51 protein-coding genes (2 of these 51 running past the window's edge) are annotated in these 57671 nt (G+C 73.2%); 48 read left to right on the plus strand and 3 right to left on the minus strand.

Translation table 11 applies throughout. The features are described from left to right. On the plus strand, positions 1-250 hold the 3' end of the coding sequence (locus IFT72_RS03355) for a pyridoxal 5'-phosphate synthase (protein ID WP_192045565.1). 488 nt of this gene lie to the left of the window's left edge; the window shows 250 of its 738 coding nt (coding positions 489-738); its start codon lies off the left edge, out of view; it ends in the stop codon at positions 248-250. A 65-nt stretch (positions 251-315) separates the two neighbouring features. After that, the gene (locus IFT72_RS03360; protein ID WP_192045566.1) at positions 316-1089 is read left to right on the plus strand and encodes a gamma-glutamyl-gamma-aminobutyrate hydrolase family protein; all 774 of its coding nucleotides are present in this window, start codon (positions 316-318) and stop codon (positions 1087-1089) included. Positions 1090-1113: 24 nt separating this feature from the next. Here IFT72_RS03360 and IFT72_RS03365 read toward each other — a convergent pair whose 3' ends face one another. Then, positions 1114-1773 (minus strand): hypothetical protein, encoded by a 660-nt coding sequence (locus IFT72_RS03365; RefSeq protein WP_192045567.1) that lies wholly within the window; start codon positions 1771-1773, stop codon positions 1114-1116. Positions 1774-1876: 103 nt separating this feature from the next. Here IFT72_RS03365 and argS point away from each other — a divergent pair, with 103 nt between their 5' ends. From argS to IFT72_RS03470, 21 genes are all read left to right on the plus strand, one after another. Next, on the plus strand, positions 1877-3541 hold the full coding sequence (gene argS, locus IFT72_RS03370; protein WP_192045568.1) for an arginine--tRNA ligase: 1665 nt from the start codon (positions 1877-1879) through the stop codon (positions 3539-3541). A 52-nt stretch (positions 3542-3593) separates the two neighbouring features. Next, complete coding sequence (locus IFT72_RS03375; protein WP_056053919.1) at positions 3594-4367, plus strand: LmeA family phospholipid-binding protein; 774 nt, start codon at positions 3594-3596, stop codon at positions 4365-4367. A gap of 126 nt (positions 4368-4493) precedes the next feature. Next, a complete protein-coding gene (locus tag IFT72_RS03380) occupies positions 4494-5984 on the plus strand; it encodes an alanine racemase (RefSeq protein ID WP_056053922.1) in 1491 nt (496 codons plus the stop codon). 68 nt (positions 5985-6052) lie between these two features. After that, positions 6053-7387, plus strand: coding sequence for a homoserine dehydrogenase (locus tag IFT72_RS03385; protein ID WP_056053924.1), 1335 nt, complete (start codon positions 6053-6055; stop codon positions 7385-7387). Beyond that, positions 7387-8469 carry a threonine synthase gene (gene thrC / locus IFT72_RS03390; RefSeq protein WP_056053927.1) on the plus strand — a complete coding sequence of 361 codons (1083 nt, stop codon included), beginning with the start codon at positions 7387-7389 and terminating at the stop codon, positions 8467-8469. The genes IFT72_RS03385 and thrC overlap by 1 nt, the downstream gene beginning before the upstream one ends. Next, positions 8466-9401, plus strand: a complete 936-nt coding sequence (gene thrB, locus IFT72_RS03395; RefSeq protein WP_192045569.1) for a homoserine kinase — start codon at positions 8466-8468, stop codon at positions 9399-9401. Before thrC ends, thrB begins: the two co-directional genes overlap by 4 nt. Before the next feature lie 291 nt (positions 9402-9692). Beyond that, on the plus strand, positions 9693-11939 hold the full coding sequence (rho, locus tag IFT72_RS03400) for a transcription termination factor Rho (protein WP_192045570.1): 2247 nt from the start codon (positions 9693-9695) through the stop codon (positions 11937-11939). Positions 11940-11941: 2 nt separating this feature from the next. Continuing rightward, complete coding sequence (gene prfA, locus IFT72_RS15880; protein ID WP_056053933.1) at positions 11942-13024, plus strand: peptide chain release factor 1; 1083 nt, start codon at positions 11942-11944, stop codon at positions 13022-13024. 5 nt (positions 13025-13029) lie between these two features. Next, the gene (gene prmC, locus IFT72_RS15885) at positions 13030-13908 is read left to right on the plus strand and encodes a peptide chain release factor N(5)-glutamine methyltransferase (RefSeq protein ID WP_056055817.1); all 879 of its coding nucleotides are present in this window, start codon (positions 13030-13032) and stop codon (positions 13906-13908) included. Positions 13909-13946: 38 nt separating this feature from the next. Further along, positions 13947-14624 (plus strand): L-threonylcarbamoyladenylate synthase, encoded by a 678-nt coding sequence (locus IFT72_RS03415; RefSeq protein WP_056053936.1) that lies wholly within the window; start codon positions 13947-13949, stop codon positions 14622-14624. Beyond that, the gene (locus IFT72_RS03420; RefSeq protein WP_056053940.1) at positions 14621-15892 is read left to right on the plus strand and encodes an MraY family glycosyltransferase; all 1272 of its coding nucleotides are present in this window, start codon (positions 14621-14623) and stop codon (positions 15890-15892) included. The genes IFT72_RS03415 and IFT72_RS03420 overlap by 4 nt, the downstream gene beginning before the upstream one ends. Then, the gene (locus IFT72_RS03425; RefSeq protein WP_056053945.1) at positions 15892-16320 is read left to right on the plus strand and encodes a hypothetical protein; all 429 of its coding nucleotides are present in this window, start codon (positions 15892-15894) and stop codon (positions 16318-16320) included. Before IFT72_RS03420 ends, IFT72_RS03425 begins: the two co-directional genes overlap by 1 nt. Before the next feature lie 233 nt (positions 16321-16553). Then, positions 16554-17360: a F0F1 ATP synthase subunit A gene (gene atpB / locus IFT72_RS03430; protein WP_056053948.1), complete on the plus strand. Its 807-nt coding sequence runs from the start codon at positions 16554-16556 to the stop codon at positions 17358-17360. Positions 17361-17414: 54 nt separating this feature from the next. Beyond that, positions 17415-17648, plus strand: a complete 234-nt coding sequence (atpE, locus tag IFT72_RS03435; RefSeq protein WP_043594505.1) for an ATP synthase F0 subunit C — start codon at positions 17415-17417, stop codon at positions 17646-17648. Between the two features lie 20 nt (positions 17649-17668). Further along, positions 17669-18226: a F0F1 ATP synthase subunit B gene (locus tag IFT72_RS03440; protein WP_056053950.1), complete on the plus strand. Its 558-nt coding sequence runs from the start codon at positions 17669-17671 to the stop codon at positions 18224-18226. Between the two features lie 2 nt (positions 18227-18228). Continuing rightward, positions 18229-19023, plus strand: a complete 795-nt coding sequence (locus tag IFT72_RS03445; RefSeq protein ID WP_185232248.1) for a F0F1 ATP synthase subunit delta — start codon at positions 18229-18231, stop codon at positions 19021-19023. A gap of 59 nt (positions 19024-19082) precedes the next feature. Further along, the gene (gene atpA / locus IFT72_RS03450) at positions 19083-20720 is read left to right on the plus strand and encodes a F0F1 ATP synthase subunit alpha (RefSeq protein ID WP_056053956.1); all 1638 of its coding nucleotides are present in this window, start codon (positions 19083-19085) and stop codon (positions 20718-20720) included. Positions 20721-20764: 44 nt separating this feature from the next. Next, complete coding sequence (locus IFT72_RS03455) at positions 20765-21664, plus strand: F0F1 ATP synthase subunit gamma (RefSeq protein ID WP_056053959.1); 900 nt, start codon at positions 20765-20767, stop codon at positions 21662-21664. Positions 21665-21703: 39 nt separating this feature from the next. Further along, positions 21704-23164, plus strand: a complete 1461-nt coding sequence (atpD, locus tag IFT72_RS03460; protein ID WP_056053962.1) for a F0F1 ATP synthase subunit beta — start codon at positions 21704-21706, stop codon at positions 23162-23164. Between the two features lie 2 nt (positions 23165-23166). Beyond that, on the plus strand, positions 23167-23427 hold the full coding sequence (locus IFT72_RS03465; RefSeq protein WP_167258956.1) for a F0F1 ATP synthase subunit epsilon: 261 nt from the start codon (positions 23167-23169) through the stop codon (positions 23425-23427). A gap of 25 nt (positions 23428-23452) precedes the next feature. After that, the gene (locus tag IFT72_RS03470) at positions 23453-24220 is read left to right on the plus strand and encodes a peroxide stress protein YaaA (protein ID WP_192045571.1); all 768 of its coding nucleotides are present in this window, start codon (positions 23453-23455) and stop codon (positions 24218-24220) included. A 66-nt stretch (positions 24221-24286) separates the two neighbouring features. Here the strand turns inward: IFT72_RS03470 and IFT72_RS03475 are convergent, their stop codons facing one another. Next, complete coding sequence (locus tag IFT72_RS03475) at positions 24287-24853, minus strand: methylated-DNA--[protein]-cysteine S-methyltransferase (protein WP_082514314.1); 567 nt, start codon at positions 24851-24853, stop codon at positions 24287-24289. A gap of 225 nt (positions 24854-25078) precedes the next feature. Here IFT72_RS03475 and IFT72_RS03480 point away from each other — a divergent pair, with 225 nt between their 5' ends. The 9 genes from IFT72_RS03480 to IFT72_RS03520 all read left to right on the plus strand — a co-directional run bounded on the left by IFT72_RS03480 (position 25079) and on the right by IFT72_RS03520 (position 41450). Beyond that, entirely contained in the window at positions 25079-25612 is a 534-nt protein-coding gene (locus IFT72_RS03480) for an FHA domain-containing protein (protein WP_192045572.1), read from the plus strand. Then, complete coding sequence (locus tag IFT72_RS03485; protein ID WP_056053975.1) at positions 25609-26427, plus strand: PP2C family serine/threonine-protein phosphatase; 819 nt, start codon at positions 25609-25611, stop codon at positions 26425-26427. The genes IFT72_RS03480 and IFT72_RS03485 overlap by 4 nt, the downstream gene beginning before the upstream one ends. Before the next feature lie 166 nt (positions 26428-26593). Next, positions 26594-28057 (plus strand): protein kinase, encoded by a 1464-nt coding sequence (locus IFT72_RS03490; RefSeq protein ID WP_192045573.1) that lies wholly within the window; start codon positions 26594-26596, stop codon positions 28055-28057. After that, entirely contained in the window at positions 28054-33885 is a 5832-nt protein-coding gene (locus IFT72_RS03495) for an Ig-like domain-containing protein (protein ID WP_192045574.1), read from the plus strand. Before IFT72_RS03490 ends, IFT72_RS03495 begins: the two co-directional genes overlap by 4 nt. Positions 33886-33925: 40 nt before the next feature. Beyond that, positions 33926-34897: a MoxR family ATPase gene (locus IFT72_RS03500; protein ID WP_056053982.1), complete on the plus strand. Its 972-nt coding sequence runs from the start codon at positions 33926-33928 to the stop codon at positions 34895-34897. Next, complete coding sequence (locus tag IFT72_RS03505) at positions 34894-36336, plus strand: DUF58 domain-containing protein (protein ID WP_192045575.1); 1443 nt, start codon at positions 34894-34896, stop codon at positions 36334-36336. The genes IFT72_RS03500 and IFT72_RS03505 overlap by 4 nt, the downstream gene beginning before the upstream one ends. Beyond that, positions 36333-38699: a transglutaminaseTgpA domain-containing protein gene (locus IFT72_RS03510; protein ID WP_192045576.1), complete on the plus strand. Its 2367-nt coding sequence runs from the start codon at positions 36333-36335 to the stop codon at positions 38697-38699. Before IFT72_RS03505 ends, IFT72_RS03510 begins: the two co-directional genes overlap by 4 nt. A gap of 97 nt (positions 38700-38796) precedes the next feature. After that, entirely contained in the window at positions 38797-40551 is a 1755-nt protein-coding gene (locus IFT72_RS03515) for an FHA domain-containing protein (protein WP_192045577.1), read from the plus strand. A 74-nt stretch (positions 40552-40625) separates the two neighbouring features. After that, entirely contained in the window at positions 40626-41450 is an 825-nt protein-coding gene (locus IFT72_RS03520; RefSeq protein WP_192045578.1) for a hypothetical protein, read from the plus strand. Positions 41451-41491: 41 nt separating this feature from the next. Here IFT72_RS03520 and IFT72_RS03525 read toward each other — a convergent pair whose 3' ends face one another. Continuing rightward, positions 41492-42526, minus strand: a complete 1035-nt coding sequence (locus tag IFT72_RS03525) for an asparaginase (protein ID WP_056055822.1) — start codon at positions 42524-42526, stop codon at positions 41492-41494. 69 nt (positions 42527-42595) lie between these two features. Here IFT72_RS03525 and IFT72_RS03530 point away from each other — a divergent pair, with 69 nt between their 5' ends. From IFT72_RS03530 to IFT72_RS03605, 16 genes are all read left to right on the plus strand, one after another. Continuing rightward, complete coding sequence (locus IFT72_RS03530) at positions 42596-43072, plus strand: OsmC family protein (RefSeq protein ID WP_185232267.1); 477 nt, start codon at positions 42596-42598, stop codon at positions 43070-43072. A 104-nt stretch (positions 43073-43176) separates the two neighbouring features. Beyond that, a complete protein-coding gene (locus IFT72_RS03535; protein WP_082514444.1) occupies positions 43177-43743 on the plus strand; it encodes an FKBP-type peptidyl-prolyl cis-trans isomerase in 567 nt (188 codons plus the stop codon). A gap of 10 nt (positions 43744-43753) precedes the next feature. Further along, complete coding sequence (locus tag IFT72_RS16585; protein ID WP_192045579.1) at positions 43754-44737, plus strand: FKBP-type peptidyl-prolyl cis-trans isomerase; 984 nt, start codon at positions 43754-43756, stop codon at positions 44735-44737. A 90-nt stretch (positions 44738-44827) separates the two neighbouring features. After that, positions 44828-45904, plus strand: a complete 1077-nt coding sequence (locus IFT72_RS03545; RefSeq protein ID WP_192045580.1) for a 1-deoxy-D-xylulose-5-phosphate reductoisomerase — start codon at positions 44828-44830, stop codon at positions 45902-45904. Positions 45905-46042: 138 nt separating this feature from the next. Continuing rightward, on the plus strand, positions 46043-47371 hold the full coding sequence (locus IFT72_RS03550; RefSeq protein WP_255465356.1) for an RIP metalloprotease: 1329 nt from the start codon (positions 46043-46045) through the stop codon (positions 47369-47371). 46 nt (positions 47372-47417) lie between these two features. Next, on the plus strand, positions 47418-48566 hold the full coding sequence (gene ispG, locus IFT72_RS03555; protein WP_185232272.1) for a flavodoxin-dependent (E)-4-hydroxy-3-methylbut-2-enyl-diphosphate synthase: 1149 nt from the start codon (positions 47418-47420) through the stop codon (positions 48564-48566). A gap of 234 nt (positions 48567-48800) precedes the next feature. After that, on the plus strand, positions 48801-49736 hold the full coding sequence (locus IFT72_RS03560; RefSeq protein WP_192045581.1) for a MetQ/NlpA family ABC transporter substrate-binding protein: 936 nt from the start codon (positions 48801-48803) through the stop codon (positions 49734-49736). A gap of 82 nt (positions 49737-49818) precedes the next feature. Next, on the plus strand, positions 49819-50874 hold the full coding sequence (locus IFT72_RS03565; RefSeq protein WP_185232276.1) for a methionine ABC transporter ATP-binding protein: 1056 nt from the start codon (positions 49819-49821) through the stop codon (positions 50872-50874). Positions 50875-50877: 3 nt separating this feature from the next. Then, on the plus strand, positions 50878-51537 hold the full coding sequence (locus tag IFT72_RS03570) for a methionine ABC transporter permease (protein WP_056054022.1): 660 nt from the start codon (positions 50878-50880) through the stop codon (positions 51535-51537). Positions 51538-51657: 120 nt separating this feature from the next. Further along, positions 51658-52626 carry a MoxR family ATPase gene (locus tag IFT72_RS03575; RefSeq protein ID WP_192045882.1) on the plus strand — a complete coding sequence of 323 codons (969 nt, stop codon included), beginning with the start codon at positions 51658-51660 and terminating at the stop codon, positions 52624-52626. Between the two features lie 4 nt (positions 52627-52630). Next, entirely contained in the window at positions 52631-53518 is an 888-nt protein-coding gene (locus IFT72_RS03580) for a DUF58 domain-containing protein (protein ID WP_156369916.1), read from the plus strand. Beyond that, complete coding sequence (locus IFT72_RS03585) at positions 53505-53984, plus strand: hypothetical protein (RefSeq protein WP_056054026.1); 480 nt, start codon at positions 53505-53507, stop codon at positions 53982-53984. Before IFT72_RS03580 ends, IFT72_RS03585 begins: the two co-directional genes overlap by 14 nt. Next, entirely contained in the window at positions 53975-54976 is a 1002-nt protein-coding gene (locus tag IFT72_RS03590) for a VWA domain-containing protein (protein WP_192045582.1), read from the plus strand. The genes IFT72_RS03585 and IFT72_RS03590 overlap by 10 nt, the downstream gene beginning before the upstream one ends. Further along, positions 54973-56115, plus strand: a complete 1143-nt coding sequence (locus IFT72_RS16480) for a VWA domain-containing protein (RefSeq protein ID WP_192045583.1) — start codon at positions 54973-54975, stop codon at positions 56113-56115. The genes IFT72_RS03590 and IFT72_RS16480 overlap by 4 nt, the downstream gene beginning before the upstream one ends. Beyond that, the gene (locus tag IFT72_RS03600) at positions 56112-56939 is read left to right on the plus strand and encodes a hypothetical protein (protein ID WP_192045584.1); all 828 of its coding nucleotides are present in this window, start codon (positions 56112-56114) and stop codon (positions 56937-56939) included. Before IFT72_RS16480 ends, IFT72_RS03600 begins: the two co-directional genes overlap by 4 nt. A gap of 28 nt (positions 56940-56967) precedes the next feature. Further along, positions 56968-57671, plus strand: the 5' portion of a protein-coding gene (locus tag IFT72_RS03605) for a proline--tRNA ligase (RefSeq protein ID WP_056054037.1). It continues 1054 nt past the right edge of the window; 704 of the gene's 1758 nt are visible here — the first part of the coding sequence; its start codon is at positions 56968-56970; its stop codon lies beyond the right edge, outside the window.

The raw sequence follows: 57671 nt of genomic DNA on the forward strand, positions 1-57671 counted from the left end.
CTCGCGCGCCGTCGCGATCGCGATGCCGCAGAGCACCGAGATCCCCGGCGCCGAGCAGGCCGACGCGGCCCTCGACGAGGCCCGTCGTCGACTCGACGACGAGCCGGACCTCGTGCCCGACGACTGGACGGCGTACCGCGTGGCGCCCGTCTCGGTCGAGTTCTGGCAGGGCACGACGGGCCGTGACCAGGTGCGCCTGCGGTACGACCGCGTCGGCGACGGCTGGCGCCGCGCCTCCCTCTGGCCCTGAGCCCCGGGTCGTAACGCCGCGACACACGGGTGGCGCGAGGCGGCGACGGTGACGACCATGGGTGCATGCCGATCGAGACGCGAGCCCCCGGAGCCCGCCCCGGCGCGCGCCTGGCCGTCGTCGAGGTCACCCGCCGTCGGCCGCACGCGCCGGAGTACCACGCCTACGTGCAGACCCTGAACGAGCGCGTCGTCGCCGAGGCGCGTCGGGCGGGCTGGTCGGCCGAGCGCCTGGCCGCCGACGACCTCGGCGTCGACGCCCTCCTGGCCGCCACGCGCGACGCCGACGCGGTGGTCGTCGTCGGGGGAGAGGACCTCGCCCCGCACCACTACGGCGCCCCGGCCGGCTACCCCGGCGAGGGGCGTCACCTCGAGGTCGCCGACGCCGCACAGCTCGCCGTCGTCCGCCGCGCGGTGCGGCTCGGCACGCCCCTGCTCGGCATCTGCCGCGGCCACCAGGTGATCAACGTCGCGCTCGGCGGCACCCTCGTGCAGCACCTCGACGACGAGGCCGGCCTGCACCGCGGCACGGGCTCCGTCGAGCAGCTCATGACCGACCACGAGGTCGACCTCGTCGCCGGCACGCGCCTGCGGGAGGCGCTGGTCCGGTCGAGCGCGCTGGTCAGGAGCGCCCACCACCAGGCCGTCGGCCTCCTCGGCGAGGGCCTGCGCGTCGCGGCGTGGTCGAACGACGGCGAGGTGGAGGCGGTCGAGCACGTCACGGCGCCGGTCACCGGGGTGCAGTGGCACCCGGAGGACCGCGGCGCCGAGGCGTGGCAGCTGCCGCTCCTGCTGGGGCAGCTCGCCGCCCGCGCGGCGTCGGCGCGCCGGGCCGCCTAGCCCGCACCGCCTAGCCCGCACCGCCTAGCCCGCGCCGCCCTCGCCCACCGCGGCGAGGAGCTGCGTCATCACCGGCTCAGCCGACCCGGGCTCCGCGAAGGTCGTCGACTCGGCCACGACGAGGCGACCGGTGGGCAGGGCACGGGCGACGCCCGTGCCGCCGTGCAGGCTGAAGTAGCCCTCCACCCCGTAGCTCGGCACGGAGTTGCTCGAGGCGACGAGGTCGTTCGCGATCGCGGTGAGGCTGGCCTCGTCGTACGCGGCGACGCCCACCGTCACGTGGTCGCCGGCGGCGTCGACCCAGTCGCAGACCGTCCCGTCGGCCTCCGCCACCGGGGCGAGGGCGTCGTCGAGAGCATCGGCGTCGGGGGCGTCGGGGGCGTCGGCTGCGGCGAGGCCGGGCCACAGCGTGGGCAGCACGCCCGCGGCCGGGTCGAGCAGGGCGGCGCAGTCGAGGGCGAGCGGGCTGCTCACGAGCGGCGGCGGCGTGTAGCCGGGGTCGGCGGTGGGCGTGGCGCCGGACGCCGCGGGCGACGGGGCCGCCGACGTGGACGGCGACGCGGGCCCGCCGCCCGGGGCCGACGTCGTGCAGCCGGTCAGGGCTGCGGCGCCGAGGGCCAGGGCGGAGGCGGCGACGACGACGGAGGGGACGCGGGCCGGGGGGCGGGGGCGGCGGGACGACATGCCCCCATCCTCCCCGACGCCGCCCGTGGTCGGCTCGGAGGGGCGCCCCGACGGCCCGTGGCCCGGGCCGGCGGGCGCCCGGCAGCCGGTACGATCGTCTCTCGTGACCCCCGCCGAACTCTCCTCCTCCCTGCTCGCCGTCGTCCAGGGCGTCCTCGAGCGCCGAGGGGTCGGCGACGACGTCACCGTGGCCCCGGCCGACGTCGTCCTCGAGCGCCCGAAGAACCGCGACCACGGCGACTGGACGTCCAACGTCGCCATGAAGTTCGCGAAGCGCGTCGGCGTCCCGCCCCGCGACCTCGCCACCGAGCTGGCGGGCGAGCTCGCCGAGGTCGACGGCGTCGCCGACGTCGACGTCGCGGGCCCGGGCTTCATCAACGTGCGGCTCGACGCGGCCGCGGCCGGTCAGCTGGCCCGCACGATCGTCGAGCAGGGCGAGGCCTTCGGCCGCGGCGACTACTACGCCGGCGTCACCATCGACCTCGAGTTCGTGTCGGCCAACCCCACCGGCCCCATCCACCTGGGCGGCGTCCGCTGGGCGGCCGTGGGCGACAGCCTCGCCCGTGTCTTCCAGGCGCAGGGCGCCCTCGTCACCCGCGAGTACTACTTCAACGACCACGGCGGGCAGATCGACCGCTTCGCCCGCAGCCTCGTCGCCCGCTCGTTCGGCGAGCCCACCCCGGAGGACGGCTACGGCGGCGAGTACATCACCGACATCGCCGACCGGGTCGTCGCGGCGCACCACGGCGACCTCCGGGCCCTGCCGCGAGACGAGGCGCAGGAGGTGTTCCGCGCCGCGGGCGTCGACTTCATGTTCAGCGACATCAAGTCGTCGCTCCACGACTTCGGCGTCGACTTCGACGTCTTCTTCCACGAGAACTCGCTGCACGAGTCGAAGGCCGTCGAGCGCGCCGTCGCGCGCCTCACCGAGCTCGGGCACATCTACGAGGCCGAGGGCGCGACCTGGCTGCGCACGACGGAGTTCGGCGACGACCGCGACCGCGTCGTCATCAAGAGCGACGGCGAGGCGGCCTACATCGCCGGCGACCTCGCCTACTACCTCGACAAGCGCGAGCGGGGCTTCGAGCGCAACCTGATCATGCTGGGCGCCGACCACCACGGCTACGTCGGCCGCATGATGGCGATGTGCGCGGCCTTCGGCGACGAGCCGGGCGTCAACCTCGAGATCCTCATCGGCCAGATGGTCAACCTGCTGAAGGACGGCGAGCCCTTCCGCATGTCGAAGCGGAACGGCACCGTCGTCACGATGGAGGACCTCGTCGACGCCGTCGGCGTCGACGCCGGCCGCTACTCGCTCGTCCGCAGCCCGGTGAACAGCTCGATCGACATCGACCTCGACCTGCTGACGCGGCGCACCAACGACAACCCCGTCTTCTACGTGCAGTACGCGCACGCCCGCACCCGGTCCGTCACGCGCAACGCCGAGGCCGCGGGGGTCACCCGTGACGCCTTCGACGCGTCGCTGCTGTCCCACCCCACCGAGAGCGCCCTCCTCGGCGTCCTCGCCGAGCTGCCCCGCGTCGTCACGCAGGCGGCCGAGCTGCGCGAGCCGCACCGGGTCGCCCGCTACATCGAGGAGCTGGCCGGGACCTACCACCGCTGGTACGACAGCTGCCGGGTGACGCCCCTGGGCGACGAGGAGGTCACCGACCTGCACCGCACGCGACTGTGGCTGAACGACGCCGCGGGCCAGGTCGTCCGCAACGGGCTGGGCCTCCTGGGCGTCTCCGCGCCCGACCGCATGTGACCTGACCGGCGCGGGGCGCGACTCCGCCCGGCGTCCCTGAGAGGATGTCGGGATGAGCGACGAGAGCGACAGCGACTTCTTCGAGGCCCGTCCGGTCGAGCGTCGACGGCTCCGCAGCGCGGGGGCCGGCCTCTTCATCCTCGTCGGCGTGCTCGTGGGCCTGGCGGTCCTCGCCGTGATCGCCGACGTCGTCGTCCGCTCGGTCGTCGAGAGCCGCGCCGCGGCGGAGGTCCAGACGTCCACCGGCCTCGACGACGTCGAGGTCGACGTGCACGGCACCTCGGTGCTCTGGCAGATCGCCCACGGCTCGCTCGACGACGTCACGCTGACCTCCGGGGTCGAGGGCGACCCCGTCGTGGTCCGCGTCGACGTCGCCGACGTGCCCACCTCGCTCGAGGGCGACTCCGGGCCCGTCACGGGCACGATCACGGCCGACCAGGCGACGGTCGACGGCCTCGAGGCGCTCCGCCAGCAGGGCGCGTCGTTGGCGCTGGGCGACGACGCGGTCACGTACTCGCGGTCGTTCTCGGTGCCCATCATCGGCGACGTGCCCGTCGCCGTCACCGCGGTGCCCAGCCTGAGCGACGACGGACGCTCCGTCTCCTTCGCCCCGACCACCGCCTCCCTGCCCGACACGTCGCTGCAGCTCGACCTGACGCCCTTCCTCGGCGACTTCGCGACCTCGGTCTGCCTCGCCGAGCAGCTGCCGGCGTCGGTGACGGCCACCGCCCTCGACGTGCGCGCCGGCGAGGTCACCGTCGACCTCCGCTCGCCCGGGCTGCCCCTGACGAGCTCGGCCCTGTCCGAGAAGGGCACCTGCTCGTAGCCCACGGGCGCGGCCGGCGTCACGTGGCCCGGCTCGTCGCCGCCTGTCGGTAGGCTCTCTGACGTCACGGGCGCGACCACGTCGCGCGCGCGGCGACCCCCGTCCCGCCGACCCTGGAGAGGCCCCGTGTCGAACCCCCTCGCCCCCGCCTGGCTCCGCGAGCCCGACGACCTCGCCGAGCTCGACGCCGGCGTCTGGTCGCGGACGGCCCGGCGCTCCGACGACGGCGAGATCGTGCTCGGCGGCGTGCCCGTGACCGAGCTCGCGCAGACGTACGGCACCCCCCTCTACGTGCTCGACGAGGCCGACGTCCGGGGCCGCGCCGCCCAGACCGTCGAGGCCTTCCGCCGCGAGTTCGCTCGGGTCGGGACGACCGTCAAGGTCTACTACGCCGCGAAGGCCTTCCTCTCCGCCGAGGTGGCCCGGTGGGTCTCCGAGGCCGGCATGGCCGTCGACATCTGCACGGCCGGCGAGTTCGCGGTCGCCCGGGCCGCGGGCGTGGAGCCCGCCCGGATGGGCTTCCACGGCAACAACAAGTCCGACGCCGAGCTCGACCGCACGGTCGCGGCGGGGATCGGCGCGGTCGTCATCGACAGCGCGGAGGAGGTCGACCGGGTCGCCGACGCCGCCGCGCGCCACGGCGTGGTCCAGGCCGTGCGCCTCCGGGTCAACTCCGGCGTGCACGCGAGCACCCACGAGTACCTCGCGACCGCCCGGGAGGACCAGAAGTTCGGGGTGCCGCTGAGCGAGACCGCCGACGTCGTCGCGGCCGTGCGTGCTCGGCCGTCGCTGCGGTTCCTCGGGCTGCACTCCCACATCGGCTCGCAGATCTTCGGCTCCGACGGCTTCGCCGAGGCCGCACGACGCCTGCTCGCCGTCCACGCGGGCCTCCTCGCCGACGGCGAGGTGCCCGAGCTCAACCTGGGCGGCGGCTTCGGCATCGCCTACACGAGGGCCGACGACGCCCGCTCGATCGACGAGCTCGCGGCGGCCCTCGCCGACATCGTCCACGCCGAGTGCACCGACCGGGGCATCCCGGTGCCGGTCGTGGCCGTGGAGCCGGGCCGGACGATCGTCGGCCCCGGCGGCACCACCCTCTACACGACGGGCACCATCAAGGACGTCACGGTCGCCGTCGACGAGGTCGACGTCGACGCCGTCGCGACCGAGTCCGACCTCGCGGCGGCCGCCGACGAGGCCGTGGTGCTCGGCCGGCCCGCGGCCAGCGCCGTCCGTCGGTACGTCAGCGTCGACGGCGGCATGAGCGACAACGCGCGGACGGCCCTCTACGCGGCCGACTACTCCGTGGCCCTCGCGGGTCGCGCCTCCTCGGCTCCTCCCGTGCTCGTGCGCGTCGCGGGCAAGCACTGCGAGAGCGGCGACGTCGTCGTCCTGGCCGACTGGCTGCCCGCCGACGTCGAGCGGGGCGACCTGCTGGCGGTGCCCGCCACGGGCGCCTACTGCCACAGCCTGTCGAGCAACTACAACCACGTCGGCCGACCGCCCGTGGTGGCGGTGCTGGACGGCACCTCGCGCGTCATCGTGCGCGGCGAGTCGGAGGCCGACCTCCTCTCGCGCGACGCGGGCCTCGACCAGCCGGCCCGCGCCTCCTCGTGACGCACGCCCCTCCCTCGTCGGCCCCGCCCGCCCCCGGTCGTCGCAGCACCCCCACAGAACGGAACACCATGATCGAATACCGCAACGTGCGGGTCGCCCTGATCGGCGCCGGCTCGGTCGGCTCGCAGGTGGCCCGGCTGCTGCTCGAGCAGGCCGACGAGCTGGCCGGCCGCGCCGGCGCGGGCATCGAGCTCGTCGGCATCGGCGTCCGCGACGTCGACGCGCCCCGCGACGTCGACCTGCCCCGCGAGCTCCTCACCACCGACGTCGAGTCGCTCATCCTCGGGGCCGACATCGTCGTCGAGCTCATGGGCGGCCTCGAGCCGGCCCGTCAGTACGTGCTCGCGGCGCTGAACTCCGGCGCCGACGTGGTGACCGGCAACAAGGCGCTGCTGGCGAGCCACGGCCCCGAGCTGTTCGAGGCGGCCGAGCAGGTGGGCGCCCAGCTCTACTACGAGGCGGCGGTGGCCGGCGCCATCCCGATCATCCGCCCGCTGCGCGACAGCCTCGCCGGTGACCGCATCGTCCGCATCATGGGGATCGTCAACGGCACGACCAACTTCATCCTCGACCGGATGGACACCGACGGCGACACCCTCGAGGCCGCCCTCGCCACGGCGACCGAGCTGGGCTACGCGGAGGCCGACCCGACCGCCGACATCGGCGGCTACGACGCCGCGCAGAAGGCCGCCATCCTCGCCAGCCTCGCGTTCCACACGACCGTGCCGCTCGTCGCCGTGCACCGCGAGGGCATCACCGAGGTGACGCACGAGCAGGTCGTCGCGGCCCGCAAGGCCGGCTACGTCGTCAAGATCCTCGCGATCTGCGAGCGGCTGCTCGACGCCGACGGCGTCGAGGGCGTCAGCGCCCGGGTGTACCCGGCCCTCGTGCCGCTCGAGCACCCCCTCGCCACGGTCCACGGCGCGAAGAACGCCGTGTTCGTCGAGGCCGAGGCCGCGGGCGACCTCATGTTCTACGGCGCGGGCGCCGGGGGAGTGGAGACGGCCTCGGCCGTGCTCGGCGACCTCGTCTCCGCCGCCCGGAGGCACGTGATCGGCGGGCCCGGGCTCGCCGAGTCCACCCACGCCGACCTCCGCGTGCTGCCCATCGGCGACGTGGTCACGCGCTACCAGGTGACGCTCGACGTGGCCGACCAGCCCGGCGTGCTCGCCGAGGTGGCCGGCGTGCTCAGCGACCACGGCGTCAGCGTGCACAGCGTCGAGCAGACGGGCGGCGTCCCGCCCCTCGCGTCACACGGCGACGTCGAGGCCCCGGCGACCGCTACCCTGATCATCGGCACGCACCGTGCCCGCGAGTCCGCCCTCGCCGCCACGGTCGAGGCCCTCCGCACCACCCCGGTCGTGAACTCCGTCACGAGCGTCCTGAGAGTCGAAGGAGCCTGATGGCCCACCAGTGGCAGGGTGTCCTGCGCGAGTACGCCGACCGTCTCGACGTCACCGAGGCGACGCCCGTCGTCACCCTCGGCGAGGGCGGCACGCCCCTCATCCCGGCGCCGGCCCTCTCGGCCCGCACCGGCGCGAAGGTCTACGTCAAGTACGAGGGCATGAACCCCACGGGCTCCTTCAAGGACCGCGGCATGACCATGGCGATCTCGAAGGCCGTCGAGCACGGCGCGAAGGCCGTCATCTGCGCCTCCACCGGCAACACCTCCGCGTCGGCCGCCGCCTACGCGGCGCACGCCGGCATCACCGCCGCCGTGCTCGTGCCCGAGGGCAAGATCGCGATGGGCAAGCTCAGCCAGGCCGTCGCGCACGACGGGCAGCTGCTGCAGATCCAGGGCAACTTCGACGACTGCCTCGACATCGCGCGCGACCTCGCCGCGAACTACCCGGTGCACCTCGTCAACTCGGTCAACAACGACCGCATCGAGGGCCAGAAGACGGCGGCCTTCGAGGTCGTCGACGTGCTGGGCGACGCCCCCGACTTCCACTTCATCCCGGTCGGCAACGCCGGCAACTACACGGCCTACACCCGTGGCTACCGCGAAGACCTCGAGGCCGGCCGTGCCACGCGCCTCCCGCGCATGTTCGGCTTCCAGGCCGCGGGCTCCGCGCCCATCGTCGCCGGCGAGGTCGTGCGGCAGCCCGAGACCATCGCCAGCGCCATCCGCATCGGCAACCCCGCGTCGTGGCAGCTGGCCCTCGAGGCCCGCGACCTCACCGACGGCTGGTTCGGGGCCATCACCGACGAGGCCATCCTCGCCGCCCAGAAGATCCTCTCGGCCGAGGTCGGCGTCTTCGTCGAGCCGGCCTCCGCGATCAGCGTCGCCGGCCTGCTCGAGCGCGCCGACGCGGGCGTCGTGCCCGCCGGGGCGACGGTCGTCCTCACGGTGACGGGCCACGGCCTGAAAGACCCGCAGTGGGCCCTCCGCAAGGCCGACGGCACCGACGTGCAGCCCACGGTGGTCGCGAGCGACACCGCGCGCGTCGCCGAGGTGCTCGGGCTCGTCCCGGCCTCTGCATGACCACCGGCCCGGCCGTGAGGTCGGTCCTCGTCAAGGTCCCGGCCACCTCGGCCAACCTGGGGCCCGGCTTCGACACCCTCGGCCTCGCGCTGTCGCACTACGACAGGCTCGTTGTCTCCGAGACCCGGGGCTCCGGAGTCGCGGTGCACGTCAACGGGGTCGGCGCCGGCGAGGTGCCCACCGACGAGAGCAACCTCGTGGTGCGCTCGATCGCGGCCACCTACCGTGCCGCGGGGGTGCCGCTGCCGGGTCTCCGTCTCGAGGCGCGCAACGCGATCCCGCACGGGCGGGGCCTCGGCTCCTCCGCCGCGGCCATCGTCTCGGGCGTCATGGCGGCCAAGGGGCTCCTCGAGCGGCGCGTCGACTTCACGCCCGACCAGCTGCTCGCGGTCGCGACGGAGCTCGAGGGGCACCCCGACAACGTCGCGCCGGCCCTGTTCGGCGGCCTGACGATCGCGTGGACCACCTCGGCCGGGCCCTCGCACAAGAGGCTCCTCGTCCACCGTGGCGTCTCGCCGGTCGTGTTCGTGCCCGAGACGACGCTGTCGACCTCGCTGGCGCGCAGCCTCCAGCCGGCGTCCGTGCCCCACGAGGACGCCACGTTCAACGTGTCGCGGTCGGCCCTGCTCGTCGCGGCGCTCATCCAGAGCCCCGAGCTGCTGCTCGCGGCGACGGAGGACCGCCTGCACCAGAGCTACCGCGCGAGCGCGATGCCCGAGACGGACATGCTCATCAGGGTCCTGCGCCAGGCGGGGCTCGCGGCCGTCGTGTCGGGGGCCGGGCCCTCGTTGCTCGTGCTCGGCAGCGACCCGGCGCAGCGGCTCCTGGCGGCCCAGCTCGTGGCCGAGAACGCCCTGTCGGCGTGGCGTCCGTTGATGCTCGCCGTCGACCTGCGAGGTGCTACAGTGAACGCGCACCCGGTAGAAAACTGAGATCTCCTGGGCATCTGGCATCGTCCTCCCGGTCACCGGGCAGCACACGTGTGGGGTCCCACGTCATCCCGGCATTCCCGGTCGCACATCCCGTAGTGCACATCTAGCAGCGCTCGGTCGCTCTCTGGCGATCGCGTGCCGCACCTCCGAGAGCTTCCTGCGCATCCCGCGCAGTGCGTGCCGCGCCCTGAGCGTGCGGCCGCAGGGCCCGCCCGCACGGCAGGCCAGAGGCTGCGAGGTGTGACCAGCTCATCCTCGCGGCTCTCGCGGGGGAGCGGAAGGAACCCACCAGTGTCAGACGCAGACAACAGCGCCACCACCCAGACCCCCGCCGAACTGAGCGCCATGCGCCTCCCGCAGCTGCAGGCCCTCGCCTCGTCGCTCGGCATCAGCGGCCTCTCCAAGCTCCGCAAGGGCGACCTGGTCGCGGCCATCGCCGCCGTCCAGGCGACCGGCGACGCCTCCGTGGTCGCCTCGACCGACGACGTCGTCGTCGAGGCGCCCGTCGCCGTGCAGCCGACCCTCGACGTCACCGACGCTGCGCCGGCCGAGTCGGCCCCCGTCGCCGAGGCGCCCGCGGCCGAGGCCCCCGTCGCCGAGACCGCCGCCGCGCCCCGCACGCGCCGTCCGTCGCGCCGGGTGACCGCCGCCGCCGGCGCTCCCGAGCAGCGCACCGCCGTCGAGCACGTCAACGCCGGCGAGACCGGCGTCGCGCCGGTCTCGGACGAGGCGCCCGCCGCCGTGGCTGAGGTCGACGCGCCGGTCGCGTCGCCCGTCGCCGAGGCCGCCGCCCCGTCGTCGGTCGTCGAGGCCACCGCCGAGGAGGCGCCCGTCGCCGCCGAGCGTCCCTCGCGCAGCCGTCGTGGCTCGCGCCGCGCCTCCGACGCCACGGTCGCCGCCGCGGCCGCCGAGGCCCCGGCCGCGGAGGTGCCGTCGGCCCAGGCCGAGGCCGTCGCGCCGCAGTCGGCCCCCGAGACGGGCGACGCCGAGGCCGGCGCCGCCGACCAGGGCTCGAACGACCAGGGCGCCGGCGACCAGGACGGCCAGGGCCAGCAGGGCGGCGGTCGTCGCAGCCGCAACCGCAACCGCAAGAACGGCCAGAACGGCCAGCAGGGCCAGAACGGCCAGAACGGCCAGAACGGCCAGAACGGCCAGCAGGGCCAGGCCTCCGCGCAGGAGCAGTCCGCGAAGGAGGCCGAGCAGCAGCGCGCCGCCGGCGAGAAGAACGACGCCGCGCGCGGCGAGCAGCAGTCGGGCTCGCAGGCCGGCCAGCAGTCCGACGAGGCCGGCCGTCAGGGCCGCGGCCGTCAGCGCGACCGCAAGCGCGGCCGCAGCGTCCAGAACGACGAGTTCGAGCCCGAGATCTCCGACGACGACGTCCTCATCCCCGTCGCGGGCATCCTCGACGTGCTCGAGAACTACGCCTTCGTCCGCACCACCGGGTACCTCCCCGGGGCGAGCGACGTCTACGTCTCGCTCGGCCAGGTGAAGAAGTACCACCTGCGCAAGGGCGACGCGGTCGTCGGCGCCATCCGCCAGCCCCGTGACGGCGACCAGGGCCAGGGCCGTCAGAAGTACAACGCGATCGTCAAGATCGACTCGGTCAACGGCCAGCCCGTCGAGGAGGCCGCCAAGCGCGTCGAGTTCAGCGCGCTGACTCCTCTCTACCCGCAGGAGCGCCTGCGCCTCGAGACCGAGCCCCAGAAGCTGTCGACGCGCATCATCGACCTCGTCTCGCCGATCGGCAAGGGCCAGCGCGGCCTCATCGTCTCGCCCCCCAAGGCCGGCAAGACGCTCGTGCTCCAGGCCATCGCGAACGCCATCGCGGTGAACAACCCCGAGGCCCACCTCATGGTCGTGCTCGTGGACGAGCGCCCCGAGGAGGTCACCGACATGCAGCGCACGGTCAAGGGCGAGGTCATCGCCTCGACCTTCGACCGCCCCGCGGAGGACCACACCACGGTCGCCGAGCTCGCCATCGAGCGTGCGAAGCGCCTGGTCGAGCTGGGCCACGACGTGGTCGTGCTGCTCGACTCGATCACCCGTCTGGGCCGCGCCTACAACCTGTCCGCCCCCGCCTCGGGCCGCGTGCTCTCCGGCGGAGTCGACTCGTCGGCGCTGTACCCGCCGAAGCGCTTCTTCGGCGCGGCGCGCAACATCGAGAACGGCGGCTCGCTGACCATCCTCGCGACCGCCCTCGTCGAGACCGGCTCGAAGATGGACGAGGTGATCTTCGAGGAGTTCAAGGGCACCGGCAACATGGAGCTCCGCCTGTCGCGCCACCTCGCCGACAAGCGCATCTTCCCGGCCGTCGACGTCAACGCCTCGGGCACCCGTCGCGAAGAGATGCTGCTCAGCCCGGAGGAGGTCAAGATCACCTGGCGCCTCCGTCGCGCCCTGGCCGGCCTCGACCCGCAGAAGGCCCTCGAGATCGTCCTCGGCAACCTCCGCGAGACCAGCTCGAACGTCGAGTTCCTCGTGCAGGTCCAGAAGTCGGTGCCCGCGAACGGCCACGACTCCTCCCACAAGGAGCACTGACGGTGTTCGAGTCGGTGTCGGTGCTGCTGGCGGAGCACGACGACCTGCAGACGCAGCTCAGCGACCCTGCCGTGCACGCCGACGCGGCTCGGGCGAAGAAGATCAACCGCCGCTACGCCGAGCTCAGCCGCATCGTGGCTGCCCACTCGGCGTGGCAGCAGGTGCAGGACGACCTCGAGGCCGCGCGTGAGCTCGCGAAGGAGGACGACGCCTTCGCGGCGGAGGTCCCCGCCCTCGAGCAGGGCCTCGACGAGGCCCAGGAGAAGCTCCGGCGACTCCTCATCCCGCGCGACCCCGACGACGGCCGCGACGTGATCATGGAGATCAAGGGCGGTGAAGGAGGCGCGGAGAGCGCCCTGTTCGCCGCCGACCTCCTGCGCATGTACCTGCACTACGCGGAGTCGAAGGGCTGGAAGAGCGAGATGATCGCCAGCGACGACTCCGACCTCGGCGGCTACAAGAACGTCCAGGTCGCGATCAAGTCGAACGCCAGCGACCCCGCGCAGGGCGTCTGGGCGCACCTCAAGTACGAGGGCGGCGTGCACCGCGTGCAGCGCGTGCCGGCGACCGAGTCGCAGGGGCGCATCCACACGTCGACGACGGGCGTTCTCGTCTTCCCCGAGGTCGACGAGCCGGAGGAGGTCGACATCAACCAGAACGACCTCAAGATCGACGTCTACCGCTCGAGCGGCCCCGGCGGCCAGTCGGTCAACACGACCGACTCCGCCGTGCGCATCACCCACCTGCCCACGGGCATCGTGGTCGCGATGCAGAACGAGAAGAGCCAGCTGCAGAACCGCGAGGCCGGCATGCGCGTGCTCCGCGCCCGCATCCTGGCTCGCCAGCAGGAGGAGCAGGCGGCCATCGCCTCCGACGCCCGGAAGAGCCAGATCCGCGGCATGGACCGCTCGGAGCGCATCCGGACGTACAACTTCCCGGAGAACCGCATCGCCGACCACCGCACCGGCTACAAGGCGTACAACCTCGACGCCGTGATGGACGGCGCGCTCGAGCCCGTCGTCGAGTCGTGCATCCAGGCCGACGAAGAGGCGCGGCTCGCCGAGATCGGCGACACCGCGTCGTGAGCGCCGTGGCCGACGCCTTCTCCGGCGTCGGCACGGTCGACGCCGCCCTCGCGGCGGCGACGGCCGTGCTGTCGTCGGCCGACGTCCCGACCCCGTCGGTCGACGCCGAGCTCCTCCTCGCGCACGCCACGGGGGTCGAGCGCGGCGTGCTCCTCGCGCGAGCCGTCACCCGGTCGCCCGTGACCCGGGAGCAGGTGGAGTCGCTGGTCGCGCTCGTGTCGCGCCGCGCCTCCCGCGAGCCCCTGCAGCACATCACCGGCACGGCCTGGTTCAGGTCGCTGGCCCTGCAGGTCGGCCCGGGCGTCTTCGTGCCCCGGCCCGAGACGGAGGGTGTCGCCCAGCTCGCCGTCGACGCGCTGCGCGCGGCGCCGTCGGCGGAGCCCCTGGCCGTCGACCTCGGCACCGGCAGCGGTGCACTCGCGCTGGCCCTGGCGACCGAGGTGCCGCACAGCCGCGTCTGGGCCGTCGAGATCTCGCCGGAGGCCGCAGCCTGGACGCGGCGCAACATCGACTCGGTCGGCGCCTCGAACGTCACGCTCGTTCTGGGCGACATGACGGACGCGCTGCCCGAGTTGGACGGTCGGGTCTCCGTCGTCGTGAGCAACCCGCCGTACATCCCGCTCGGGATGGTCCCGCGCGACCCCGAGGTCCGGCTGCACGACCCGAGCACGGCGCTCTACGGCGGGGAGGACGGCCTCGTCCTGGTCCGGGCGCTCTCGCTGACGGCCCGTCGCCTGCTGCACCCGGGGGGCGCCCTCGTCATCGAGCACGGGGAGCAGCAGGGCGCGGCGATCCGCGGGATCCTCGACGCCGACGGCTGGCGGAGCCCCGAGACCCAGCCCGACCTCACCGGCCGAGACCGGTCGACGACGGCGGTGCGCTGACCCGGCCACCAGGTCGGTCGCACTATCATCGTCTCGTCATGACCTCCTCCTACGACCTCTCCGTCGCCACCGAGCTGCTCACCGGCATGCGCGCCGCCCGTGGCGCGATCGGTCGCGGCGAGCTCGTGGTCATGCCCACCGACACCGTGTACGGGCTCGCGGCCGACGCCTTCGACTCCTCCGCCGTGCAGGCGCTGCTCGACGCCAAGGGCCGGGGCCGGCAGTCGCCTCCGCCCGTGCTGGTGAAGGGTCTCGACACCCTCGCCGCGCTGACCGAGTCGGTGCCCGACCTGGTGCGGCCCCTGCTCGACGAGTTCTGGCCCGGGCCGCTGACCGTCATCTTCCGGGCCCAGCCGTCGCTGAGCTGGGACCTCGGCGAGACCCGGGGCACCGTCGCCCTGCGCATGCCGAGCCACCCCATGGCCCTCGAGCTGCTGGAGGAGACCGGCCCCCTGGCGGTCTCGAGCGCGAACCTCACGGGCCAGCCCGCGGCCGCGACCGTCGACGATGCCCGCGCCATGCTGGCCGACCGGGTGGCCGTCTACCTCGACGCCGGGCCGGTGGGGGAGAGCTACGAACGTCGCCCGGGCGCGAACACCGGCTCGACGATCGTCGACGCGACCGGGGCGGCCGACGGCGTGCTCCGCATCGTGCGCCACGGCGTCCTGCCCGACTCCGAGATCAGACGCGTCGTGGGCGACGCCGCCGTCGCGTGAGGTACTACCTGCTGGCCTTCGCGATCGCGGCGGGGGTCAGCTTCGTCCTCTCGTTCGTCGTCTGGCGGCTCGGCCTGCGCTTCAAGCTCTACCCGGCCATCCGTGACCGGGACGTGCACCGCACGCCCACGCCCCGCCTCGGCGGCATCGCCATGTGGGCGGGCGTGGTCCTGGCTCTCCTGGCGGCGTGGTTCGTCTTCCCCCTGATCTCCGGCATCGACTACTTCCGTCTCGTCTTCGCCGACCCGGGGCCCCCGCTCGCCATCATCGGGGCCGCCACGATCATCGTGGTCATCGGCGTGGTCGACGACCTCTACGACCTCGACTGGATGACCAAGCTCGCCGGCCAGATCATCGCCGCAGGCGTCCTCGCGTGGCAGGGCGTCCAGCTGCTCTCCCTCCCGATCGGCAGCAGCCTGGCCGTGGGCTCGCCCTTCATGTCGCTGATCCTCACCATCCTCGCGGTCGTGCTCGTGATGAACGCGGTGAACTTCATCGACGGCCTCGACGGTCTGGTCGCGGGCGTGACGATCATCGCGAACGTCGTCTTCTTCGCGTACAGCTTCGCCATCTCGCTGACCATCGGCCAGACGGAGTACTTCAACCTCTCCGCTCTCCTCACGGCCGTCCTGACCGGGGCGTGCCTCGGGTTCCTGCCGTTCAACTGGCACCCCGCCCGCTTGTTCATGGGCGACGCGGGCGCCCTCCTGACCGGGTTGCTCATGGCCACGAGCGCCATCTCCGTGACGGGGCAGATCGACCCGGCGACCATCTCCCGCAGCGCCCTGCTGCCCGCCTTCATCCCGATCCTGCTGCCGTTCGCCGTGCTCATCGTGCCGCTGCTCGACTTCGGCCTCGCGGTGCTCCGTCGGGTCAGCGCCGGCAAGTCGCCCTTCACGGCCGACCGCAAGCACCTGCACCACCGCCTCCTCGACATGGGCCACTCGCACTTCCACGCCGTCCTGATCTTCTACGCCTGGACGCTGGTCGTCTCGGTCGGCTGCCTGATGTTCCTCTTCGTCAAGCCGACCTCTCTGGTCGTCGCCTTCCTGGTCGTCGGGCTGGTGGCCTGCGCCGCCCTCACGCTCGCCCCCCTCAGCCGTCGCAAGAAAGTCGAGGTGGCCGTCCAGTCAGCTCGCCCGGCCGATCTCGCGACGTCCCGGTCGGATCGCTTCGATCCGCTCGACCAGGCCGCCGGGGGCCTCGACCACCTCGACGCGGCCGACCCGGTCGACGTCGCGTCGCCACCACCCCCGAAGGACCACTGATGAACGCCCGATCGATCTTCACCAAGATCCTGACGTACACCGGGCTCCTGGCCCTCGCGATCGCCGTCGTCGGCGGAGGGGTGGGCTGGCTCACGGCCGGCTCGGACGGGCTCTGGAGCGCGCTCGTCGGGGTCGCCCTGGCGATCGTCTTCGCCGGCATCACGGCGGGGAGCATGCTGATCGCCATCCGCTTCCGCCTCGCGGCCTTCTTCGGGATCGTCATGGGAGCCTGGCTCCTCAAGATCGTCGTGTTCGTCGTCCTGCTCGTGCTCGTCCGCGACCAGCCCTTCGTCGACGACGTCGTGCTCTTCCTGGCGCTCGTCGTGTCCATCGTGGGGACCCTCGTCATCGACGCCCTGGTCGTCGTCCGGGGTCGGCTGCCCCACGTGAGCGACGTCACGCTGCCCGAGGCGCCCGTCGATCGTTAGGCCGTCGCACCGCTGACGGTCGTCTCGAGGCCCCTGAGCGTCCGAGCTGCACGCACAAGCATGCACAGCGCGAAAGAACCCCCGTCGATTCGCTGTCCTGAGGGTTACCTTGATAGGGTGATCTCCGTTCCCCGGCCGCGATTCTCTGCGGGTTCGGATGACAACCCCACCAATCGTCGCGACACTTCAGGGTGCTCGCCCCGACACAGGAGATAGCGCTGATAGCGAACGCTGTGAACCTGCTCTCCGCTGCCGACGCCGGCCACGGAGACGGGGGATTCCACGCCCCGACTCTTGACGAGTTCTTCCCTTCCGCCATCTTCTTCGAAGGCACGCCCTTCGAGCTGAACCGCATCATGCTGGTCCGCCTCTTCGCGATCGCCGTCATGCTGCTGCTGTTCTGGCTGGCCCTGCGCAAGGGGCGGCTCATCCCGTCCCGCGGGCAGAGCATCGCCGAGCTGGGCCTCGACTTCGTCCGCATCCAGATCGTCGAGGAGATCCTCGGCGAGAAGCTGGGTCGGAAGTACCTCCCGCTGCTGGCGGCCATGTTCTTCGGCATCTTCGCCATGAACATCACCGGCATCGTCCCCGGCCTCAACATCGCGGGCACCTCCGTGGTCGCGATGCCGCTCATGCTGGCCGTCGTGGCCTACGTGATGTTCATCTACGCCGGCATCCGCGAAGCGGGCACGGGCACGTTCTTCCGGAACGCCCTCTTCCCGCCCGGGGTCCCGTGGCCGATGTACATCCTCCTGACGCCCATCGAGTTCATCAACATCTTCATCGTCCGGCCCATCTCGCTGGCGCTGCGACTGCTGCTGAACATGATGGTCGGCCACCTCCTGCTCGTGCTCTGCTTCGCGGCGACGCACTTCTTCTTCTTCAGCATGAGCGGCGGGTTCATCGCCTTCGGCGCCCTGACCTTGGTCGGCGGCTTCGTGATGACCATCGTCGAGATGGCCGTCGCCGTGCTGCAGGCCTACGTCTTCACACTCCTCGCCTCGGTCTACATCCAACAGGCCGCGGCGAAAGAACACTAAGTACGACGAGTTCCGTCACCCGACGAAGCTCGCCCAACCGGAAGGAAACACACAGTGGACACCACCACGATCCTCGCTGAGATCAACGGCAACATCGCGACCGTCGGCTACGGCCTCGCTGCGATCGGCCCCGGCATCGGTATCGGCATCGTCGCGGGCAAGACCGTCGAGGCCATGGCTCGCCAGCCCGAGCTCGCCGGCCGTCTCCAGGTCACCATGTTCCTGGGCATCGCATTCACCGAGCTGCTGGGCTTCATCGGCCTCGCCGCCGGCTTCATCTTCTCCTGATCAGTTAGGACGACACACCGATGATCGAGACGATCCTCGCGGCAGAAGGGGCACCCGAAGGGGCAGCCGTCTTCTTCCCCGCTGTTTACGACGTCCTGTGGTCTGCCGTCGTCTTCGTGGTCATCGCGGCGTTCTTCGGGATCTTCGCCATCCCGAGGTTCCGCAAGATCCTCGACGAGCGCGCTGAGCGCATCGAGGGCGGCATCAAGCACGCCGAGGCCGCCCAGGCCGAGGCCGCGCAGGCGCTCGGCGAGTACAAGAAGCAGCTCGCCGACGCTCGCGCCGAGGCTGCGCGCATCCGGGAGGCCGCGCGCGCCGAGGGAGCCGAGATCCTCGCCGACCTCAAGCAGCAGGCCCAGGCCGAGGCCGACCGCGTCACCGCGAACGCCCACGTCCAGATCGAGGCCGAGCGCGCGGCAGCAGTCGCCTCGCTCCGTGCCGAGGTGGGCTCGCTCGCGATCGACCTCGCGTCGGGCGTCATCGGTGAGTCGCTGAACGACGACGCTCGCGCGTCGGCCGTCGTCGACCGCTTCCTGGCTGACCTCGAGGCCGACCAGAACGCGAAGGCGGGCAACTGACGATGGGTTCCATGTCCAGAGAGGCCCTCAGCTCGGCGCGGTCGGTCCTGACCGACCTCGGCGACTCGGCCGACCTGGCCACGGGCGAGCAGCTGCTCGACGCCGGTCGGGTCATCGGCGGGTCCGTGCAGCTGCAGGCCTACTTCGCCGACCCGGCCGTCGACGCCGCCGTCAAGAAGCAGCTCGTCGACCGACTCTTCGGCTCCTTCACGGAGCCTGCCCGTGCTCTGCTCCTCTCGGTGGTCGGCAGCCGCTGGTCGTCGTCCGACGACCTGCTCGCCGGCATCGAGGAGCTCGGGTTCCGGGTCGTCGCCTCGAGCGCGCCGTCCGACAGCAGCATCGAGAACGAGCTCTTCGGGTTCGACGCCGCGGTGTCGTCCGACGCTCGGCTCGAGCTCGCGATCGGCACGAAGCTGAGCGACCCCGAGGCGAAGGCGGGCCTCGTCCGTCGGCTCCTCGAGGGCAAGGCGAGCGCGCAGACCCTGGCGATCGTCACCCACCTCGTCCGCCAGCCGCGAGGCCGCCGCATCGGCGAGCTCGTCCGCACGGCGGCCGACATCGTCGCCGACCAGTCCGGGCAGCTCGTGGCCACGGTGACGACGGCGAAGCCGCTCGACGCCGCCCACGCAGAGCGGCTCGAACGGGGCCTCTCGCAGCAGTTCGGCCGCGACCTCCGCATCAACCAGGTCATCGACCCCGCCGTCATCGGCGGTCTGCGCGTGCAGATCGGTGACGAGGTCATCGACGGGACCGTCGCCACCAAGCTCAGCCTGCTCCGCCTCCAGCTCGCCGGCTAGGCACGCTCCCACACACAGACTCGAGGCCTCCCGAAGCCTCGCTACGAATAGGAATCACAATGGCAGACATCAAGATCAGCCCCGATGAGATTCGCGACGCGCTGAAGGACTTCGTCTCGTCGTACGACCCGTCGAAGGCCTCGACCACGGAGGTCGGCTACGTCACCGACGCCGCTGACGGCATCGCTCACGTGCAGGGCCTGCCCGGCGTGATGGCCAACGAGCTCATCCGCTTCGCGGACGGCACGCAGGGCCTCGCGCAGAACCTCGACGAGGACGAGATCGGCGCCATCGTGCTCGGCGAGTTCTCGGGCATCGTCGAGGGCATGGAGGTCACCCGCACGGGTGAGGTCCTCTCCGTCCCCGTCGGCGACGGCTACCTGGGTCGCGTCGTCGACCCGCTCGGCGCACCGATCGACGGCCTCGGCGAGATCGCGACCGAGGGGCGTCGTGCCCTCGAGCTGCAGGCGCCCGGCGTCATGCAGCGCAAGTCGGTCCACGAGCCCATGCAGACCGGCATCAAGGCCATCGACGCGATGATCCCCGTCGGCCGCGGCCAGCGTCAGCTCATCATCGGTGACCGCCAGACCGGCAAGACGGCCATCGCGATCGACACGATCATCAACCAGAAGGCCAACTGGGAGTCCGGCGACACCACGAAGCAGGTCCGCTGCATCTACGTCGCCATCGGCCAGAAGGGCTCGACGATCGCCTCCGTCAAGGGTGCGCTCGAAGAGGCCGGAGCCATGGAGTACACGACGATCGTCGCCGCTCCCGCCTCGGACCCGGCTGGCTTCAAGTACCTCGCCCCCTACACCGGTTCGGCCATCGGCCAGCACTGGATGTACGGCGGCAAGCACGTCCTCATCATCTTCGACGACCTGTCGAAGCAGGCTGAGGCCTACCGTGCCGTCTCGCTCCTCCTGCGCCGCCCGCCGGGCCGCGAGGCCTACCCCGGCGACGTCTTCTACCTGCACTCGCGTCTGCTCGAGCGCTGCGCGAAGCTGTCCGACGAGCTGGGCGCCGGGTCGATGACGGGTCTCCCCATCATCGAGACGAAGGCCAACGACGTCTCGGCCTACATCCCGACGAACGTGATCTCGATCACCGACGGCCAGATCTTCCTGCAGTCCGACCTGTTCAACGCGAACCAGCGTCCTGCTGTCGACGTCGGCATCTCGGTGTCGCGAGTCGGCGGTGACGCACAGGTCAAGTCGATCAAGAAGGTCTCCGGCACGCTCAAGCTCGAGCTGGCGCAGTACCGGTCGCTCGAGGCCTTCGCGATGTTCGCGTCCGACCTCGACGCCGCGAGCCGTCGTCAGCTCGCTCGTGGAGCCCGCCTGACCGAGCTCCTCAAGCAGCCCCAGTACTCGCCCTACCCGGTCGAGGACCAGGTCGTCGCGATCTGGGCCGGCACCAACGGCAAGCTCGACGAGGTGCCCGTCCCCGACATCCTCCGCTTCGAGCGCGAGCTCCTCGACTACCTGGGTCGCAACACCTCGGTGCTCTCGGACCTGCGCGAGAAGAACGTGCTGTCCGACGACATCGTGTCGACGCTCGACTCGTCGATCGACGCCTTCAAGCAGGAGTTCCAGACGGGCGAGGGCAAGCCGCTGGCCTCCGTCGGCCGCGAGGAGTTCAGCGCCACCGACGCCGACGACGTCAACCAGGAGAAGATCGTCAAGGCCAAGCGCTGACGCGCCCGACCGACGATCACGACTGACGAGACAACAGGAGAGTCATGGGAGCCCAACTACGGGTCTACCGCCAGAGGATCCGCTCCGCGCAGACGACCAAGAAGGTCACCCGCGCCATGGAGCTCATCTCCGCCTCGCGCATCCAGAAGGCGCAGGCGCGGATGAAGGCCTCGGGGCCGTACTCGCGTGCCATCACGCGGGCGGTGTCGGCCGTGGCGACGTTCTCGGACGTCGACCACATCCTCACCACCGAGCCGGCGACGATCGAGCGGGCCGCGGTCGTGGTCTTCACGTCCGACCGCGGGCTCAACGGCGCCTTCAGCTCCAACACGCTGAAGGAGGCGGAGCAGCTGTCGCAGCTGCTCCGCAGCCAGGGGAAGGACGTCGTCTTCTACCTCGTCGGGCGCAAGGCGCAGAACTACTTCGCGTTCCGCAAGCGTGACTCGGAGCAGATCTGGACGGGCAACACCGACCAGCCCGAGTTCGCCACGGCGAAGGAGATCGGCGACGCGGTCGTGTCGAAGTTCCTCACCGAGGCAGCCGAGGGCGGCGTCGACGAGATCCACATCGTCTACAACCGCTTCGTGAACATGGTCAGCCAGGTTCCCGAGGTCGTCCGTCTGCTCCCTCTCGAGGTGGTGGAGGGCATCGAGGAGCCCGCCGAGGGCGAGGTGCTGCCTCTCTACGACTTCGAGCCCGACCCCGTCGAGGTGCTCGACTCGCTCCTCCCGGTGTACATCGAGAGCCGCATCTTCAACGCGATGCTGCAGTCGGCCGCCTCGGAGCACGCCGCACGCCAGAAGGCCATGAAGGCTGCCAGCGACAACGCCGACACCCTCATCCGCGACTTCACCCGCCTCGCGAACAACGCTCGCCAGGCGGAGATCACGCAGCAGATCTCCGAGATCGTGGGCGGCGCCGACGCCCTCAGCTCGGCCAAGTAGATCTGCACCCCAGTTTCACCATCCGAAGAGAGAGAAGCCATGACTGACACCGCAACCGCGCCGGTCGCGACCGAGTCGGCTCCCGGCGTCGGGCGAATCGCCCGGGTCACGGGCCCCGTCGTCGACATCGAGTTCCCCCACGACGCCATCCCTGGCATCTACAACGCCCTGCACACGACGATCACCATCGGCGAGAGCACGAGCGAGCTGACCCTCGAGGTCGCGCAGCACCTCGGCGACGACCTCGTCCGCGCCATCGCCCTCAAGCCCACCGACGGTCTCGTCCGTGGCCAGGAGGTCACCGACACCGGCGGGCCCATCACGGTCCCCGTCGGCGACGTGACCAAGGGCAAGGTGTTCAGCGTCACCGGTGACATCCTGAACCTCGAGGGCGACCAGAAGGTGGAGATCACCGAGCGCTGGCCGATCCACCGCAAGCCCCCGCAGTTCGACCAGCTCGAGTCGAAGACCCAGCTGTTCGAGACCGGCATCAAGTCGATCGACCTCCTCACTCCCTACGTGCAGGGCGGCAAGATCGGCCTGTTCGGCGGTGCGGGCGTCGGCAAGACCGTCCTCATCCAGGAGATGATCCAGCGCGTCGCGCAGGACCACGGTGGAGTGTCCGTGTTCGCCGGTGTCGGCGAGCGCACCCGTGAGGGCAACGACCTCATCGGCGAGATGGACGAGGCCGGGGTGTTCGACAAGACCGCCCTCGTCTTCGGCCAGATGGACGAGCCGCCGGGAACGCGCCTCCGCGTGGCCCTGTCGGCGCTGACGATGGCGGAGTACTTCCGCGACGTGCAGAAGCAGGACGTCCTGCTCTTCATCGACAACATCTTCCGCTTCACGCAGGCTGGCTCCGAGGTGTCGACCCTCCTCGGCCGCATGCCCTCCGCGGTGGGCTACCAGCCCAACCTGGCCGACGAGATGGGCATCCTCCAGGAGCGCATCACGTCGACCCGTGGTCACTCGATCACGTCGCTGCAGGCGATCTACGTGCCTGCCGACGACTACACCGACCCCGCCCCGGCGACGACGTTCGCGCACCTGGACGCGACGACCGAGCTGTCGCGTGAGATCGCGTCGCAGGGCCTCTACCCCGCGATCGACCCGCTGACCTCGACGAGCCGCATCCTCGACCCCCGGTACCTGGGCGAGGCGCACTACAACACGGCCATCCGCGTCAAGGCCATCCTCCAGAAGAACAAGGAACTCCAGGAGATCATCGCCATCCTCGGTGTCGACGAGCTCTCCGAGGAGGACAAGATCACGGTCGCCCGTGCTCGTCGCATCCAGCAGTTCCTCTCGCAGAACACCTACATGGCGAAGAAGTTCACCGGCGTCGAGGGCTCGACCGTCCCCCTGAAGGACACCATCGAGTCGTTCACGGCGATCGCCGACGGCGAGTTCGACCACGTCGCGACGCAGGCCTTCTTCAACGTCGGCTCCATCTCCGACGTCGAAGAGAAGTGGGCTCAGATCCAGAAGGAGAACGGCTGATCGTGGCTGCTCTCACCGTGAGCGTCGTCTCGGCCGACCAGGAAGTCTGGTCGGGCGAGGCGAGCTCCGTCGTCGCCCGCACCTCCGAGGGTGAGATCGGGATCCTGCCGGGTCACGAGCCTCTCCTCGCCATCCTGGCCACGGGCCGGGTCCGCGTCCGCCAGGCCGACGGCACCACCGTCGAGGCGACCGCGGACGACGGGTTCCTCTCCGTCGAGAACGACACGGTCACCGTCGTCGCGCGCAACGCGCAGCTGGCCTGACCCGTCTCCTCCCTCCCGTTCCACCGTGCTGTTCCTGCTGCCCCCGTCCGAGACGAAAGTCGACGGGGGCAGCGGTGCGTCCGGGGTCGATCTCGACGCGCTCGCCTTCCCGTCGCTGCGCTTTCAGCGCGAGGACGTGCTGTCACGGCTCGCCGTCCTCTCGCACGACGTCGAGGCGTCCCTCGCCGCCCTCAAGATCGGGCCTCGGCTGCGCTCTGAGGTGGACAGGAACCGAGCACTGCCGTCCGCGCCCGTGCTGCCGGCCCTGGCGAGGTACACGGGAGTCCTCTTCGATCCCGTCCGCGCCTCCGGCCTCAGCGTGGACGAGTGGGCCTGGGCGGGGCGGCACCTCGTCGTGCACTCGGCCCTCCTCGGTCTCGTCTCCGCGACCGACCTCGTCCCGGCGTACCGTCTGTCGCACGACTCGCGCCTGCCGGGGGCGAGCCTCAAGGCCACCTGGCGGGCAGCCGTCTCGCAGAGCCTTGCGGAGGTCGACGACGTCGTGGTCGACCTCCGCTCCGAGGGCTACGTCGGCCTCGGCGCCGCGCCGGCCGACCGGTCGACGTACCTGCGCGTCGTCTCCGGCGCCGGCGGCGCGCGCAGGGCGCTGAACCACTTCAACAAGAAGTCCAAGGGGCTCCTCGTGCGGGCGCTCCTGGACGACAGGCCCTCGCTGGAGACCCTCGACGACCTCGTCCAGTGGGCGGGAGGCCGCGGCATCGTGCTGGAGCCGGGGGCGAGGGCGGGGGAGACCGCGCTGGTCTCGGAGTCCGTCCTGACACCGGTGGGCTGACGCCCGCCTGCGTCGTCTGCTCCTCCCGCGGGGGACCTCCGCCCAGGGGCCCGGGCGCCGCAGGGGTCACGGGACGGCGACCGGGCCCTCCCGGTGGACGATGCCCTCGTGCTGGAGGAGCCAGCGCTTCGTCTCGACGCCCGCCCCGACCGTGTAGCCGGTGAGCCCTCCCGTGCGGCCCAGGACCCGGTGGCACGGCACGAGGATCGGGAGCGGATTCGCGCGCACGGCGCCGCCGACGGCTCGGCCGGCCTGAGGGCTGCCGATCGTCTCGCCGAGCCGGCCGTACGTCGTCGTCCGGCCCCACTCCACCGTCGCCAGCGCGGACCAGACCGAGCGCTGGAACGACGACCCCGTGAGGCGGAGCGGCAGGTCGAACCACCGGCGCACGCCGAGGAAGTAGTCGCGGACCTGGGTCCGTGCCGCGACGAGGAGGGCGTCGGGCCGCTCGTCGAGCCCGTCGTGGGGGAGGCGCCCCTCCGACTCCACCGCGACGCGCTCGACCGCGAAGCCACGGCTGTGGATCTCGATGCGCCCCACGGGGGAGTCGAGCCGGACGAAGCCGGAGCCCTCCGGGGCGACGTCGGCGCCGCTGCCCGGCGGCGGGGGCGGGACGAGGGCCAGGGTTCTCATGACGAGACCCTAGGAGAACGGGGGCCTCGGGGCGGCGCCGCCGGCGTGCCCTGTGGAGAACTCGCCGTCTCGCTGCTCGGGCCGACTGTCGGCGACCTGCCCCCGTCGCCACCGCCGGAGCAGGTCTGCCGGGCCGATAGCCTGGAGCGACGGCGTCCCGGGGCCCCGGCCCGCGCCTCCCGGCCTGTCGGTCACGACACGGCTGACCTCGACGAGCGGAGCGACATGGACCACGACGATCCGTCCCGCGACGACGACACCGTGGTCACGCCGCTCGTGCGGCCGCCCGGGCGGGCCGTGCCCCGCGACCTCGACGACACCGTCGTGCGGCCCCGGGGCGCTCGACCGGGCGGTGACCGGGCGGGCACCGCGCCCGTCCGACCTGCCCGCCGGCGCCACGGCGTCCGCGTGGGGACCGCGGTGCACTGGCTCGACCGACCGCTCCTCGTGGGTCGGCGGCCGGCCGCTCCCCGGGTGGTCAGGGGAGCCGAGCCACAGCTCGTCACGGTGCCCTCGGCGTGCGGCGAGGTCTCGGCGTCGCACGTGTCGTTCGACCAGCAGGGCGACGTGGTCGTCGTGACCGACCTGCGGTCGACGAACGGCACGGTGGTGGTGATGCCAGGCCGTGTTCCCGTGCGACTCCGGCAGGGCGAGTCGGTCGTGGCCCTCGCAGGGACCATAGTGGACCTCGGCGACGGCGTCCTCCTCGAGGTCCTCCCGCCTCAGCGCATCCCCCTCCAGGAAGATCCCCTCCCGTGACAGAGCTCGGCAGCCCCGTGACAGACCACCACCTCGCCCTCGAGGGGTCCACCCTGACCCTCGACTGGGCGGGCGTGACCGACGTGGGCCGCCGACGCGCCCACAACGAGGACAGCTACGTCGCGGAGGCCCCCCTCTTCGTCGTCGCGGACGGCATGGGCGGGCACAGCGCCGGCGACGTCGCCAGCGACGCCGTGGTGCGACGGCTGCACGAGGCGGCGACGGCGCCCTTCCTCACGACCGACGCGGTCGAGGAGGCCCTCCTGCGCGCCACGGAGGAGATCGCGGTCGCGGCCGCCGACACCGAGCTCGGCGTCGGCACGACCGTGACCGGGGCGTTCTTGTCGCTCGACGACGACGAGCCGTCGTTCACGGTCTTCAACGTCGGCGACTCCCGCGTCTACCTCCTCGACGCCGGCGTGCTGCGCCAGGTCACCGTCGACCACTCGGTCGTCCAGGAGATGGTCGACGCTGGCATGCTGCACCCCGACGACGCCGAGTCGCACCCCGACAGCAACGTCATCACGCGTGCGGTGGGCTTCGACGTGGAGCCCCGACCCGACTACTGGCGCGTGCCCCTGAGGCCCGGCCAGCGCCTCCTCGTCTGCTCCGACGGGCTCACGAAGGAGCTCGACGCCCGGGCGATCGCGACGACCCTCGGGGCGGCCGACGGCGCCTCCGGGGCGGCGGCGGACCTCGTCGAGCAGGCGGTGGCCGCGGGCGGCCGCGACAACGTGACGGCCGTCGTCGTCGTCGTGCGGGGCACGTCGCCGGCAGGCGACGCCGAGCCGGACGAGACCACCGTCCCTCGCTGACGCCCCACGGGCGCCGAACCCTCCCCCGAAATGGGGGGACCGACGTTGTCCCCCGAACGCTCTCGTCGACCCGGCGCCTCGGGGCGCCGACCTAGAATCGATCCGGTCGACGGGGCGTCGACGTGATCGAGGCAGATCGCGCCGACGGCGCGGGGCGGGAGGCGACGTGGCACGACGACTGCCGTCCACACCGCCCGTCCTGCCGGGCTTCTCGTCGGTGCACGTGCTCGGCTCCGGAGGCTTCGCCGACGTCTTCCTCTACGAGCAGAACATGCCCCGGCGCCAGGTGGCCGTCAAGGTGATGCTGAGCGAGGTCGTCAACGACCAGGTGCGGCAGATGTTCCAGGCCGAGGCCAACCTCATGGCGCAGCTGAGCTCGCACCCGTCCATCCTCACCGTCTACCAGGCGAGCGTCTCGGCCGACGGACGCCCGTACCTCGTGATGGAGCTGTGCTCGTCGTCGCTGAGCGAGCGCTACCGGCGTGACAGGATCCCCGTCGCGGACGTGCTGCGCATCGGCGTCGCGATCGGCTCCGCCGTGGAGACCGCGCACCGGGCCGGGGTGCTCCACCGCGACATCAAGCCGTCGAACATCCTCATGACCGCCTACGGCCACCCGGTGCTGTCCGACTTCGGCATCGCCGCCTCCCTCAGCGAGAGCGAGCCGCAGGAGGTCGTCGGCATGTCGATCCCGTGGTCGGCGCCCGAGGTCCTCCTCGACGAGACGGCCGGCACCGTCGAGTCGGAGGTCTGGTCGCTGGGCGCCACCGTCTACTCGCTGCTGGCGGGTCGCAGTCCCTTCGAGATCCTCGGGAGCGACAAGAACGGGGCGTCCGAGCTCATCGGCCGGATCGACAAGGCCAAGCTCGTCCCGACGGGCCGCACCGACGTGCCCCCGAGCCTCGAGCGCATCCTGGCCCGCTCCATGTCGCGCCGCCCCGAGCAGCGCCAGTCGAGCGTGCTCGAGCTCCTCCGTGAGCTGCAGCAGGTCGAGTCGGAGGTCGGGGTGGGCCAGACGCCGATCGAGGTCGCCGTCGACGACTGGGCCCTCGCCACGGTGACCGACCTGGAGGAGAAGACGCGCCTCCGCGGCGCGTCGCCGGTCGTCGCGACGCGGCGTCGGCGTCGGCGTCGGCGTCAGGTCACGGAGGCACAGGCGGCGGCCGTCCACGGGCCCCGGGCCGGCGTCGGCGCGCGGAGCCCTGCGGGGCCGGGTCAGAGCCGCGCCCTGCTCCGCAGCACGGGCACGCGGCCGGCGCGCCGAGACCGGCGCGTCCTCGCCCTCGTCTGGCTGCTCGTCGCCGCCGGGGTGGTCGTCATCGCGCTGGGGGCCACGGCGACCCTCGTGCTCGTGCGGGCCACCTCCACCGAGATACCGCGCGTCACGGGCATCTCGACCTCCGGCGACGGCACGTCCGTCGTCTTCTCGTGGAGCGACCCGGGCCCCCGGCCCGGGGACTCCTACGTCATCACGACCGGTGACGACTCCAGCCAGCAGACCGTCGGCCGCTTCGTCGCGAGCCCCTCCGACCCCGACGCTGAGGTCTGCGTCACCGTGAGCGTCAACCGAGGCGGCCGGAGCGGCGAGCCGAGCGCCGAGACGTGCGCGACGGTGGGGCGCACGCCGTGAGCCGGCTCCTCTCCTGGGCGTCACGGCGGCGCTCCGCCGTGGCCACCGGCCTGAGCTCGGTGCTGATCGCAGCCGTCGTGGCGGGCGTGGCGGTCGTCAGCACCGGGTACGAGGCGCAGCGCCTCGACCTCGACGACGGGACCGTGTGGGTGGCGAACGGCGCCCGGTCGGCCGTCGGCCGCGCGAACGCCGACGTCCGCGAGCTGAACGCGGCGGTCCGCACCACGGGGACGGACCTCGCGATCGCCCAGTCGGGCCAGGACGTCCTGCTCGTCGACCGGACGGCCGCGACGGTGGGGGTCGTCGACCCCGCCACGGCGACCCTGGGCGACACCGTGCCGCTGCCTCCCGAGTCGCCCGAGGTCGCCATCGCGGGCGACCGGGCGCTGATCGTCTCGCAGGGCACGGGCGAGCTCTGGAGCCAGCCCCTCGACTCCCTGGCGTCGTTCAGCAGCGACGTCGACGCCGACCTCAGCCTGGGCGCCGACGTCGTCACGAGCGTCAGCCCCGCCGGTGTCACCACGGTCTTCTCCGCGGAGACCGCGGTGGTGACGCGCATCGACTCGCCCGACGACCTCGTCGTCTCGTCGACGGCCACCACCACGCTGACGGGCGACGGCCCCTTCCAGGTGACCAGCGTCGGCGGCCGCTCCGCCGTCCTCGACCTCGCGACGGGCGAGCTCGTCGTCGACGGCGCCCTGGTCGACCTCGGCGCCGACGTGGAAGGCGGGCTCGCGCTGCAGCAGGCGGCCGACGACGGCGACGGCGTGCTGGTCGCCACGTCGTCGTCGCTCCTCAGGGTCCCCTTCTCCGGCGGTGAGCCGGAGGAGGTCGTGACCGGGCAGGCGGGAGCGCCCGCCCGGCCCGTCGTCGTCGCGGGCTGCTCGTACGCGGCCTGGGCGGGAGGGTCTGCCTGGAGCGACTGCTCCGGCGCCCGTGGCGGTCTCCTCGAGCTCGACGGCGTGCCGGCCACGTCCGGTCTCGTCCTGGCGGTCCACGGCGAGCACGTGGTGCTGAACGACCCGGTCGGCGGACGGAGCTGGGCGGTGCAGGGCGACGGTTCCGTCATCGACAACTGGGACGAGCTGCTCGACGAGGAGCAGCAGGAGGAACAGCAGGAGAACGACTCGACCGACGAGCCTCCGGAGCTCGACCCCGACCAGAAGGCCCCCGTGGCCGTCGACGACGCCCTCGGCGCCAGGCCCGGGCGGGCGAGCACGCTGCCCGTGCTGCTCAACGACTACGACCCCAACGGCGACCCGCTCGTCGTCGAGGGCGTCGGCGAGATCGACCCCGCCGTGGGGCGCCTCGACCTCGTCAACGACCGCCAGCAGGTGCTGCTGACCCTCGCCGACGACGCGGTCGGGACGGTGCTCGTCGACTACACGGTGAGCGACGGCCGCGGCGGCACGGACTCCGCGGTGGCGACGGTCACGATCCGGCAGGGGGGCGAGAACGGCCCGCCGACCCAGGTCCGCCGCTCCACGGCGTCGGTGTCGTCGGCCGGGCGCGTCTCGACCGCCGTCCTCGGCGACTGGGTCGACCCGGACGGCGACGCGTTCTACCTCACCTCCGCTTCGGGTGCCGACGGGGTCTCGTACAAGCCGTCCGGCGACGTGGTCTACCAGGACCCGGGGGCGGGCGCGGACACCGTCGACCTCTCCCTCGCGGTGAGCGACGGCCAGGCCGAGGGCCGCGGGCAGCTCGTCATCACGGTCGGCGGGGCGGCGACCCTCCGGGCCGACTCGTTCACGGTGCAGGCCTACGCGGGTCGCCAGATCACCGTCCGCCCCCTGGACTACGCCCGCGGGGGCTCCGGCGAGATCAGGCTGAACAGCGTGCCGGCCAAGGCGGGGTCGACCGTGACCCCGAGCTACGACGCCGGCACGTTCCGGTTCGTCAGCGACGAGGTCCGCACGCACAACCTCGAGTACACCGTCACGGACGGCGACCAGACCGCGACGGGCGTCGTCCGGATCGACGTCCAGTCGCCTCCCGACCCCTCCACCCCTCCGGTCACGACGCCCAAGACGGTCTTCGTCGAGACGCTCAGCGCGCAGACCCTCGACGTCGTCGCGACCGATCTCGACCCCGCGGGCAACGTCCTCATGGTGACCGGCACCTCCGAGGTGCCCCTCAGCACCGGCGTCCGGGTCGAGACCCTCGAGCAGCGCTACCTGCGCATCACGCTGGCCGCTCCGCTCGAGGGTCCCGTCGGCCTGACGTACACGGTGTCGAACGGCCTGGCGACGGCCGAGGGCACGGTCACGGTCGTCGAGATACCCCGACGCCAGCAGACGCAGCCCCCCGTGGCGACCGACGACCAGGTCACCGTCCGCGTGGGCGACGCCATCGACATCGACGTCCTGGCGAACGACGAGCAGCCCGACGGCGACGACCTCACCCTGGTCGCGGACCTGGTCAGGGGCGTCCCGGCCGACGGCGGGCTCCTGTTCACGTCGGCCACGAAGCTGCGGTACCTCGCGCCGGCCACGCCGGGCAACGTCACCGCGGTGTACGCCGTGCGGGGGAGCGACGGGCAGATCGACTCCGCCCAGGTCTCGATCTCGGTGCGCGAGGCGGACGCCTCCACCAACAACGCCCCCGTCCCGCAGACCGTGACGGCCCGGGTGGTCGCGGGGCAGACCGTGCGGGTCAGCGTGCCCCTCGCCGACGTCGACCCCGACGGCGACAGCGTCAGCCTGCTGGGCATCGGCACCAGCCCCGAGAAGGGCAACGTGACGGAGGTCGGGGCCGACTACGTCCAGTACCAGGCCAACGCCTCGGCGGCGGGCACGGACGAGTTCACGTACACCGTCGTCGACGGCCTGGGCGCCCGGGCGACGGGCAAGCTGCGGATCGGCATCGCGGCCCGCGCCGACGGCTCGCGGAACCCGGTCGCGGTCGCGGACGTGGTGACGATGCGGCCCGGCGGCACCGTGACGGTCCGGGTGCTCGAGAACGACTCCGACCCCGACGGGGGAGCCCTCACCGTGACCCAGGTGCAGGCCTCCGACGAGGCCACGACCGCCGAGGTCGTGGACGGCTCCCTCGTCGAGGTGACGCCGCCCCGGGCCGAGGGGTCGTACGGCCTCGTCTACACGGTCGAGAACGCGCAGGGCGGGTCCAGCTCGAGCTTCGTCACGGTCACCGTCGACGCCGACGCGCCGCTCAACCGCCCCACGGCGTCCGACACGGTGCTCGACCTCGCCGACATCAGCGGCCGGGAGTCCGTCGACGTGGCCGTCCTCGCCAACGTCTTCTTCGCCGACGGCCCCGTCTCCGAGCTGGGCCTCGGCATCGAGCCCGGCTACGACGGCACGTCCGTGGTCACCTCCGACAGGCGCGTCCGCGTCACCCTGACCGACCGCGCGCAGATCATCCCCTTCTTCGTCACCCACCCCGACGACGCGGGCGTCCGGGCGACGGCGTTCATCCGCGTCCCCGGCTTCGACGACGCCCTGCCGCAGCTCGACAAGCGAGCACGGCCCGTGACGGTCGTCAGCGGCGAGCGCGTCGTCGTCGACCTCAGCCGGTACGTCATCGCGGCCGGCGGCAAGGCCGTCCGCCTGACGAACCCGGGCGCCGTGCGGGCCACCCACGCGAACGGGGACGACCTCGTCGTCGACCCGACCACGCTGGCGTACACGTCGGCCGACCTCTACTTCGGGGCTGCCTCCCTCTCGTTCGAGGTCACCGACGGCACGTCCGCGGACGACCCCGAGGGGCGGACCGCGACGCTCGTGCTCCCGGTCACGGTCACGCCGCGTGAGAACCAGCCGCCCACCTTCACCGGCACCTCGATCGCCCTCGAGCCCGGCGAGTCGCGGACGCTCGACCTGACGCGCCTCACGACGTACCCGTACCCCGACGCCCTCGCCGAGCTGCGCTTCGAGGCCCGCCCCGAGGCCGCCGCCGGGTTCACCGTCGACGTGTCGGGGCAGCGCATGACGGTCACGGCCGACGCCGGCACCCCCAAGGGCACCTCCCGGACGCTGCCCGTCTCCGTCCGCGACTCCGTCTCGACCGGCCAGTCGGGCGCGGTCCAGCTCGCCGTCGTGGGGTCGAGCCGCCCCTTGGCGCAGCCCGTCGCCGACACCCAGGCGGTCCGACGGGGCAGCACGGCGAGCATCGACGTGCTCGCGAACGACCAGGCGACCAACCCCTTCCCCGGGCAGCCGCTCCGCGTCGTCGACATCAGGGGCCTGGGGGGAGGCGGCCTGCCGGCGGGCGTGTCGGTCACGCCGAGCGCCGACAACAGGACCCTCGCGGTCGCCGTCGGCGCCGGAGCCGCCCCCGGCGACGCGAACCTGCAGTACCGGGTGGCGGACGTCACCGGCGACCCCGAGCGGCAGGTGTGGGGCAACGTCACGATCTCCGTCCAGGACGTCCCGGCGCAGCCGGCGGCCCCGACCCGCAGCGGGTCCTTCCGCGGCGGGGAGCTGACGCTGAGCTACGCGGCTCCGCAGGCGAACAACTCCCCGATCACCCGCTTCCGCCTCGTCGGCACCGGCAGCGGGGGCTCGCCGTACTCGAAGGACTGCGGCCTCTCCACGGTCTGCACGCTGACCGACCTCGCCCCGGAGCAGACGTACCAGTTCGCGGTCGTCGCGACCAACGCGGTCGGGGACTCTCCCGCGAGCGCGCTCAGCGACTCCTACAGCGCCGACTTCGTCCCGGCGGCGCCGAACGGCGTCTCCGTCACCCCGTCGCGGTCGACCCCGGGGGCGCTCGACGTGTCGTGGAACGCCGTGCCGAAGCCGACGCGGGGCACCGCGGTCACGGGGTACGTCGTCGAGCGCGCCGGCGCGGCGGCCCAGTCGACGTCGGCCACCTCGGTGACCCTGACCGGCCTCGCTGCCGACCAGGTCTACGGCGTCACGATCTCGGCCCGCAACCGTGCCCAGGTGAGCAGCGACGCCGACTGGGCCCGGAGCAGCACGGTGTCGGCGCGCGCGGTCGGCACGCCGAGCGCTCCGACGTCCGTCCGCGCCGAGGCGAGCCGGAACAGCGTGACGGTGTCGTGGCAGGCACCCGCCGACCTCGCGGGCGGCGCCTCGGCGACCTACAGCGTGTGGCGGCAGCCCCAAGGCGCCGGGGCGAGCGGCTGCTCGGCCACGGGCACGCCCCTCCTGACCGACGAGGCACGCACCAGCGTGACGGACACCCCGCCCGACGGCACCTGGTCGTACGTCGTCGTGGTCCGCAACGGCTACTTCTGCGCGAGCGGGAGCGCGAGCTCCGAGGCCGTGACGCCGCCCGGGCAGGCCTCGGGCTCCGTGACGGTGGAGAGCTCCGACCAGTTCGGGAACTTCGACCTCCGGGCCGAGGGCCTCGCGGCGACGGGACTCGTCGACCGGTTCCAGTACCGGGTCGGCTCGGGAGCCTGGACCGACGTGCCCGCCGACCGGTTCCTCGCGACCGACTCGCCCAGCGGGAACACGCTGTCGGTCGCCTTCCGCGCCTGTCGCGTGGGGGCCTCGCGGGCGGAGTGCGGCACCGAGTCGTCGCCGACCTCCGCCACCCCGGTCGCGACGCGCACGGCGGGCGCGGTCTGCGCGGTGGGGCAGCCGTTGTCCGTGAGCGACCCCGTCAACGGGCCCGACGCCTCCGTGAGCGCCACGACGGTGGAGTTCCGCCTGGTCACCCTCGACGTCCTCGGCGTGCCGATCGCGTCGTCGTGGACCACCGAGGGGCCGGACGGCGTCCGCTACACCCGGACGAGCACCGTCCCGTCGAACGCCGACGCGGTCCGCGTGACGACGACGGTGGACGCCGACGGCACGTCCTACACGGATCCCGGCTCGTTCACGACATCGTGCTCGTGACGCACCACCACCCCGCGCAGACCAGAGAGACGACAGCAGAATGAGCATGACCCCCGAGCAGGCGACCTGGTTCTCCGACATCTTCGGCCGCCTCGTGGCCAACGTCGACCAGGTCCTCCTCGGCAAGTCGTTCGTCGTCAGGCTCTCCTTCACCGCCCTGCTCAGCGAGGGCCACCTCCTCCTCGAGGACTTCCCGGGCACGGGGAAGACCTCGCTGGCCCGGGCGGTCGCGCAGACCGTGCAGGGCACGAGCAGCCGGGTCCAGTTCACGCCCGACCTCCTGCCCGGCGACATCACCGGCGTCAGCATCTACGACCAGAAGAAGGGCGAGTTCGAGTTCCACCGCGGGCCCGTCTTCGCCAACATCGTGCTCGCCGACGAGATCAACCGGGCGAGCCCGAAGACGCAGTCGGCCCTGCTCGAGGTCATGGAGGAGTCGCGGGTCACCGTCGACGGGATCAGCCACGACGTCGGTTCGCCCTTCATGGTCATCGCGACCCAGAACCCCGTCGAGCAGGCGGGCACCTACCGCCTCCCGGAGGCGCAGCTCGACCGCTTCGTCATGAAGACCTCGATCGGCTACCCCGACCACGCGGCCACCGTGCGGATCCTCGAGGGCTCCGCGACTCGGGTCCACGAGGGGTCGATCTCGCCGGTGGTCCAGGCCGGCGTCGTCGTCGAGATGGCCCGTCTCGCCCGTACGGTGCACGTCGAGTCGACCATCAACGACTACGTCGCCCGCCTCGTCGAGGCGACCCGCACGGCGCAGGAGGTGCGGCTGGGCGTCAGCGTCCGCGGCGCGCTGTCGCTCGTGCGCTGCGCGAAGACCTACGCAGCCTCGCTCGGCCGGCACTACGTGACGCCCGACGACGTCAAGGTGCTCGCCGAGCCCGTCCTGGCCCACCGCCTCGTGCTCGACCCGGAGGCGGAGTTCGACGGCGTCACGGCGTCGAGCGTCGTCAGCCAGCTCCTCATCGAGACGCCCCCGCCCGCGGAGAGGGTCGCCGTGTGAACGAGGACGCAGCGGGACCCGTCGGGGCCTCGCGCGGGTCCGTCGCCGCGCGGGAGCGCAGCCGCACCCGGGGCGGCCAGGTCGCCCGAGGGGGCGTCGACGCGTCGTTCGCCACCGGCACGCGCGGGCTGACGAACGCCCGCACCCGGCTCGTCGGCGACCGCACCGGCCCCGTGGCCGACGGCCTCGTGCTGGTCGTCCGGGTCGCCCGCGGCGTGCGCCGCGTGACCTCGCGCGGGGTCACCGTCGTCTCGGGCGTCGTCACGCCCGTCGGCTGGGCGATGCTCGTCGCCGCGCCCGTCGGCCTGGCGGCCGGCCTCGTGCTCGGCTGGCAGGAGCTCCTGGTGATCGGCTGGGCCGCGGTCGTCATGCTCCTCGTCGCTGCGGTGTACCTGATCGGGAGGAACGCCTTCACGGTCGAGCTCCACCTCCCGCACGAGCGGGTGGCCGTCGGCGACGACGCGTCGGGGTCGGTCACGGTGCAGAACCCCACCCGCCGGCGGCTCCTCGGCGTCTCCGTCGAGGTGCCCGTCGGCGTGGGCCTGGCCGAGCTGGGCCTGCCCGGGCTGCGGGCGGGGGAGTCGCTCACCGAGACGTTCTCCGTGCCGACCACGCGTCGCGGGGTCGTCCGGGTCGGCCCGGTCCGCACGGTCCGGGGCGACGCCGTCGGCCTCGTGCGGCGCGAGCTGGAGTGGACGGGCGTGACCGAGCTCTTCGTGCACCCGCGGACGATCGGCATCGCGAGCTCGAGCACCGGCCTCATCCGTGACCTCGAGGGGAACCCCACGAGGGACCTCAGCCCGAGCGACATCTCGTTCCACGCCCTGCGGGAGTACCAGCCGGGCGACGAGCGGCGGAACATCCACTGGCGGTCGACCGCCAAGACCGGCACCTACATGGTCCGCCAGTTCGAGGAGAGCCGTCGGAGCCACGTCGTCATCGCCCTCAGCGTCGCCCGCGACGACTTCGCCGGCGACGACGAGTTCGAGCTGGCCGTCAGCGTCACCGGCTCCCTGGGGGTCCGGGCGATCCGCGACGCCCGCGAGGTCAGCGTGGTGGTGGGCGAGCGCACGCCGGAGTTCGCCAAGCGCAAGGTCCTCGCCGTGCGGGAGCTCAGCACGCTGACCCGCAACCGCCTCCTCGACGACCTCGCCGTCGTGGAGCGTGACGAGTCGGCGCTGCGGATCGACGACGTGGCACGCGTGTCGAGCACCCAGGTGCCGGGCGTGAGCGTCGCCTTCCTCGTGGTGGGGTCGAGCACGACGCTGACCGCGATGCGAGCCGCCGCCCTGCAGTTCCCGCTCGGCGTCGAGGCCGTCGCCGTCGTCTGCGACCCGGAGTCGGTCCCGGGCATGGTGCGGGTCGCCGACCTGACGGTGCTGACGGTGGGGTACCTCGACGACCTGGCGCTCTCCCTCGCCCGGGCGGCCGCGACGTGACGGCGGTCGACCTGGGGGAGCGCCGGCGGGCCGGCGACCTGCGGGTGCGCGTCCGCCGGCCGCGGCTCCGCGCCTCCTTCGTCTCCCTCGCGTGCGTGCTGCTCGGGCTGGCCACCCTCGTCGCCGTGCTGCCGTTCTGGCCCGTCTACCAGGGCGCGGAGTTCATCGTCACCGTCGTGGCGACGGTGCTCGTCGGCACGCTGGTCGGCGTCGCCGGAGCCGTCCTGCGCCTCTCCAGCTTCGCGGTCCTCCTGGTCACGGTGGCGGCGTACCTCGTGCTCGGCGTCCCCCTCGCCGTTCCCTCCGGGGCGCTCTGGGGCGTCCTGCCCACCCTCGACGGCCTCCGCCAGCTGGTCGTCGGCACCGCCCTCGGCTGGAAGCAGCTGCTGACGATCTCGTTGCCCGTGGGCAGCTACGAGGCGCTGCTCGTGCCGCTGTTCGTGCTGCTGCTCGTCGTCTCGGTCGTCGGGACCTCCGTGGCGCTCCGCACCCGACGCGGCGAGCTCGCGATCGCGGGCCCCGTCGTCGTCCACCTGGCCGGCATCGTGCTGGGGCCGCAGGACGCGTTCCTGCCGCGGGTGGCCGGGCTCGCGCTGATGGCGACGTGCGTGGCCTGGTTCGTCTGGTGGCGCCTCCGCCGTCGTCGCCTGGCCGTCGACGCCCTCGCGGGGAGCCGCCCGGCGAGCTCGGCGGGCCACGGGCACGGGACCGTCGCGGGCCGCGCCGTCGCGGGCACCGTCCTGACCCTCGTCGTCGCCGCCTCCACCGCCGTCGGGGCCGTGGCCCTCCTGCCGTCTCCGAGCGACCGGGTGGTGGCCCGCTCGCTCGTGGCCCAGCCGTTCGACCCCCGCGACGAGGTGAGCCCCCTGACGCGGTTCCGTGCCTACGAGCAGGAGCCGCTCGTCGACGACGAGGTCTTCCGCGTCAGGGGCCTGGCGACCGGGCAGCTGCTGCGCCTCGCGACCCTCGACACCTACGACGGCGTCTCGTACACGGTCGGCAGCGGCTCGGTGTCGAGCGCGTCCGGCACCTTCGACCTCGTCCCGTCCACCGTCGACCAGTCCGCCGTCGTGGGCGCGCCGACCAGCGTGTCGGTCGACGTCGGCTCCTACGACGGCATCTGGCTGCCGACCGTGGGGGCGCTCCGCGACGTCGCCTTCTCGGGTCCGACCGCCGCCGCACGACGGGAGCGGTTCTACTACAACGACGTGACGAGCACGGCCGCCGTCGTCGGGGGAGTCTCCGAGGGCGACGCCTACAGCCTCCAGGCCGTCCTGCCCCGGCAGCCGTCCGGTGGAGACCTCGACGGTCTGACGCCCGGCACCGACGCCGTCCCGGCGCCCCGGGCCGTCCCCGACGAGCTGAGCACGGCCCTGGACGGCTACGTCGAGGGAGTCACGGGGCCGGGCGCCCAGCTCCGGGCCGCCCTCGAGGGCCTCCGGACGCAGGGCTACGTGAGCCACGGCGTGTCCGCCGACGAGCCGGCCAGCCGGTCGGGCCACGGGGCGGACCGCATCGCCCAGCTCTTCACGGACCCGGTCATGGTGGGCGACGGTGAGCAGTACGCGACCGCGGCCGCCCTGATGGCCGACCAGCTCGGCTTCCCGGCCCGCGTGGTCATGGGCTTCGTGCCCAGCGAGGAGGCGCCCGTCGACGACCGGGGAGCGGTCACGGTCACCGGCGGCGACGTCACGGCCTGGATCGAGGTCGACACCGCCCAGTTCGGCTGGGTCGCGCTCGACCCGAACCCGGAGGAGCGCCCCGTCCCCGAGGAGCAGCTGCAGGACCCGAGCCAGGTCTCCCGCCCGGAGTCGGTCGTGCAGCCGCCGCCGCAGGACCCGCAGGTCCGCGACGACCAGGCCCCGCCCCAGACGGCGCAGGAGGACGCCGACACGCCCCCGGAGTGGCTCGCGGCGCTCCTCGTCGTCGTCACGGTCGCCGGGTGGCTCGCCGTCGTCGCGGGTATCGTGGCGGCGCCGTTCCTGGCCGTGGTCGCGCTGAAGGTCCGCCGTCGTCGACGTCGCCGGAGGGCGGCGTCGGCCGCGGCCCGGATCACCGGCGGCTGGCAGGAGTTCGAGGACGCCGTGGTCGACCACGGCGTCGACACGCCGCCGGCGGCGACCCGCAGCGAGGTCGCTGCCCGGGTGGGGGGAGCGCGGACGGCGGTGCTGGCCCGCGTGGCCGACCGCGCGGTCTTCGGTCCGTCCGCCCCGCCCGAGGAGGACGCCGACCGCGTCTGGGCCGTCGTCGAGGACCTCCGCCGGTCGCTCGGCGAGGGCCTCACCCGGTGGCAGCGGGTCAAGGCGGCGGTCTCGCTCCGCTCGCTCCGTCGATACCATGGCCGGACACGTCCCGAGCGCTAGAGGAACCTCCACGATGCACTGCCCCACCTGCGCAAGCCCCCTCCCCGTCGGAGCCATGTTCTGCGGCGAGTGCGGTCGGGCCGTCACGAGTGCGGACGTGCAGGCGGCCCGCCGGGCGGAGGAGGCCGAGGCCGCGCGTCGTGCCGCCGAGGCGGGGCCGACGCCGGACGCCGAGACGCCGTCCTGGCGGCTCGAGCAGCCCGACCGTCCGCTCCCGGGCGAGCAGGAGCCCTGGTGGGTGCGCGAGCGCCGGGCTCCGGTCGTGCCGCCGGCGTGGTCGGGGCAGCCCGTCCGGCCCCTCCCGACCGCAGCCGAGGCGGGCCCTCCCGTGACCGCCGAGCCCGACGACGCCCGCGGGGAGCCCGATGCAGGGCGTGCGGAGGCTGCCGCACCGACCCCGCCGGTCGTCCCCGCCCCGGCGCCTGCCCCCGTGCCGGCCCCCGCCGTCCGGCCTGCGCCGCTGCGCGTCCCCGGTGCCGACGACGACGACGCGCCCCGCCCCACGTCGGCACCGCTCTGGACGGCGTCCCTGGCTCCCGTGCCGGAGGCCGCGGGGGAGCCGGACGGCGTCCGTGACGACGTCGCCGACGACCCCCGCCCCGTCGAGCAGGAGTCGCGTCCGAGCTCGGAGGCGGAGGCCGGGGAGGCCGAGCCCACCGCCGATGGCGCCCTCTCACCGGACGCCGTCGACGCGGAGCCGGGCGACGGCGAGGTCGTCGAGACCGACGACGCGTCCGGGGTCGACGAGGCCTCCGAGACCGATGAGGTCTCCGAGACCGACCGCGCCTCCGAGACCGACCGCGCCTCTGGGGCCGACGCGCACCCGCTCGACGCGCCCGGCCCGTCGACGCCCGACGCCGGCACCGGCACCGACACCGGAACCGACGGCGCCGACGGTGCGTCGGACCAGGGCGACCCTGCCGAGCTCGACCAGGACGTCGACGTGACGCCCGGGGCCGACGACGCCGACGGCGCGTCGGCCGCCGAGCCCGAGCCGGCGTCGACGCCCGTCCCCCTCCGCGAGCCCGTCCCGTTCGCCCCCGTGGCGGGCGACACGGCCCCCGTCGCCCCCGTGCCCCTGGTCGAGCCGGGGCGCTCGGCCGTCGTCGAGCACTGCACCCACTGCGGGGCGGCCCTCCACGAGGACGACATCTTCTGCCCCGAGTGCGGCGCCGTCGTGCAGTCCGTCGCCCTGTCGTTCACCGGGCCGATCGTGCCCCTGCCGCCCAGCTGGACGCCGCCGACGACGGCGGCGTCCGACGCGCGGGTCGGGCCGGCGCCCGTCGAGCCCGTGCCCCGCGACCCTGAGCCCCGCGGACCTGAGCCCCGCGGACCTGAGCCCGTCGAGCCGCCCGTGGAGCCCTCGCCCCGCCCGGTGACGCCCCCCTCGGTCCCCGCCCCCGTCGTGCCCCCGGCCCCGCCCTCGCCCGAGGCCTCGCCGTGGCGGCCCTCGCCCCTGCCTCCCCAGCTCCGGCCGTCCGACGACGACGTCGACGCCACCCGGCTCGTGCGGCGGGGCCCCGTCGGCACTCCCTACCTCCTCCAGTTCAGCACCGGTGAGAGCGTGACCGTCGACGGCTCGGGCCTGCTCGGCCGCTCGCCCGCGCCGCAGCCCGGAGAGCGCTTCGATCAGCTGGTGCGCATCGTCGACCCTGGCAAGTCCGTCTCCAAGACGCACCTGGAGTTCGGGCAGGAGTTCGGGGCGCTGTGGATCAGCGACCGGTGGTCGGGCAACGGCACCGTCGTCCGGCCGCTCGACCAGCCCGCCCGTCGGGTGGAGCCCGGCACGCGCGTGCGCGTCGCCCGGGGCACGCGCGTCGAGATCGGCGAGCAGTTCTTCGTGGTCAGCTGAGCTCCCTCCCCAGCTGACGGCGCGCCCGTCCGTCCCCCGGCGCCGGCATGTGCCTCCCGCGAAGGAGGCGCGACGTGGTCTCCTCGACCATGCCCCCGCCTCCCCGTGCTCCCCAGGCCCCGGCCCCCGACGTCCCGTCGCCCGGGGAGCCGCGGGCGCCCCGCGCCGCCCTCTGCCGGGACGCCGCCCTGGTCGCCGCCGGGGTGGCGGCGGTCGTGCTGACCACCGGCGGGGCGCGGTCCTGGAGCGTCGCCGCCGCCGCCGCGGCCGCCTCCTGGGTCGGCACGACGGCGCCGGGGGCCCTCCGAGGCAGGAGTCCACGGTCACGTCGAGCCGCGCGGGAGCACGAGGAGGCGCTGGTCGCGGTCACGAGACAGCTCGCGGTCGTGGCCGACGACCTCTCGGCCGAGTTCCCGGACTCGGCGGCGCTCGCGGAGCTCGTGCGTCGTCGCGGAGGCCTCCGGTCCCTCGCGCCCCGGGGCCCCCGCGGCGCGGCCTGGCTCGTCCTCGGCACGGGGGAGGTCGACGCGAGTGTGGCGGTGCTCGGCGACGACCCGGTCACCGCGGGGCGACGTGCCCCGGCTCGGGGAGCCGCGACGATCGCCCGAGGCCCGCTCTGCGTCGACGCCCGAGGCGGCGTCGACGTCCACGGCCCCGCCGTGCTCGTCCGCGGGGTCGCCGCGGGCTTCCGGCTGCAGCTCCGAGCCCAGGGCAGCCCGGTCGACGCGGTGACCGTCGTCGGCGAGGGCGCCCCGGGCCGGGCACCGGCCGCCTGCGTGCTGGTCGTCGCTCGGGACGGCACGGCGACGGTGACGCGCCGGGACGGGCGCGCGTGCGACGTCCCCGTCCACGTGTCGAGCATCTCCGTGCACGACGACGTGGACCCGGGGCGGCGGTGACGGTGCCCGAGTCGAGCCGTTCGCGGGGGGCTGGGGCGTCGTCAGCGCCCCGCGGCGACGAGCTCGGGGCTCACCTCGATGCCGCCGACGACGACGCCTCCGCCGAGGACGGGCTCCAGGGTCGCGTCGACGACGCGACGTGCCGCGTCGGCGTCCACCGCGCCCTCGGCGACGAGGAGGTGCAGCGCGACGAGCGTCCCCGCGCGCACGTTGCCGTCCAGCACCTTGACGGCGACGCCCACGCCGTCCGGCGTGCCCATCACCATGACGCCCTCGGCCCCGAGCTTCGCGAAGACGCCGAGCTCGTCGACCGTGACGGTGTTGGCGCGGCCGGGGCCGTCGATGGCCCAGGCGTCGGCGAACACGGCGTCGACGAGCCGAGCGGCCTCGGGGTCGCCCGCCCGGCGGCCGGGCGACACCGAGCCGGCGACCCGGGCGACGGAGCGCGCGAGCCCCGTCACGGTCGTCGCGAACACCGGGGCGCCGCAGCCGTCGACGCCCGCGTGGTCGACGACCTCGCCGGTGTACTCGGCCACGGTCTCCCGCACGGCACGCTGCAGCGGGTGGTCCAGGTCGACGTAGGTCGCTGGGTCCCAGCCGTTCTCGGCACAGGCGAGGAGGAACGAGGCGTGCTTGCCCGAGCAGTTCATGGCGAGCCGTCGGCTGCCGTCGGCGCGCCGGGCGCTCGCCCGGTCGCCGGGCCAGTCGGGCGGGCAGAGCAGGTCGTCCTCGCCGCTGGCGGAGCGGGCGAGCACGCTCGCGGCCAGGGCGAGGTGCTCCGGGGTGCCGGCGTGGCTCGCCGTCGCGATCGCCGCCTGGGAGCCCGGCAGCTCGACGCCCGACCGCAGCACGGTGAGCGCCTGCAGGGGCTTGAGGCACGAGCGCGGGTAGATCGAGGCGCCGCCGTCGCCCACCTCCCGGAGCACGGCGCCGTCGTGGTCGACGACGACGGCCGCGCCGAGGTGCCGGCTCTCCTCCAGCCCGGAGCGCACGAGCACGGCCAGCTCGCGGCTGCCCGCCGCCGTGAGCGGGTGGCGGGGGGCGGAGACGGGCGCGGGGGCACGGAGGTCGGTCATGATGGGGAGCATACCGACGCCCCCGGCCACCGACGGGGGCGTGCCCGCCACCGATCCCCGGAGGTCCCCGTGCTCGACCACCACTACGCCGTCGACCTCACGTGGACGGGCGACCGCGGCGTCGGCACCACGTCGTACCGCAGCTACGGGCGCGACGCGCTGATCTCCGCCGCGGGCAAGCGGCACGACGTCGAGGGCTCCGCCGACCGGACCTTCCACGGCGACGCCGACCGCTGGAACCCGGAGGAGCTCCTGCTCGCCGCGCTGGCCGAGTGCCACCTGCTCAGCTACCTCCACGTCGCGGCCGCCGCGGGCGTCGTCGTCGTCGCCTACTCAGACGCCGCGGAGGGCAGCATGACGCAGACCGCCGACGGGGGAGGCCGCTTCACCTCGGCGACCCTGCGGCCCCGCGTGACCGTGGCGGACGAGAGCATGGTCGAGGCCGCGACCCGGCTGCACGCGGAGGCCTCCCGCAAGTGCTTCATCGCCGCCTCCGTCGCGTTCCCGGTCGGGCACGAGCCCACCACCCTCGTCCGCGCCTCCTGACCCCGGGCACGACGCCCAGCAGACACCTCGACGTCGTGCGGCACAATGGTCTGCGCCGAGCGTCGTCGACGACCGGCCCCCACCGCCTCGACCGAGAGATCACCATGCGCCGCTCCCTGTCCCTCCTGGCCGTCCCCGCCCTCGTGCTCGCGCTCGCCGCGTGCGCCGGCGACGACGGGGCCGCCCCCGCCGACACGTCCTCGCCGTCGAGCTCGTCGAGCTCCGGCGCGAGCGACGTCCCCCAGCGCGCCACGGGCGCCGACCAGGAGCCCACCCCGGGCTTCCCGACCGTCGAGCTCGACGCCGACGGCCGGCCGACCGTCACGATCCCCGACACGACGGCGCCCACCGAGACGCAGGTCGAGGTGCTCAAGAAGGGCGACGGCGCGGTCGTCGCCGACGGCGACACCGTCACGGTCCAGTACCAGGGCGTCAACTGGACGACCGGCGAGGTCTTCGACGAGAGCTGGTCGCGCGGTGCCCCGGCGACCTTCGCCACCACGCAGGTCATCACGGGCTTCGCCCAGGGCATGGTGGGGCAGACCGTCGGCTCCCAGACGGTCGTCGTGATCCCTCCGGCCGACGGCTACGGCGCGTCCGGCCAGCCGCAGGCCGGCATCGGCGGCACGGACGACCTCGTCTTCGTCATCGACATCCTCGCCGTCGGCTGACGTGACCCACGTGCGCCGTCTCCCGCGCCTCCTCGCGGCCGCCGTCCTGCCGCTCGTCGCGGCGGGGCTCGTCGGCTGCACGGGCGGCGGCGAACCGGCGCCGTCCGACGGCACGGCCTCCGGCACGGCGACCGCGGCGGCCCGTGACTGCCTGCCGTCGGGCTCGGCGTCCGAGTCGGTCCAGGTGTCGGGCGACGTCGGCACGCAGCCGACCATCGCCCTGAGCGGGCCGGTCGACGTCTCGACCAGCCAGCAGACGGTCGTCACGGAGGGCACCGGGGAGCGCACGGGCACGGGCGACGTCGTCCGCGTGGCGATCACGGTGTTCGACGCCACGACCGGCGACCTCGTCAACTCGGCCGGCTACGAGAGCGGCACCGGCGAGCAGCTCACCATCAGCGCCGACTACTACGTGCCGGGGCTCGAGGGTGCCCTGCTCTGTGCGCAGGCCGGGGGCCGCACGGTCACCGTCGCCTCCGCGGCCGACATGCAGCCGAGCACCGAGGGCACCGACCCGCCCAACGCCGCCGCCGTCATCGTGGTCGACACCTTCGCGGTCGTCCCGACCCGGGCGACGGGCGCCGACCAGGAGGCGCAGCCCGGCTTCCCCACGGTCGAGCTCGCCGACGACGGCCGCCCGACGGTCACCCTCCCCGACGGCGACCCGCCCACGGACCTGCAGGTGGAGGTCCTCAAGGTCGGCGACGGCCCGGTCGTGCCCGACCCGGCCAACGTCACCGTCCAGTACCAGGGCGTGAACTGGCGCACCGGCGAGGTCTTCGACGAGAGCTGGGGGAGCGGGACCCTCGCGACGTTCTCGACCCAGCAGGTCGTCAGCGGGTTCGCCTCCGCGATGATCGGCCAGACCGTCGGGTCGCAGGTGCTCGTCGTCGTGCCGCCGGCGGAGGGCTACGGGGAGGCCGGCCAGGCCTCGGCCGGCATCGAGCCCGGCGACACGCTCGTCTTCGTCATCGACGTGCTCGCGGTCGCGTAGCCCGCCTCGAGCCGACGCCCGGCGGCGGGCCGGGCCCGGGCCGCGCCCGTGCCCGCGCCCGCGCCCGCCCGCGGGCCCTAGGCTGCTGGCATGCGTCGCGTCACGATCCTCGGCTCCACCGGCTCCATCGGCGTCCAGGCGCTCGACGTGGTCCGGGCCAACCCCGACCTCTTCGAGGTGGTGGGGCTGTCGGCCGGGAGCAACCGCGAGCTGGTCGAGCAGCAGGCGGCCGAGTTCGGTGTCGAGCACGTCTCGCTGGGCACCGACGAGTCCGTGTCGCTCGTCCGCGACGTCGCGACGGACGTCGTCCTCAACGGCATCACCGGCAGCGTCGGCCTCGGCCCCACCCTCGCGGCCCTCGAGTCGGGCGCGACCCTCGCCCTGGCCAACAAGGAGAGCCTCATCGTCGGCGGCGACCTCGTGCGGGAGCGCGCCCGGCCGGGCCAGATCGTGCCCGTCGACTCCGAGCACTCGGCCATCGCGCAGGCGCTCCGGTCGGGGGCGGAGCGCGAGGTCCGACGCCTCGTGCTCACCGCCTCCGGCGGCCCGTTCCGGGGTCGCACCCGGGCCGAGCTCGTCGACGTCACCCCCCGTGAGGCCCTCGCGCACCCCACCTGGGACATGGGCTTCGTGGTCACCACGAACTCCTCGACCCTGGTGAACAAGGGGCTCGAGGTCATCGAGGCGCACCTCCTCTTCGACGTCGACTACGACCGGATCGACGTCACCGTCCACCCGCAGTCGATCGTGCACTCCATGGTCGAGTTCGTCGACGGCTCCACGATCGCCCAGGCGTCGCCGCCCGACATGCGCCTGCCCATCTCGCTCGGCCTCGCCTGGCCCGACCGCGTGCCGGGGGTGGGGCGTCCGCTGGACTGGACCACCGCCTCCACCTGGACCTTCGAGCCGCTCGACACCGAGGCCTTCCCGTCGGTCGACCTCGCGAAGCAGGTCGGCCGGGCCGGCGGCACGGTGCCGGCCGTCTTCAACGCCGCCAACGAGCAGGCCGTCCTGGCCTTCCACGAGGGCCGGGTGGGCTACCTCGGCATCCTCGACACGGTCCGCGAGGTCGTCGACCGCCACGACTCCGGCGCCGCGACGCTCGAGGGAGTCCTCGAGGCGGAGCGCTGGGCCCGCGCGGAGGCCGACGCGCTGCTCGCCGGCTGATCCGGCCCGGCCGTCGGCGACCGCGGTCGGGCGCCCGCCCCCAGACCTGGGGTGACGGCCCCCGTGGGTCCGGCGTTCCCAGCGTCGCCAGGGCCGGGGCGCACCTCGCCCCCTGGTCCGGGCAGCTACCCTGAGCCGGTGGAAACGATCCTGCTGTACGTGCTCGGCATCCTGATCATGGTGATCGGGCTCGGCGCGTCGATCGCGCTGCACGAGGTGGGCCACCTCGTGCCGGCGAAGAAGTTCGGGGTCAAGGTCGGCCAGTACATGATCGGCTTCGGGCCCACGATCTTCTCCCGTCGTCGCGGCGAGACCGAGTACGGCCTCAAGGCGCTGCCGCTCGGCGGCTACATCTCGATGTCGGGCATGTACCCGCCGAGCGCCGCCGGCGGCTCGCGCACGGCGAGCACCGGCTTCTTCCAGACCCTCGTGCAGGACGCCCGCACCGCCAGCGCCGAGACGATCGACGAGGGGGAGGAGCAGCGCACCTTCTACCGCCTCCCCGTCTACAAGCGGATCATCATCATGCTGGGCGGCCCGCTGATGAACCTCCTCATCGCCGTCGCCCTGTTCGCCGTCCTGCTCTGCGGCTTCGGCACGGCCCAGTCGAGCTCGACCGTGGGCTTCGTGAACGAGTGCGTCCTGCCCGCGGGCTCGACCGAGACCAGCTGCCCCGCGGGGGCGACCCCGGCTCCCGCCTACGCCGCGGGGATGCAGAACGGCGACCGGATCGTGTCGATCGACGGCGTCGCCATGACCGACGGCGACCAGGTCACGAGCACCCTGCGCGCCGCGCCCGACCAGACCCTCGACGTCGTGGTCGAGCGCGACGGGGCCGAGCAGACCCTCCAGGTCACCCCGGTGCTCACCGAGCGCGAGGTCACCGACGACGCCGGAGCCGTCGTCACGGACGCCGACGGCGCCCCGCGCACGCAGGAGGTGGGGTTCGTCGGCATCGGCTTCGCCACCGAGAACGTGCGCCAGCCCGTCACGGCCGTGCTGCCCGCGGTCGGCGACACGGTCGCCCGGGTAGCCAACGTCGTCCTGCACCTCCCGCAGCGGATGGTCGACGTCGCCCAGGCCGCCTTCGGCGGCGGCGAGCGTGACGCGAACGGCCCGGTCAGCGTCGTCGGGGTCGGCCGCATGGCCGGCGAGATCGTCAGCCTCGACAGCATCCCCGTCGTCGACCGGGCGGCCTACCTCGTCAGCCTGCTCGCGAGCCTCAACGTCGCCCTCTTCGTCTTCAACCTGGTGCCCCTGATGCCGCTCGACGGCGGCCACGTCGCCGGGGCCCTCATCGAGGCCGTCCGCCGGGCCGCCGCGAAGCTCCTCCGCCGGCCCGACCCGGGCCCCGTCGACACGGCGAAGGTGATCCCGCTGACCTTCGCGGTCGTCATCGTGCTGGGCGGCATGAGCCTGTTGCTGACCTACGCCGACATCGTCAACCCGATCAAGCTGTTCGGCTGACGGCGGGTCCACTCGGCGCTCAGCCCGCGGGGCTAGCATGTGGTCCGTGCCTGCAGTCAATCTCGGAATGCCGAAGGTCCCAGAGACCCTTGCCCCGCGACGCAAGTCGCGGCAGATCAAGGTCGGCAAGGTCCTCGTCGGAGGAGACGCTCCCGTCAGCGTCCAGTCGATGACGACCACGCCCACCCCGAACATCAACGCGACCCTCCAGCAGATCGCCGAGCTCACCGCCTCCGGCTGCGACATCGTCCGGGTGGCCGTGCCCAGCCGCGACGACGCCGAGGCGCTGCCGATCATCGCCAAGAAGAGCCAGATCCCGGTGATCGCCGACATCCACTTCCAGCCGAACTACGTGTTCCAGGCGATCGACGCCGGCTGCGCGGCCGTCCGGGTCAACCCCGGCAACATCCGCAAGTTCGACGACCAGGTCGGCAAGATCGCGGCGGCCGCCAAGGCCGCGGGCGTCTCCATCCGCATCGGCGTCAACGCCGGGTCGCTCGAGCCCAGCCTGCTCCAGAAGTACGGCAAGGCCACGCCGGAGGCGCTCGTCGAGTCCGCCGTCTGGGAGGCTTCGCTGTTCGAGGAGCACGACTTCCACGACTTCAAGATCTCGGTCAAGCACAACGACCCGGTCATCATGGTGAAGGCCTACCGCCAGCTCGCCGAGCGCGGCGACTGGCCGCTGCACCTCGGCGTCACCGAGGCCGGCCCCGAGTTCCAGGGCACCATCAAGTCGGCGACCGCCTTCGGCATCCTCCTCGGCGAGGGCATCGGCGACACGATCCGCGTCAGCCTCAGCGCCCCGCCCGCGCAGGAGGTCAAGGTCGGCCTGCAGATCCTCCAGTCGCTGAACCTGCGCGAGCGCAAGCTCGAGATCGTCAGCTGCCCGAGCTGCGGCCGCGCCCAGGTCGATGTCTACAAGCTCGCGAACGACGTCACCGACGGCCTCGAGGGGATGACCGTGCCCCTGCGCGTCGCTGTCATGGGCTGTGTCGTGAACGGCCCCGGCGAGGCCCGCGAGGCCGACCTGGGCGTCGCCTCCGGCAACGGCAAGGGCCAGATCTTCGTCAAGGGCGAGGTCATCAAGACCGTCCCCGAGGCCGAGATCGTCCAGACCCTGATCGAGGAGGCCAACCGCCTCGCCGCCGAGATGCCCCCGGGCGAGGTGGGCTCGCCCCAGGTCCTGACGGTCTGACGGCCATCCGGCGGCCGAGGCCGCCACACCCGCGGGAGGCGCGGTGCGAGTGACAGCTCGCACCGCGCCTCCCGCATGTCCGGCCCGGGCGCCGCGACGCATGTGTCGTCGTGTGACGCGCCCGCGCGCCCCCGCTCCGCGCAGCCTCCACCATGGAGGGGACGCCCGAGCGAGCGCCGACCCGGGTCGGCCACCGCAGCCGGCTCGTCGCCGCAGAGAACACCGAGGAGACACATGTCCAGCGCCACGCCCCTGATCGACGCCCCGAAGAAGGGCCCCGGTCGACTCATCGCGATCATCGTCGTCGCCGTCGTCGTGATCGCCGCCGCGATCGGGATCGGCGTGGCCGTCGCCGGCCGAGGCGGCTCCGGCGCCGCGGGGGAGACCGTGCGCATCGGGGTCGTCGGCGCGAGCGACCCGTACTGGAAGACCTTCACCGACGCCGCGGCGGAGGAGGGCATCACGGTCGACCTGGTCGACTTCTCCAGCTACGAGCAGCCCAACCCGGCGCTCACCGAGGGCGAGCTCGACCTCAACCAGTTCCAGCACATCGTCTACCTGGCCCAGTACGACGTCGCGGCCGTCGCGGACCTCGTGCCGATCGGCTCGACGGCGATCTACCCGCTGCCCCTGTACTCGCAGGAGTACACGTCGGTGGACGACTTCCAGCCCGGCGACACCGTCGCCGTCCCCGACGACGCCAGCAACCTCGCCCGGTCGCTGCTCGTGCTCCAGTCGAACGGCCTCATCACGCTGAAGGACGGCGGCGACATCTTCTCCGGGGTGGACGACATCGACGAGTCGAAGTCCACCGTCAAGGTCACGACGGTCGCCGCCGACCTCGCCGCGACGTCGCTGCCCGACTTCGCCGGGGCGATCATCAACAACGAGTACGCGACGAAGGCCGGCCTGTCGACCGACGACGTGATCGCTCAGGACGACCCGAGCGACCCCGCCGCGCTGCCCTACGTCAACGTGTTCGCGGCCCGTGCGGACGACGCCGACGACCCGACGCTGAAGAAGCTCGTGCAGATCTACCAGGACACCAAGGCCGTGACCGACGGAGTGGTCGAGAACTCGGGCGGCACCGCCGTCACCGTGAAGGTGCCGGTCGCCGACCTCGAGTCGTCGCTGGACGAGACGAAGGAGCTCGTCGAGCAGAACGGCTGACGCCCGGCCCGACCTGCCCCGCCCGACCCGTGTGCCACCCTGGTGCACGGGTCGGGCCGTCCCGCCCCTGACGAGGAGAACCATGCCCGCCATCACCCTGACCGACGTCGTGAAGACCTACCCGCCCCGAGAGAAGGGCGGCGCGCCGCTCACCGCCGTCGACGGCGTGAGCCTCGAGATCGCGGACGGCGAGATCTTCGGCATCATCGGCTACTCCGGGGCCGGCAAGAGCACGCTGGTCCGACTGATCAACGCCCTCGAGCTGACGACCAGCGGGCGCATCGAGATCGACGGGGCACCCGTCACCGGGCTCCCCGAGCGCGAGCTGCGCCGGGTGCGGGCCGGCATCGGCATGATCTTCCAGCAGTTCAACCTCTTCTCGTCCAAGACGGTCTGGGGCAACGTGGAGTTCCCGCTGCGGGCCGCCGGGGTGCCGAAGGCCGAGCACCAGCGGCGGATCAGCGACCTGCTGCACTTCGTCGGCCTCGCCGACAAGGCCCACGTCAGGCCCGACCAGCTCTCCGGCGGGCAGAAGCAGCGCGTGGGCATCGCCCGCGCCCTCGCCACGTCGCCGCGCATCCTCCTCGCCGACGAGGCGACGAGCGCCCTCGACCCCGAGACGACGCAGGAGGTGCTGGGGCTCCTCCGTCGGGTCAACGCCGAGCTCGGCATCACGATCGTCGTCATCACCCACGAGATGGACGTCATCAAGTCCATCGCCGACCGGGTGGCCGTGATGGACTCCGGCAAGGTGGTCGAGCTGGGCCCCACCTTCCAGGTCTTCAGCGAGCCCCGCGAGGCCTCCACCCGCCGCTTCGTGTCGACGGTCGTCGCGGGCAGCCCCGAGGGCGACGAGCTCGCGGCACTCCGCCGACGCCACCCCGGTCGGCTCGTGACCGTCAGGGTCTCCGAGGGCGGGGTGGACCAGCAGCACGTGTTCGGGGTCCTGGCCCGGCACGGCGTCGCCTTCGAGATCGTCTTCGGCGGCATCGACGAGATCGCCGGCCGGACCTTCGGCACCCTGACCCTCGCCCTGGCGGGCGACGACGGGGCCGTGGAGGCCGCCGTCCGTGAGCTCGGCCCCGCGGCCACGGAGCTCCTCCCGCCCGCCGCCGTCACGACGCAGAAGGGCCTCTGACCCGTGGACTCCCTTCTCCAGCTCCAGCCGCTGCTCTGGCAGGCGGCCTACGAGACCGTCTACATCGTCGCCCTCACCCTCCTGCTGGGCGGCCTGGGCGGCCTCCTCCTCGGGCTCGCGCTGTACCTCACGCGGGCCGGGGCCCTCTTCGCCAACCGGCCCGTCTTCAGCGTGCTGAACGTCGTCGTCAACGTGTTCCGGCCGATCCCGTTCATCATCTTCCTCGCGGCGGCCCAGCCCCTCGCCCGGGCCGTGCTCGGCACCGGCGTCGGCAACACGGCGATCATCTTCACGCTCTCGCTCGCGGCGTCGTTCGCCATCTCCCGCATCGTCGAGCAGAACCTGCTGACCGTGCAGCCCGGCGTGGTCGAGGCCGCGAGGGCCGCGGGCGCCGGGCCGTTCCGCATCATCGGCAGCGTCATCCTGCCGGAGGCGCTGGGGCCGTTGATCCTGGGCTACACGTTCGTCTTCGTCGCGCTGGTCGACATGTCGGCGGTCGCCGGCTACGTGGGAGGCGGCGGGCTCGGGGCCTTCGCCCTCCTCTACGGCTACCGACAGTTCGACCCGGTCGTGACCTGGGCGGCCGTGCTGCTGATCATCGTCCTGGTGCAGCTCGTCCAGTTCGCCGGCAACGCCCTCGCCCGTCGCGCCCTGCGACGCTGACGGGGGGTCCCGGCGGGGTCTGCCCTGACGGACGTCCGGTCTACAGTGGAGCGCGTGACCGACACGACGACGACTCCCCAGCCCGCCGCGGCGGCAGCCGGTCCGATCAGCCCGGCCGAGATGGAGCGCGCGCACCGGGTGCTCGGCACGGTCTCCGACGCCTTCTCCCGCAAGGTCGTCGGCCAGACGGCCCTGCGCGACACCCTGCTGATCGCCCTGATCACGGGCGGGCACGTCCTGCTCGAGAGCGTCCCGGGGCTCGCGAAGACCACGGCGGCGCAGACCCTGTCGTCGGCGGTCCAGGCCAGCTTCACGCGCATCCAGTGCACGCCCGACCTGCTGCCGAGCGACATCACGGGCACGCAGATCTACGACGCCCAGAAGTCGACGTTCGTGACCCAGCTGGGCCCCGTGCACAGCAACTTCGTCCTGCTCGACGAGATCAACCGCTCGAGCGCCAAGACCCAGAGCGCCATGCTCGAGGCGATGCAGGAGCGCCAGACGAGCATCGGCGGCCGCGTCTACGCGCTGCCCCGCCCCTTCCTCGTCCTGGCGACGCAGAACCCGATCGAGCAGGAGGGCACCTACCAGCTGCCCGAGGCGCAGCTCGACCGGTTCCTCCTGAAGGAGGTGCTCGACTACCCGAGCCCCGCCGAGGAGGCGGAGGTCATCCGCCGCATCGAGGCCGGCGTCTACGACGAGGGCCGGGCCGACGAGCCGACCGGGGTGACGCTCGACGACGTCGTCTTCCTGCAGGAGCTGGCGAAGCGGGTCTACGTCGACGCGTCGATCGTCAACTACGTCGTCCAGCTCGTCTACGTCACGCGTCACCCGCAGCAGTACCTGCCGGCCGGGCTGGCCGACTACGTCGAGTTCGGCGCCAGCCCGCGGGCCAGCATCGCGTTCGTCCAGGGCGCGCGCGCCCTCGCACTCCTCCACGGCCGCGACTACGTCATCCCGGAAGACGTCAAGCACCTGCGCCACGGCGTGCTGCGCCATCGGGTCATCCTCGGCTACGAGGCCGCCGCCGACGACGTGCGGCCCGAGACCGTCATCGACGCCGTCTTCGGCGCCGTGCAGACCCCCTGACGCCGTGCCGGGCCTGCTGCTCCGGGTGCGCACGAAGATGTCGCTGTTCGCCCACCGACGCACCCTCGACCTGCTCGAGGGCGGCTACGCCTCGGTGCACCACGGGCGCAGCCACGACTTCGACGACCTGCGGGCGTACGTCCCGGGCGACGAGGTGCGCGACATCGACTGGAAGGCCACCGCGCGCCACGGCGAGCCCCTCGTCAAGCGCTACATCGCGAGCCGTCGCCGTCACCTGGTGCTGGTCGTCGACACGGGTCGCAACATGGCCGCCACCGCGGCCGGCGGCGAGACCAAGAAAGACATCGCGGTGATGGCGGCCGGGGCCCTGGGCTACATCGCGGCGCAGCACGGCGACGTCGTCAGCCTCGTCGCGGGCGACGAGTCGGGCACGCGGGCCCACCCCGCCGGGTCCACCGACGCGCACCTCGAGATGCTGCTGCGACGCGTCGACGAGCGGGTGAGCCTCGAGGCGCCCCGCAGCGACCTGCACGGGGTCCTCTCCTGGGTCGCGCGGGGCGTGCGTCGGCGGTCGATGCTGCTCGTGGTCGCCGACGACGTCGTGGTCGACGAGGCGCTCGAGAAGCTCCTGCGCCGGCTCCGTGCGCAGCACGAGATCCTCTGGCTCACCGTCGGCGACGCCGACCTGATGAGCCGCACGGGCCACGCGCGCGACCTCTACGACGTCCAGGAGGCGTCGGGGCTGCCCGCGTACCTCCGCGAGAACGGAGCCCTGCGGGTCGCCTTCGACGCCTCGTCCGAGCGGCGGGTCGGCGACGCTGAGCGGCAGCTGCAGGCCCTCGGCATCAGCAGCGTGCGCCTCACCGCCCAGTCGCAGGTCGTCCCCGGTCTCTCGGCCCTGATCGAGAAGCACCGCCGTGCTCGACGATGACGGCTTCTTCGGCCCCTACCAGTACCAGTGGTGGGGGCTCTGGCTCGCGCTCGGCCTCCTGCTCCTGGCGCTGGTCGTCGGGTGGTGGGTGTTCGTGGTGCGGTTCTCGGCACGACGCCTCCCGCCGGCCGAGCGTGCCGCCCGCCGGGCGGCCGCCGTCGACCTCCCGAGCGTCCGGGCCCGGTACCTCGGCCTGGTCGACGAGGTCGAGGCCGCGGCCGCGGCGGGCAGGCTCGACGACCGTGCCGTGCACGGCCGGCTGAGCCTCCTGCTGCGCTCCTTCGCCCACGAGACCGCCGGGGTCGACACCCACGTGATGACGCTCGCCGACCTGCGCGAGTCCGACCTCCCGCAGCTCACCGGCGCGGTCGAGGAGTACTACCCGCCCGCCTTCCGGCCGGCGCACCCGGGCGACGCGCGTCACGCCGTCGCCACGGCACGGGAGGTGATCACCTCGTGGGCCTGATCTTCTGGTGGGTGCCCCTCGTGGCCCTCGTCGTCGCGGGAGTCGCGGTCTGGCTCACCGTGCGTCGCCTCCATCGCGAGCGGGGTCGCCTCCGTCGCCTCGGCACGCCCGTCGCGCACAGCGAGCGCCTCACCGAGCTGCCGGTGTACCGACGGCTGGTGCGCCGGTACCGCGCGCTGCTCGTGGCCGCGCTCGTCGTCCTGGTCGCCCTGGGCGGCGTCGGCGCGCTGCTCGCCGCACGCCCCTCGTCGACCCAGGTGGTCGAGCCGCCGTCCTACAAGCGCGACATCGTGCTGTGCCTCGACGTCTCCGGCTCGATGACCGAGGTCGACGCCCAGATCGTCGAGACGTTCGCCCAGCTGGCCCAGGGGCTCGACGGCGAGCGGATCGGCCTGACCCTCTTCGACAGCTCTGCCGTCACGGCCTTCCCGCTCACCGACGACTACGACTTCGTGACCGAGCAGCTCCAGCGCTACGGCGCCTCCTTCGACTCCCTCGGCGAGGACGGCACGCGGTACTGGTCGGGCACCGACCTCGGCGAGGGGGCCTCGCTGATCGGCGACGGCCTCGCGTCGTGCGTGCTGGGCTTCGACGGCGGCAGCGAGAGCACCCGGCCCAAGTCGGTCGTGCTGGCCACCGACAACTACGTCAACGGCCAGGCCCTCGTGACCCTCGCCGAGGCGGGCGAGCTCGCCACCGAGCGCGACGTGCGCGTCTACGCGCTGAACCCGGCCGACTACTCGTCCGACGCCGTCGCCGACGAGGTGGCGGGGGAGCTCGAGCAGGTGGCCGTCGACACCGGCGGGGCCTACTACGCCCTGAGCGACGACGACACGGTCTCCGCGGTGATCGACGCCATCGACGAGCGGGAGGCCGGGCTGTTCACGGGCACGCGCCGGCTCGTCGTCACCGACCAGCCCCAGGGGCTCGTCATCGCGGCCCTGCTGGGCGTCGCGGGCGCGTTCCTCCTGCTCTGGCGGGTGCGGCTGTGAGCGCGGTCGGCACGGGGGAGGCGCTGGTCACCGCCTCGACGGGGGTCGCCCGGGCCGTCGTCCTCCAGCCCGTGCTGCCCTGGTGGCTGCTCGCCGTCGTCGGCGTCGCCCTGCTCGGCTTCACCGCCTGGCGGCTCGTCTCGGAGCGGTCGAACCGGCGGCTCGCCCGGGCCTGGGCTCGGCGCCTCGGCGTCGTGGCGCTGCTCCTCGTCGTGGCAGCCCGGCCCGGCCTGCCGGGAGGCTCGGCCGAGTCGTCGGTCGCGCAGGTCAACGTCTTCTTCGTCGTCGACACCACCTCCAGCATCGCGGCGGAGGACTGGGGCGACGGTGAGCCGCGGCTGACGGGGGTCCGCGCCGACGTGGCCGCCGTCGCGGAGCAGCTCGCCGGGGCGAGGTTCTCGCTGATCAGCTTCGACAGCACCGCGGTGCTGCGCACGCCCCTCACCGACGACGCGGCCGCCGTGGTGTCGGCGGCCGAGGTCATGAACCAGGAGATCACGACGTACTCCCGGGGCAGCTCGATCAGCGAGGCGAACCAGCTGCTCGCCGAGCGCCTGGCCGAGGCCCGCGACGCCGACCCGGCACGGGCGAACGTCGTCTACTACCTGGGCGACGGCGAGCAGACCTCGGGCGACGAGCCCGAGTCCTTCGCCGAGGCGGCCGGCGACGTCGACGGGGGAGCCGTGCTCGGCTACGGCACCGCCGACGGCGGGCCGATGAAGGTGTTCGACGGGTACGGCGACGAGTACAGCAGCGACGAGTACATCCTCGACCGGACCCAGGCGGGGGAGCCCGAGGCGATCTCGCGCATCGACGAGGACGCGCTCCGCACCGTCGCCGACCAGCTCGGCGTGCCGTACGAGCACCGCTCGGCGGGCACGAGCGTCGACTCCGTCGTCGCCGACGTGCGCTCGGGCAGCGTCGCGTCGGACGCGACCCGGTCCGAGACCGTGACCGACCTGTACTGGATCGCCGCGGTGCCGCTCTTCCTGCTCGTGCTCGTCGACGCCCTCCAGGTCGCCCGCGCCCTGGCGGAGGTCAGGCCCGCCCGGCCTCCCCGGCCCGGGGGCGCCGCCGGCTCCGACCGGCCGCCCCGCGCCTCCGACGCCCGCCGACCCACGACCGGAGCCCGTCCGTGACCGACACACTGCCCCCGCCCCCGGTCGACGAGGTCGCTCGTGCCCGCGTCGGCACCCCGGCCCCGACGGTCGAGGAGTACCGGCGCCGTCTGCGTCGTCGTCTCCTGCTGTGGTCGGCCCCGGTCGCCCTGGTCGTCCTCCTCGTCGCGGTCAAGCTGCTGTCGCTCCCGATCGCCGCCGCGCTCACGCAGCAGGCCTACGGTGCCCGTGACTTCGAGCGGGCCGCGTCGCTGACCGGGCCGCTCGGCGTCGCCAACGTCGTCGAGCCCTGGGTGCACCACTTCGACCGGGGCACGGCGTACGCGCAGATCGGCGTGCTCGACGTGGCGCGGCAGGAGTTCGTCACCGCCCTCGACCTCGCCCCCGACGACGACACGGTCTCCTGCGTGATCCGCACCGACCTCGTGCTGACCATCGAAGCGCAGGGCGACGCCGCGCTCCTGGAGCTCCGCTACGCGGACGCCGCGGCGCTCTACGCACTGGGCCTGACGACCATCGAGGAGGCGCCCGAGGGCTGCTTCCGGCCCCCGGAGGACCCGCAGCAGCCCGACACCTCCGAGCCGCTCGACCAGGCGGAGGGTCGCCTCGGCGAGAAGGAGCAGCAGGCCCAGGGCGAGCCGGGCGACGGCGACCCGGGCGGAGGCGACGGGAGCGAGCCCGCGCCCGGCGACGGGGAGGAGGGCGAGGGCGGAGCCGGCGGCCAGACGCCCCTGGAGCAGCTGCAGGAGCAGGGCGAGCAGAGCCGGCAGGAGCAGCAGCGCGACCAGGACCGCGAGCGGTACTACGAGCAGAACCCGGGGGACTACGACGGCCAGCCGTGGTGAGGGGCCGCCGCGCCCCTAAGCTGGTCGGGTGTCCACGCGCCTCTCCCAGCTCTTCGTCCGCACCCTCCGAGAAGACCCCTCCGACGCGGAGGTGACCAGCCACCGCCTCCTCGTGCGGGCCGGCTACATCCGCCGCCAGGCGCCGGGCGTGTTCGCCTGGCTGCCGCTCGGCCTCCGCGTCAAGGCCCGGATCGAGGCCGTCATCCGCGACGAGATGGCCGCCGCCGGCGCCCAGGAGGTGCACTTCCCGGCCCTGCTGCCGCGGGAGCCCTACGAGGCGACCGGCCGCTGGACGGAGTACGGCGAGGGCATGTTCCGCCTGAAGGACCGCAAGGACGCCGACTACCTCCTGGCGCCCACGCACGAGGAGGTCTTCACGCTCCTCGTCAAGGACCTCTACTCGTCGTACAAGGACCTCCCCCTCACCCTGTTCCAGATCCAGGACAAGTACCGCGACGAGGCACGGCCCCGGGCCGGCCTCCTGCGCGGCCGTGAGTTCACGATGAAGGACGCCTACTCGTTCGACGTCCGCGACGAGGGCCTCGAGCTCAGCTACCAGGCCCAGCGCGACGCCTACGAGCGGATCTTCACGCGCCTCGGCCTGGAGTACGTCATCGTCCAGGCCGACGCCGGGGCCATGGGCGGCTCCCGCTCCGAGGAGTTCCTGCACCCCACCGAGGTCGGCGAAGACACGTTCGTCCGCTCGGCGGGCGGCTACGCGGCGAACGTCGA

Origin of the sequence: Frigoribacterium sp. CFBP 8754, from assembly GCF_014841815.1 — a bacterium.
Lineage (GTDB): Bacteria > Actinomycetota > Actinomycetes > Actinomycetales > Microbacteriaceae > Frigoribacterium > Frigoribacterium endophyticum.

Excerpts from the sequence above, each read along its gene's own strand:
- IFT72_RS03360 (WP_192045566.1), top strand. The coding sequence starts at position 316 with ATGCCGATCGAGACGCGAGCCCCCGGAGCCCGCCCCGGCGCGCGCCTG.
- IFT72_RS03365 (WP_192045567.1), bottom strand. The coding sequence starts at position 1,773 with ATGTCGTCCCGCCGCCCCCGCCCCCCGGCCCGCGTCCCCTCCGTCGTC.
- IFT72_RS03375 (WP_056053919.1), top strand. The coding sequence starts at position 3,594 with ATGAGCGACGAGAGCGACAGCGACTTCTTCGAGGCCCGTCCGGTCGAG.
- IFT72_RS03385 (WP_056053924.1), top strand. The coding sequence starts at position 6,053 with ATGATCGAATACCGCAACGTGCGGGTCGCCCTGATCGGCGCCGGCTCG.
- thrC (WP_056053927.1), top strand. The coding sequence starts at position 7,387 with ATGGCCCACCAGTGGCAGGGTGTCCTGCGCGAGTACGCCGACCGTCTC.
- thrB (WP_192045569.1), top strand. The coding sequence starts at position 8,466 with ATGACCACCGGCCCGGCCGTGAGGTCGGTCCTCGTCAAGGTCCCGGCC.
- IFT72_RS03415 (WP_056053936.1), top strand. The coding sequence starts at position 13,947 with ATGACCTCCTCCTACGACCTCTCCGTCGCCACCGAGCTGCTCACCGGC.
- IFT72_RS03425 (WP_056053945.1), top strand. The coding sequence starts at position 15,892 with ATGAACGCCCGATCGATCTTCACCAAGATCCTGACGTACACCGGGCTC.
- IFT72_RS03440 (WP_056053950.1), top strand. The coding sequence starts at position 17,669 with ATGATCGAGACGATCCTCGCGGCAGAAGGGGCACCCGAAGGGGCAGCC.
- IFT72_RS03445 (WP_185232248.1), top strand. The coding sequence starts at position 18,229 with ATGGGTTCCATGTCCAGAGAGGCCCTCAGCTCGGCGCGGTCGGTCCTG.
- atpA (WP_056053956.1), top strand. The coding sequence starts at position 19,083 with ATGGCAGACATCAAGATCAGCCCCGATGAGATTCGCGACGCGCTGAAG.
- IFT72_RS03455 (WP_056053959.1), top strand. The coding sequence starts at position 20,765 with ATGGGAGCCCAACTACGGGTCTACCGCCAGAGGATCCGCTCCGCGCAG.
- atpD (WP_056053962.1), top strand. The coding sequence starts at position 21,704 with ATGACTGACACCGCAACCGCGCCGGTCGCGACCGAGTCGGCTCCCGGC.
- IFT72_RS03475 (WP_082514314.1), bottom strand. The coding sequence starts at position 24,853 with ATGAGAACCCTGGCCCTCGTCCCGCCCCCGCCGCCGGGCAGCGGCGCC.
- IFT72_RS03480 (WP_192045572.1), top strand. The coding sequence starts at position 25,079 with ATGGACCACGACGATCCGTCCCGCGACGACGACACCGTGGTCACGCCG.
- IFT72_RS03500 (WP_056053982.1), top strand. The coding sequence starts at position 33,926 with ATGAGCATGACCCCCGAGCAGGCGACCTGGTTCTCCGACATCTTCGGC.
- IFT72_RS03525 (WP_056055822.1), bottom strand. The coding sequence starts at position 42,526 with ATGACCGACCTCCGTGCCCCCGCGCCCGTCTCCGCCCCCCGCCACCCG.
- IFT72_RS03535 (WP_082514444.1), top strand. The coding sequence starts at position 43,177 with ATGCGCCGCTCCCTGTCCCTCCTGGCCGTCCCCGCCCTCGTGCTCGCG.
- IFT72_RS03545 (WP_192045580.1), top strand. The coding sequence starts at position 44,828 with ATGCGTCGCGTCACGATCCTCGGCTCCACCGGCTCCATCGGCGTCCAG.
- IFT72_RS03560 (WP_192045581.1), top strand. The coding sequence starts at position 48,801 with ATGTCCAGCGCCACGCCCCTGATCGACGCCCCGAAGAAGGGCCCCGGT.
- IFT72_RS03565 (WP_185232276.1), top strand. The coding sequence starts at position 49,819 with ATGCCCGCCATCACCCTGACCGACGTCGTGAAGACCTACCCGCCCCGA.
- IFT72_RS03575 (WP_192045882.1), top strand. The coding sequence starts at position 51,658 with ATGGAGCGCGCGCACCGGGTGCTCGGCACGGTCTCCGACGCCTTCTCC.